This is a genomic window from Stenotrophomonas rhizophila, from assembly GCF_007667275.1.
Taxonomy (GTDB): domain Bacteria; phylum Pseudomonadota; class Gammaproteobacteria; order Xanthomonadales; family Xanthomonadaceae; genus Stenotrophomonas; species Stenotrophomonas maltophilia_AE.
Genome location: NZ_VDQT01000006.1, coordinates 1 through 57,413 on the forward strand (window position 1 = coordinate 1; position 57,413 = coordinate 57,413).

49 protein-coding genes (1 of these 49 running past the window's edge) are annotated in these 57,413 nt (G+C 67.8%); 26 read left to right on the plus strand and 23 right to left on the minus strand.

The features are described from left to right. Positions 1-164 precede the first annotated feature (164 nt). Both FSZ13_RS17170 and FSZ13_RS17175 read left to right on the plus strand, forming a co-directional pair. The gene (locus FSZ13_RS17170) at positions 165-941 is read left to right on the plus strand and encodes an NAD kinase (protein ID WP_145481644.1); all 777 of its coding nucleotides are present in this window, start codon (positions 165-167) and stop codon (positions 939-941) included. A gap of 16 nt (positions 942-957) precedes the next feature. Beyond that, positions 958-1,902, plus strand: coding sequence for a 5'-nucleotidase (locus FSZ13_RS17175; protein WP_145481645.1), 945 nt, complete (start codon positions 958-960; stop codon positions 1,900-1,902). 243 nt (positions 1,903-2,145) lie between these two features. On the opposite strand, the gene FSZ13_RS17180 is transcribed toward FSZ13_RS17175, so the two are convergent. The 11 genes from FSZ13_RS17180 to asnS all read right to left on the minus strand — a co-directional run bounded on the left by FSZ13_RS17180 (position 2,146) and on the right by asnS (position 11,625). Continuing rightward, positions 2,146-2,685, minus strand: a complete 540-nt coding sequence (locus FSZ13_RS17180) for a DUF2939 domain-containing protein (protein WP_145481646.1) — start codon at positions 2,683-2,685, stop codon at positions 2,146-2,148. A gap of 91 nt (positions 2,686-2,776) precedes the next feature. Next, a complete protein-coding gene (locus FSZ13_RS17185) occupies positions 2,777-3,463 on the minus strand; it encodes a DUF2461 domain-containing protein (protein ID WP_145481647.1) in 687 nt (228 codons plus the stop codon). Next, a complete protein-coding gene (sbcB, locus tag FSZ13_RS17190) occupies positions 3,460-4,899 on the minus strand; it encodes an exodeoxyribonuclease I (RefSeq protein WP_145481648.1) in 1,440 nt (479 codons plus the stop codon). Before sbcB ends, FSZ13_RS17185 begins: the two co-directional genes overlap by 4 nt. After that, complete coding sequence (locus tag FSZ13_RS17195; protein ID WP_145481649.1) at positions 4,899-6,266, minus strand: FAD-dependent oxidoreductase; 1,368 nt, start codon at positions 6,264-6,266, stop codon at positions 4,899-4,901. Before FSZ13_RS17195 ends, sbcB begins: the two co-directional genes overlap by 1 nt. A gap of 28 nt (positions 6,267-6,294) precedes the next feature. Beyond that, positions 6,295-7,572, minus strand: a complete 1,278-nt coding sequence (kynU, locus tag FSZ13_RS17200; protein WP_145481650.1) for a kynureninase — start codon at positions 7,570-7,572, stop codon at positions 6,295-6,297. Positions 7,573-7,656: 84 nt separating this feature from the next. Next, a complete protein-coding gene (locus tag FSZ13_RS17205; RefSeq protein ID WP_145481651.1) occupies positions 7,657-8,169 on the minus strand; it encodes a 3-hydroxyanthranilate 3,4-dioxygenase in 513 nt (170 codons plus the stop codon). A gap of 38 nt (positions 8,170-8,207) precedes the next feature. Further along, the gene (can, locus tag FSZ13_RS17210) at positions 8,208-8,870 is read right to left on the minus strand and encodes a carbonate dehydratase (protein ID WP_145481652.1); all 663 of its coding nucleotides are present in this window, start codon (positions 8,868-8,870) and stop codon (positions 8,208-8,210) included. Between the two features lie 75 nt (positions 8,871-8,945). After that, positions 8,946-9,584, minus strand: a complete 639-nt coding sequence (locus FSZ13_RS17215) for an FMN-binding negative transcriptional regulator (RefSeq protein WP_145481653.1) — start codon at positions 9,582-9,584, stop codon at positions 8,946-8,948. Between the two features lie 7 nt (positions 9,585-9,591). Beyond that, positions 9,592-9,906: a hypothetical protein gene (locus FSZ13_RS17220; RefSeq protein ID WP_145481654.1), complete on the minus strand. Its 315-nt coding sequence runs from the start codon at positions 9,904-9,906 to the stop codon at positions 9,592-9,594. After that, positions 9,903-10,208, minus strand: a complete 306-nt coding sequence (locus FSZ13_RS17225; protein WP_145481655.1) for a hypothetical protein — start codon at positions 10,206-10,208, stop codon at positions 9,903-9,905. The genes FSZ13_RS17220 and FSZ13_RS17225 overlap by 4 nt, the downstream gene beginning before the upstream one ends. 22 nt (positions 10,209-10,230) lie before the next feature. Next, a complete protein-coding gene (asnS, locus tag FSZ13_RS17230) occupies positions 10,231-11,625 on the minus strand; it encodes an asparagine--tRNA ligase (RefSeq protein ID WP_145481656.1) in 1,395 nt (464 codons plus the stop codon). A gap of 128 nt (positions 11,626-11,753) precedes the next feature. Between asnS and FSZ13_RS17235 the strand changes: the two genes are divergently transcribed. From FSZ13_RS17235 to zipA, 6 genes are all read left to right on the plus strand, one after another. Continuing rightward, complete coding sequence (locus FSZ13_RS17235) at positions 11,754-12,092, plus strand: HesB/IscA family protein (protein ID WP_145481657.1); 339 nt, start codon at positions 11,754-11,756, stop codon at positions 12,090-12,092. A gap of 156 nt (positions 12,093-12,248) precedes the next feature. Then, positions 12,249-12,686, plus strand: coding sequence for a 30S ribosomal protein S6 (gene rpsF, locus FSZ13_RS17240; protein WP_145481658.1), 438 nt, complete (start codon positions 12,249-12,251; stop codon positions 12,684-12,686). 11 nt (positions 12,687-12,697) lie between these two features. Beyond that, entirely contained in the window at positions 12,698-12,928 is a 231-nt protein-coding gene (gene rpsR / locus FSZ13_RS17245; RefSeq protein WP_002804494.1) for a 30S ribosomal protein S18, read from the plus strand. 151 nt (positions 12,929-13,079) lie between these two features. Continuing rightward, entirely contained in the window at positions 13,080-13,529 is a 450-nt protein-coding gene (gene rplI / locus FSZ13_RS17250) for a 50S ribosomal protein L9 (protein WP_145481659.1), read from the plus strand. 788 nt (positions 13,530-14,317) lie between these two features. Beyond that, entirely contained in the window at positions 14,318-17,821 is a 3,504-nt protein-coding gene (gene smc / locus FSZ13_RS17255; protein ID WP_145481660.1) for a chromosome segregation protein SMC, read from the plus strand. 43 nt (positions 17,822-17,864) lie between these two features. Further along, a complete protein-coding gene (gene zipA / locus FSZ13_RS17260) occupies positions 17,865-18,587 on the plus strand; it encodes a cell division protein ZipA (protein WP_145481661.1) in 723 nt (240 codons plus the stop codon). Positions 18,588-18,645: 58 nt separating this feature from the next. Here zipA and FSZ13_RS17265 read toward each other — a convergent pair whose 3' ends face one another. Further along, positions 18,646-19,785 (minus strand): pyridoxal phosphate-dependent aminotransferase, encoded by a 1,140-nt coding sequence (locus FSZ13_RS17265; protein WP_145481662.1) that lies wholly within the window; start codon positions 19,783-19,785, stop codon positions 18,646-18,648. 178 nt (positions 19,786-19,963) lie between these two features. Here FSZ13_RS17265 and ligA point away from each other — a divergent pair, with 178 nt between their 5' ends. From ligA to FSZ13_RS17305, 8 genes are all read left to right on the plus strand, one after another. After that, on the plus strand, positions 19,964-22,426 hold the full coding sequence (gene ligA / locus FSZ13_RS17270; protein ID WP_145481663.1) for an NAD-dependent DNA ligase LigA: 2,463 nt from the start codon (positions 19,964-19,966) through the stop codon (positions 22,424-22,426). Between the two features lie 45 nt (positions 22,427-22,471). Continuing rightward, the gene (locus FSZ13_RS17275) at positions 22,472-22,957 is read left to right on the plus strand and encodes a GNAT family N-acetyltransferase (protein WP_145481664.1); all 486 of its coding nucleotides are present in this window, start codon (positions 22,472-22,474) and stop codon (positions 22,955-22,957) included. Next, entirely contained in the window at positions 22,954-23,898 is a 945-nt protein-coding gene (gene epmA / locus FSZ13_RS17280) for an EF-P lysine aminoacylase EpmA (protein ID WP_145481665.1), read from the plus strand. Before FSZ13_RS17275 ends, epmA begins: the two co-directional genes overlap by 4 nt. Before the next feature lie 231 nt (positions 23,899-24,129). Continuing rightward, entirely contained in the window at positions 24,130-24,786 is a 657-nt protein-coding gene (locus FSZ13_RS17285; RefSeq protein ID WP_429000030.1) for a DUF3011 domain-containing protein, read from the plus strand. Positions 24,787-24,841: 55 nt separating this feature from the next. After that, positions 24,842-25,903, plus strand: a complete 1,062-nt coding sequence (gene mtnA, locus FSZ13_RS17290) for an S-methyl-5-thioribose-1-phosphate isomerase (protein ID WP_145481667.1) — start codon at positions 24,842-24,844, stop codon at positions 25,901-25,903. Positions 25,904-26,297: 394 nt separating this feature from the next. After that, a complete protein-coding gene (gyrA, locus tag FSZ13_RS17295; RefSeq protein WP_145481668.1) occupies positions 26,298-29,012 on the plus strand; it encodes a DNA gyrase subunit A in 2,715 nt (904 codons plus the stop codon). A 234-nt stretch (positions 29,013-29,246) separates the two neighbouring features. Beyond that, positions 29,247-31,784, plus strand: a complete 2,538-nt coding sequence (locus FSZ13_RS17300) for a membrane-bound PQQ-dependent dehydrogenase, glucose/quinate/shikimate family (protein WP_145481669.1) — start codon at positions 29,247-29,249, stop codon at positions 31,782-31,784. Positions 31,785-31,842: 58 nt separating this feature from the next. Then, the gene (locus tag FSZ13_RS17305; RefSeq protein WP_429000029.1) at positions 31,843-32,289 is read left to right on the plus strand and encodes an REP-associated tyrosine transposase; all 447 of its coding nucleotides are present in this window, start codon (positions 31,843-31,845) and stop codon (positions 32,287-32,289) included. 229 nt (positions 32,290-32,518) lie between these two features. Here FSZ13_RS17305 and FSZ13_RS17310 read toward each other — a convergent pair whose 3' ends face one another. Beyond that, a complete protein-coding gene (locus tag FSZ13_RS17310; RefSeq protein ID WP_145481671.1) occupies positions 32,519-32,908 on the minus strand; it encodes a DUF3037 domain-containing protein in 390 nt (129 codons plus the stop codon). Next, positions 32,886-33,662, minus strand: coding sequence for a HipA family kinase (locus tag FSZ13_RS17315; protein ID WP_145481672.1), 777 nt, complete (start codon positions 33,660-33,662; stop codon positions 32,886-32,888). Before FSZ13_RS17315 ends, FSZ13_RS17310 begins: the two co-directional genes overlap by 23 nt. A 167-nt stretch (positions 33,663-33,829) precedes the next feature. Here FSZ13_RS17315 and FSZ13_RS17320 point away from each other — a divergent pair, with 167 nt between their 5' ends. From FSZ13_RS17320 to FSZ13_RS17330, 3 genes are all read left to right on the plus strand, one after another. Then, positions 33,830-36,286 (plus strand): alpha/beta hydrolase family protein, encoded by a 2,457-nt coding sequence (locus tag FSZ13_RS17320; RefSeq protein WP_145481673.1) that lies wholly within the window; start codon positions 33,830-33,832, stop codon positions 36,284-36,286. 229 nt (positions 36,287-36,515) lie between these two features. Continuing rightward, entirely contained in the window at positions 36,516-38,888 is a 2,373-nt protein-coding gene (locus FSZ13_RS17325) for a GH92 family glycosyl hydrolase (RefSeq protein WP_260844232.1), read from the plus strand. An 87-nt stretch (positions 38,889-38,975) separates the two neighbouring features. After that, complete coding sequence (locus FSZ13_RS17330; protein WP_145481674.1) at positions 38,976-39,335, plus strand: hypothetical protein; 360 nt, start codon at positions 38,976-38,978, stop codon at positions 39,333-39,335. Here the strand turns inward: FSZ13_RS17330 and FSZ13_RS17335 are convergent. The 5 genes from FSZ13_RS17335 to FSZ13_RS17355 form a co-directional block, all read right to left on the minus strand. After that, positions 39,313-40,149: an alpha/beta fold hydrolase gene (locus FSZ13_RS17335; RefSeq protein ID WP_145481675.1), complete on the minus strand. Its 837-nt coding sequence runs from the start codon at positions 40,147-40,149 to the stop codon at positions 39,313-39,315. The two genes, FSZ13_RS17330 and FSZ13_RS17335, sit on opposite strands and share 23 nt — an antisense overlap. Positions 40,150-40,165: 16 nt before the next feature. Then, the gene (locus FSZ13_RS17340) at positions 40,166-41,317 is read right to left on the minus strand and encodes an FAD-dependent monooxygenase (protein ID WP_145481676.1); all 1,152 of its coding nucleotides are present in this window, start codon (positions 41,315-41,317) and stop codon (positions 40,166-40,168) included. Positions 41,318-41,397: 80 nt separating this feature from the next. Next, the gene (locus FSZ13_RS17345; protein WP_145481677.1) at positions 41,398-42,081 is read right to left on the minus strand and encodes a MarC family protein; all 684 of its coding nucleotides are present in this window, start codon (positions 42,079-42,081) and stop codon (positions 41,398-41,400) included. 320 nt (positions 42,082-42,401) lie between these two features. Beyond that, positions 42,402-44,120, minus strand: coding sequence for a sodium:solute symporter family transporter (locus FSZ13_RS17350; protein ID WP_145481678.1), 1,719 nt, complete (start codon positions 44,118-44,120; stop codon positions 42,402-42,404). A gap of 2 nt (positions 44,121-44,122) precedes the next feature. Then, on the minus strand, positions 44,123-46,441 hold the full coding sequence (locus tag FSZ13_RS17355) for a TonB-dependent receptor (RefSeq protein ID WP_145481679.1): 2,319 nt from the start codon (positions 46,439-46,441) through the stop codon (positions 44,123-44,125). A gap of 212 nt (positions 46,442-46,653) precedes the next feature. Here FSZ13_RS17355 and FSZ13_RS17360 point away from each other — a divergent pair, with 212 nt between their 5' ends. From FSZ13_RS17360 to FSZ13_RS17385, 6 genes are all read left to right on the plus strand, one after another. Beyond that, on the plus strand, positions 46,654-48,393 hold the full coding sequence (locus tag FSZ13_RS17360; protein ID WP_145481680.1) for an SMP-30/gluconolactonase/LRE family protein: 1,740 nt from the start codon (positions 46,654-46,656) through the stop codon (positions 48,391-48,393). 1 nt (position 48,394) lies between these two features. Next, positions 48,395-49,153: an SDR family NAD(P)-dependent oxidoreductase gene (locus tag FSZ13_RS17365; protein WP_145481681.1), complete on the plus strand. Its 759-nt coding sequence runs from the start codon at positions 48,395-48,397 to the stop codon at positions 49,151-49,153. 124 nt (positions 49,154-49,277) lie between these two features. Continuing rightward, entirely contained in the window at positions 49,278-49,625 is a 348-nt protein-coding gene (locus FSZ13_RS17370; protein ID WP_260844233.1) for a hypothetical protein, read from the plus strand. A 40-nt stretch (positions 49,626-49,665) separates the two neighbouring features. Further along, complete coding sequence (locus FSZ13_RS17375; protein ID WP_145481682.1) at positions 49,666-51,246, plus strand: multicopper oxidase family protein; 1,581 nt, start codon at positions 49,666-49,668, stop codon at positions 51,244-51,246. Further along, entirely contained in the window at positions 51,246-52,385 is a 1,140-nt protein-coding gene (locus FSZ13_RS17380) for a hypothetical protein (RefSeq protein WP_145481683.1), read from the plus strand. The genes FSZ13_RS17375 and FSZ13_RS17380 overlap by 1 nt, the downstream gene beginning before the upstream one ends. A gap of 1 nt (position 52,386) precedes the next feature. Further along, positions 52,387-52,977, plus strand: a complete 591-nt coding sequence (locus FSZ13_RS17385) for an SCO family protein (protein ID WP_145481684.1) — start codon at positions 52,387-52,389, stop codon at positions 52,975-52,977. Positions 52,978-53,085: 108 nt separating this feature from the next. On the opposite strand, the gene FSZ13_RS17390 is transcribed toward FSZ13_RS17385, so the two are convergent. Further along, complete coding sequence (locus FSZ13_RS17390) at positions 53,086-53,361, minus strand: hypothetical protein (RefSeq protein ID WP_145481685.1); 276 nt, start codon at positions 53,359-53,361, stop codon at positions 53,086-53,088. A 408-nt stretch (positions 53,362-53,769) separates the two neighbouring features. Here FSZ13_RS17390 and FSZ13_RS17395 point away from each other — a divergent pair, with 408 nt between their 5' ends. Beyond that, the gene (locus FSZ13_RS17395) at positions 53,770-54,519 is read left to right on the plus strand and encodes a cyclic nucleotide-binding domain-containing protein (protein WP_145481686.1); all 750 of its coding nucleotides are present in this window, start codon (positions 53,770-53,772) and stop codon (positions 54,517-54,519) included. 14 nt (positions 54,520-54,533) lie between these two features. Here FSZ13_RS17395 and FSZ13_RS17400 read toward each other — a convergent pair whose 3' ends face one another. The 3 genes from FSZ13_RS17400 to hutU form a co-directional block, all read right to left on the minus strand. Continuing rightward, the gene (locus tag FSZ13_RS17400; protein WP_186308979.1) at positions 54,534-54,950 is read right to left on the minus strand and encodes an EF-hand domain-containing protein; all 417 of its coding nucleotides are present in this window, start codon (positions 54,948-54,950) and stop codon (positions 54,534-54,536) included. Positions 54,951-55,060: 110 nt separating this feature from the next. After that, positions 55,061-57,181, minus strand: a complete 2,121-nt coding sequence (locus FSZ13_RS17405; protein WP_145481688.1) for a TonB-dependent receptor family protein — start codon at positions 57,179-57,181, stop codon at positions 55,061-55,063. A 216-nt stretch (positions 57,182-57,397) separates the two neighbouring features. Next, a protein-coding gene (hutU, locus tag FSZ13_RS17410; RefSeq protein ID WP_145481689.1) for a urocanate hydratase crosses the window boundary here: on the minus strand, positions 57,398-57,413 show its end. The gene runs 1,652 nt beyond the window's last position; 16 of the gene's 1,668 nt are visible here — the last part of the coding sequence; its start codon lies beyond the right edge, outside the window; the stop codon is at positions 57,398-57,400.

Sequence of the window (57,413 nt, forward strand, 5' to 3'; positions counted from 1 at the left end):
GCGGCCGCAGGCCGCCGCCGGGGGACATTTGCATAGGGGCCTGCCGGCCGCGGCGGGGCCCTCGACGCTCGCAGCGGCGGCCAACGAAGAGGTGTGCTGTCCCGCCATGCGTCTGCGTGCCGCGACCGGGTATGCTTCCTGTACACACGAGCCGCAGAAACCCCATGAGCGATACCCCCCGCATCGCCTTCCTGGCCAGCAACACCGAAGCGGCGCAGCGTGCCCGTGCGGCGATGGTGGCGCGCTACGGCGACCATGCGCCGGAACAGGCCGATGTGCTGTGCCCGCTCGGCGGCGATGGTTTCATGCTGCAGACCCTGCACCGGCATGGCGCGCTGGGGCGGCCGGTGTTCGGCATGAAACTGGGCACGGTGGGTTTCCTGATGAACCAGTACCGCGAGGACGACGGCGACCTGCCGGCGCGCCTGGCGGTGGCCGAACCCGCCAACCTGCGCCCGCTGGAAATGCTGGCGCTGACCGAATCCGGCACCACTACCGGCTCGCTGGCCTACAACGACGTCTCCCTGCTGCGCCAGACCCGACAGGCCGCGCACATCGGCGTCGACCTCAACGGACAGGAACGCGTGGCCGAGCTGATCGGCGACGGCGTGCTGGTGGCCACGCCGGCCGGCAGCACCGCGTACAACTACTCCGCGCACGGCCCGATCCTGCCGCTGGGGTCGCATACCATCGCCCTGACCCCGCTGGCCCCGTACCGGCCACGGCGCTGGCGCGGCGCCATCCTCAAGGCCGACACCGAGGTGCGCTTCCGTGTGCTCGACCCCTACAAACGCCCGGTCAGCGTGACCGCCGATTCGCATGAGACCCGCGACGTGGTCGAAGTGACCATCCGCGAATCGCGCGAGCGCCGGGTGACCCTGCTGTTCGATCCGGAACACAACCTGGAAGACCGGATCCTCAGCGAACAGTTCATGTTTTGAAGGACCTTTGACCGCCATGGGCGACAACACCCCCCGCTTGCTGACCGTTGCCGTGACCTCGCGCGCGCTGTTCGACCTTGAAGAGGGCCACGCGCTGTTCGAGGCCGAAGGCGTGGATGCCTACGCCGAGTACCAGCGCAAGCACGAAGATGACGTGCTGCGTCCCGGTGTCGCCTTCCCGGTGGTGCGCAAACTGCTTGCGCTGAACCAGGGCCAGTCGCCGGAGTCGCCGCGGGTGGAAGTGATCCTGCTCTCGCGCAATTCGGCCGATACCGGGCTGCGCATCTTCAACTCCATCCAGCATTACGACCTGGGCATCATCCGCGCCACCTTTACCGCCGGCGAGCCGACCTGGCCGTACGTGAAGCCGTTCGGCACCGACCTGTTCCTGTCGGCCAACCCGGAGTCGGTGCGGCGTGCGCTGCGCCATGGCATCGCCGCCGCCACCATCCTGCCCAAGCCGCCGGGGGAAACCCTGGCCGCGGCCGAACCGGTCGACATGAGCCAGCCGCTGGGCCAGCTGCGCATCGCCTTCGATGGCGACGCGGTGATCTTCGGCGACGAAAGCGAGCGCATCTCGCGCGAACAGGGCGTGGAAGCGTTTGGCCGCCACGAGCGCGAGAACGCGCGCGAACCGCTCAGCGGCGGCCCGTTCCGCAACTTCCTGTCGGCGCTGCACACGCTGCAGGCCGTGTTTCCCTCGGGCGAAGACGCACCGATCCGCACCGCGCTGGTCACCGCGCGATCGGCGCCGGCGCACGAACGCGTGATCCGTACCCTGCGCGAGTGGGGCGTGCGCCTGGACGAGGCGCTGTTCCTGGGCGGCCGGCACAAGGGCCCGTTCCTGGAAGCGTTCGGCGCGGACATCTTCTTCGACGATTCGCAGCACAACATCGACAGCGCCCGGCAGCACCTCAGCGTGGCAGCAGGTCACGTGCCGCATGGCGTGGCCAATGATTGACGAGGGTCACGACCAACGGTCGTGACCTACCGGGGATGGCACGGTTGTACGGATGGCCGATGGACGGATGGGCCCATGCGGGGACGGCCCATGCGGGGACGGCCCGATGCGCGGATGTGGCGATGGGCAGATGGGCCCGATGCGCGGATGGGCGCATGGCGCATGACCGACGGGCGGATCGGCCGACGGACGCACGGGCGGACGCCCGGCCGGGTAGGTCACGACCGTTGGTCGTGACCCCCGTCAATCCAACGGGAGCTCGATGTTCACCAGCTTCCACCGGAGCCCCTGCCGCTGCAGCACGAACACCACCGGCGCCCCCTGCGGCGTGTGCGTGGTGGCGGTGAATCGTGACGTCGACTCGAACCGGTGCGTCGCCCCATCCAGCGGCTTCGCCGCGCGGGGCGCCGCGTAAGCGTCGCTGCGTTCCAGGTCATTGCTGGCCCGCTTCCACAGCGTGTGGCCTTCCAGCAGCGCACCGATCCCCATCGGGGTAACCATCGCGTCCACCGCCGTGCCGCTCAGCGTCTGCCCGGCGGTGAGCAGCAGCGCCCCGACCAGGTTCGACTGCACGTCCGGCCCGGCCCGCCGCACCACGTAATCGTCCAGCTGCGCGCGCAGGTTCGCGCGCAGCATCGGGAAGTCCACATACCGGTCCAGCGTCGAGGTATCCCGCTGTTCCACCGCCGTGGCCAGCCCACGCAGGGTCAGGTAGGGCCCACTGACCACCCAGCCGGCCAGCAGCACCACCACCAGGCCAATCAACAGAAGCAGCTTTTTCATGGCGCCAGCGTGCCGCAGCCCACGTCAACGCAGGGTAGACCGACGCACGCAGCACGGTAGCGCCGGCCGTTGGCCGGCCCAGGCGTGCTCATCAGAACTCCAGATCCAGCGCCGCACACAGGTAATCCACGAACGGCCCCAGCGTCACCAGATCCTTGGCCACCGTCTTCCGCAGCTTCGGCCCGGTCATGGTGGCATCGTCCAGCGAGCGCCAGAACACCCAGTTGCGGTGCTTCAGGTCGTCGATGAACTCGAAGTCCGGCTCGAAGCCACGCGGCGCGCGTACCAGCTTCTCGCTTTCCTCGAAATCGAACTTCTTCCGCAGCGCCGGCGCGTGCGCGGCCGCCTTCCAGGCCCCCGGATTGTCCACGATGAAGTGGCGGACCTTGCGCTGGGTGGCCGGTTCGGGGTGCCACAGGCCGGCGCCGACGAAGCTTTCGCCGGGCTGCAGGTGGATGTAGAACGACGGCGCCGGCACCTGCTTGCGCCGCTCATGGAACAACCGCGCGCCCTGCCAGGTCTTGTACGGCGACTTGTCATTGGAAAACCGCGCGTCGCGGTAGATCCGGAACAGCGAGCCGCCCACCCCGCGCGGATCGGAACGGAAGTGTTCGCTGACCGCGGCCAGGTCCGGCTGCAGGTCGCTGATCAGGCGCAGGAACGGCTGGCGCACGTGCTCCTCGTACTTCGCCTTGTGTTCGTTGAACCAGGTCTTGTCGTTGTGGCGCGCCAGGCCACGCAGGAAGGTGAAGCTGGCGGGGGTGAAATAGGTACTCACAGGCTGTGCTCCAGTTCGTTGCCCCAGTCGCGCAGGTGCTGCAACAGGGCCAGCTTGGTGGGATCGGCGGCGTGTTCCACCGCCAGCGCGTCCAGTTCGGTGCGGAACCCGGCCAGGGTCTGTTCGCCGAGCCCGGCATCGCCGAGCAGGCGCTGGCGGCGATAGTCGTTCCAGCGCCCGCGCTCGGCCGCATCCAGCGTCTGGGCATGGTTGCGGGCGCGATAGCGGAACAGCAGTTCCGGCATGCGCGGGTCCTTCAGGCGTTCGGCGTAGCCGGCCAGCTCGGTCGGCGGCGCGGTGCGCAGCCGGCTCATCAGGGCCTTGTCGCCGTCGGCCAGGAAGCCGTCATACAGCGAGGCATCGACGTCGCTCGGCGTGGCAACGCGCTCACCGGCGTAGACCTGCCGCACCTTTTCCACCAGCGCCGGCCCCGCCGCGCGCACGCGCGCCGCGTTGGCTTCCACCCTGGCCACGTCGATCCCGAGCCGGGCGTGGTCGGCCGGACGCAGGTGGTTCCAGGCCACGAGCGCGGGCACCTTGTTCAGGTGCACTTCCTTCAGCGGCACGCGCTGTTCGCCCTCGGCCAAGTCGGCGGCGCGGGTGTACAGGCGCGCGGCCAGCGTTTCCGACGGCAGCGCCAGCAGCCCGTCGATGTCGCCTTCCAGGTCGAGCGCGATCACCCGGTTGCTGATGTAGGGGTGGCGCGCGATCGGCAACACCGGCGCGGCGCACATCCGCTGCGCCGGATAGCGCATCGAGATATGCAGCACCGGCTGCAATGCGTCCACGTCGAGCAGGCTGCCGACGAAGCGCTTGTCACGCAGCTTCAGCGCGTAGTCCCACAAGCGTGGCTGGGCCTGTTTGAACAGGCGTGCCATGCCGATGGTGGCGTGCACGTCCGACAGCGCTTCGTGCGCATCGCCCACGCGCACGTCGTTGGCCAGCGCCAGGTGTTCGAGCTTGAACGAGGTGGCGCCATCTTCGCGCTGCGGCCAGGCGATGCCCTCCGGGCGCAGCGCGTGTACCAGGCGCAGCATGTCCAGCAGGTCCCAGCGCGAATTGCCGTTGCGCCACTCGCGCTCGTACGGATCGAAGAAGTTGCGGAACAGGCCGTGGCGGACGAACTCGTCGTCGAAGCGCAGCGTGTTGTAGCCCAGCGTGCAGGTGCCGGGCCGTGCCATCAGGTCGTTGATGCGTGCGAACGCCTCGGCTTCGCTCACGCCTTCGGCCAGCGCATGCTGCGGCGTGATGCCGGTGATCAGCGTGGCGATCGGCGAGGGCAGCAGGTCGTCGGCCGGTTTGACGTAGAAGCTGACCGGCTCGTCGACCATGTTCAGGTCGGCATCGGTGCGGATCGCAGCGAACTGCGCGATGCGGGTGCGGCGCGGGTCCTGGCCGAAGGTCTCCAGGTCGTAGAACAGGAAGCTGTCGGCCATCAGTGGGCGCCCTCCAGCACGCTGAGCTGCTCATGCACCACGCGCTCGAGTGCGGCCCAGTCGATGTGCTCCAGGCTGTCGTGGCCGGCGGTGGCCGCTTCCAGGATATGGCGCTGCAGCTCGGTTCGTTCCAGCGCCACCGCGTACGGCGTGTGCAGGAAGGTGACCATGGTGTAGTGCGGGACGAAGCGGGTCGGCCAGCGGGCCTGCAGCTGCTGTTCCAGCTCGCGCTGCAGCAGGAACGCCGGGTCGGCGACGCGGTCGCGCATTTCCAGGTAGTTCTCCAGCGCCATCTGCTGGATCGCTTCGGCGTTGGGCTTCCGCTCGGCTTCGAACGCGGCGAACGCGGCGGCCAGCGAGTCCTGTTCCTGCAGTTGCCGCGCCAGGGCCACGCAGTCTTCGAAGGCGCAGTTCATGCCCTGGCCGTGGAACGGTACCATCGCGTGGGCGGCGTCGCCGAGCAGCACCGCGCGCCCCTGCAGGTGCCATTGGCGCAGGTGCAGGGTGCCCAGCAGGCCGGGCGGATGCTCTTCCCAGTCGCGGCGCAGGTTGGGGATCAGCGCCAGCGCATCGGGGAAATCGCGCGCGAACAGGGCCTCGGCCTCGGCACCGCTGTTGGTGGTGGCGAAGCTGGGGTTGCCTTCGTTGGGCAGGAACAGGGTGACGGTGAAGGTGCCTTCGTCATTGGGCAGCGCGATGCACATGTAGTTGCCGCGCGGCCAGATGTGCAGCGCATTGGCTTCGATGCGGAAGCCGCCGTCGTCGGTGGGCGGGATCTCCAGTTCCTTGTAGGAATGGTCGAGGAACTCGGTGCGCTCATCCAGCGGGTACTTGCGGTTCATCGCCGCGCGCAGCGCCGAGCCGGCACCGTCGGCGCCGATCAGCGAATCGAAGCGGATGTCGTGCGGGTGGTCGTTGCGGTCGTCGATGAAGCGCGCGTAGCCGGCATCGAAATCCACGGTATGCAGGCGGCGGTGGAAGTGCACCTGCGCCCCGGCGTCTTCGGCCAGCTGCAGCAGGGTGGTGTTGAGGTCCTTGCGGTGGATCGACCAGATCACTTCGCTGTCGTCGCGACCATAGCGCTGCAGCTGCGGTTCGCCCTGGCGCGGATGCACCATGCGCCCGCGCATCATCACCGCCTTGGCCATCACAGCGTCTTCGACCCCGGCCTGGCGCAGCGCGTTGCGCCCGCGTTCGGCCAGGGCCAGGTTGATCGAGCGGCCGGACTCGTAATCGCTGATCCGCGGGTCGCCGCGGCGTTCGTACAGGGTGATCCGCCAGCCCTGGCGGGACAGCAGGATGGCCAGCAGGGAGCCGGCCAGTCCAGCGCCGATGATGCTCAGGGAGCGGTGTGCAGGTGCGATCAAGTCAGGGTCCACGCAGGGAAGGGCGGGCTTACAGGCCTGCCCAGGATTCCACTTCTTCGACGAAGTGGTGCAGGTCAAGGTAACGGTTGTACAACGGCGTGGGCGAGATCCGGATCACGTCCGGTTCGCGCCAGTCGCCCAGCACGCCCACGCTCTGCAGGTATTCGAACAGGTTGCGGCCACGTTCGCGACCGCCGACCACGCGCAGCGACAGCTGGCAGCCACGCCGCTCGGGTTCGGCCGGGGTCAGGACCTCGAGCACCCCGGCCAGGCGGGCGCGGACCAGCGCGTCGAGCAGGCCGGTGAGCTGCAACGACTTGGCGCGCAGCGCCTGGATGCCGCCGGCCTGGTCGACCACGTCCAGCGCGGCGCGCAGGGGAGCGAGGCCCAGGACCGGCGGGTTGCTCAGCTGCCAGCCTTCGGCGCCGACCGCGGGCACGAACTGCGGCGCCATCTTGAAGCGGGTGGCTTCCTCATGGCCCCACCAGCCGGCAAAGCGCGGCAGGGTGCTGTCGCGGTGGTGGCGCTCGTGCACGAAGCAGCCGGCCACGGCACCGGGACCGCTGTTGAGGTACTTGTAGTGGCACCAGACCGCGAAATCGGGGGCGATGTCGTGCAGCTGCAGCGGCACGTTGCCGACCGAGTGGGCCAGGTCGAAGCCGACCCGGGCGCCCTGCAGGCGCGCCATGCGGGTGATCGCGTCCAGGTCGAACACCTGGCCGCTGCGGTACTGCACGCCGGGCCACAGCACCAGCGCCAGGCGCGGGCCGTGCTCGGTGATGGCGCGTTCGATCGCGGCCAGCGAGATCGTGCCGTTTGGTTCATCCGGCTGCACTTCCACCAGGTCGGTGGCCGGGTCGAAGCCATGGAAGCGGATCTGTGATTCCACCGCGTGGCGGTCGGTCGGGAAGGCACCGGCCTCCATCAGGATCACCGGGCGCTCCGCGCTGGGCCGATAGAAGCTGACCATCATCAGGTGCAGGTTCACGCTCAGCGTGTTCATGGCGACCACTTCGCTGGGCAGGGCGCCCACGACCCGCGCCAGCTGCGCGTTGACCAGGCGGTGGTAGCCCAGCCACTGGGTCTCGCCGGTGAAATGGCCCTCGACCGCCAGCGCACCCCACTTGTCCATCACTTCCTGCACCGCGGCCTTGGCCCGGCGCGGCTGCAGGCCCAGCGAGTTGCCGACGAAGTAGGTCTGGTCGCGGTGGTCATGCTGGGGGAACACGAACTCGGCCCGCAGGGCGCGCAGCGGGTCGGCGGCGTCCAGGGCAGTGGCATGGGTGCGGCTGAGGAGCTCGGACATTGGGCGATTGAGGTTGTCTGTGAAAAGACAGTTTATCGATCTGCCCCGCCTATGGGATGAACCCGACACGCGGGTCCATCGGGCTCAGGTGCCCGGCAACGGATCCACATGCCCGCACGCGTCGCAGGTGCGCAGCTCGATCGAGGCCTCGTATTCCTTGAACACCTTCGGCAGGTCGGTTTCGATGTTTTCCAGGGTGAAGTACTTCTCGTACAGCGTGTGGTTGCAGCGTTCGCAGAACCACATCACCCCGTCCTTCTCGTGCGCCTGGCGCTTGCGCTCGACCACCAGGCCGATGCCGCCAGGCGGGCGGCGCGGCGAGTGCGGCACCTTCCCCGGCAGCAGGAAGATCTCGCCGGCGCGGATCGGGATGTCACGCACCGCGCCGTCTTCCTGCACCTTCAGGGTCATTTCCCCTTCGAGCTGATAGAACCACTCCGGTCCCTCGTCGTAATGGAAGTCGGTACGGCTGTTCGGGCCGCCAACCACCATGATGATGAAGTCGCCGTTTTCGATCATCTTGTTGCCCACCGGCGGCTTGAGCAGGTGGCGGTTTTCTTCGATCCAGCCGAGCAGGTTGATGGGCGAGGGCAGCATGGGGATTCCCGGGGAAAGGGGGCGCTGGGCGCGCGCGGTCAGTCGCGGCGGCCGCGGCGCGGCACGTGCGCCAGCGCTTTTTCGTAGGCCGGGCCAAGGTCTTCGGGCGCACCGACGTCGATGCCCATCTCGCGCACGCGGCCATCTTTCAGGCTGTAGACCCAGCCATGCACCATCAGCTTCTGCCCGCGCGCCCAGGCGTCCTGCACGATCGTGGAGCGGCAGGCGTTGACCACCTGTTCGATCACGTTGAGCTCGCACAGGCGCGCATGCTTCAGTTCCGGTTCTTCGATCGCGTCCATGATGGCGGCATGCTTCTGCGCCACGTCGCCCACATGGCGCAGCCAGTTGTCGGCCAGGCCCACGCGGGTATTGTTGAGGCTGGCATGCACGCCGCCGCAGCCATAATGGCCCACGATCAGGATGTGCTTCACCTTCAGCTGGTCCACCGCGTACTGGATCACGCTCAGGCAGTTCAGGTCGGTGTGCACCACCACGTTGGCCACGTTGCGGTGCACGAACACTTCGCCCGGGGCCATGCCGATGATCTGGTTGGCGGGCACGCGCGAATCGGAGCAGCCGATCCACAGGTATTCGGGGTGCTGCTGCTTGGCGAGCTGGTGGAAGAAGTCGGGGTCTTCCTTTTCGATCCGGTCGGCCCAGTCGCGGTTGTTCTGCAGCAGCTTGTGGATGTCTTTCATCGTTGCGGTGTCCCTGACGTGAGGTGGGGGCAAGGCGCAGCCGGCAGGGCCGCGTCGTCGCGGGAAACGGGTGGGTCAGCCGCCGGGCGCGGGCGGCTGGCGGACCTGGCGCATCCACTGCGCCAGGTCGTGGGAAGCGGGTGCGCCGGAGGCTTCCAGCGCGTCGATCACCGACACCTGGTTGGCGTCGGGATGGTTCTGGCTCAGTTTGAGCTTGATCTGCACCTGGCGGGGGCGGAAGCGGAAGCCGATGATGCCGGCCAGCAGGCGGGTCTGGCGCGCGTCGTCGCGGTCCAGCCGCCAGTCGCCGCCGACCCCGGCTTCGTTGACCGCGCTGAGCGCGTCCAGCATGTCCATCAGCGCGGCGCGTTCGGTGACCGGCTCCAGCTCGCCGCGCAGTTCGGCGGCGGCGTAGTTCCAGGTGGGCACGCGGCCGGCGCTGTCCTTGTCCGGGTACCAGCCCGGCGACACGTAGGCGTGCGGGCCGTGCACCAGCATCAGCGCCGGTCCGGCATGGCCGGCCTGCGGGTTGGGCCGGGCCCAGTGGCCTTCGATCACGATGGCCTCGCCGTCACGCCGGTACACCACCGGCAGCAGGCTCACCTGCGGCAGGCCGTCCGCGCCGGTGGTGGCCAGGGTGACGAAGGCATCGCGTGCCATCAGCCGGTCGAGCCAGTCCAGGTCGGTGGTCGCGAAGTCCGAAGGGGTGAACATCGTCGGCTCAGGCGCGCCGGCCCAGCGACTGCACCATGCGGCCCTTGAGGGCATCGTCGTCATCGGCCTGCGGCGGCTGCAGTTCGTGCAGCGAGAAGCCGCGCAGCAGTGCATCTTCTTCGTCCAGCCCGTTGAACTCGACGAATTCGGCGTCGAACAGCTGCGAACGCGCGGTGTCTTCGCTGTCGTAGCTCAGGGTGTTGCCATCGCTGTCCAGCACCTCGGCGGTGCCGGCCGGGCGCAGGCGCAGGCGGGCCCAGATCAGGGTATTGCCCAGACTGGCCAGCCACCAGGAGTCGCGTACGGCGGAAATATCGTTCATGTCATTACCATCGAGAGCAGCCAGAGCAGGGCAGCCATGCCCAGTCCGGCCAGCAGGGTGAGCAGCGACAGCCAGGCCGGCGTGGCCAGCCCCGACAGCGAGCGGTCGGGGGTGCCGCGGTAATCCCGGCCGAGCAGCCAGCGCAGCGCGTCCGGGCGCAGGAAGGCGCCAGGGCCGAAACGGTCGGCCAGCGCAGGGTGGCGGTCGCGGATATGCACCAGCGTCAGCGGCCAGAAGATCACGAAGGCACTGAACCCGGCGATCGCCACGCCAACGAAGCAGAGCGCGAGGAACAGGGTCATGGGCGTGCCTCCGTGGTAAGGGTCAGAACTCGGCGCTGCCCGGTGCGCGCGGGTAGGGGATGGCGTCGCGGATGTTGCCCAGCCCGCACACGTACACCACCAGGCGCTCGAAGCCGAGGCCGAAACCGGCGTGCGGCACCGAGCCGTAGCGACGGAAATCGCGATACCAGCCGTAGTGCTCGCGGTCCAGTCCGAACTGCGCCATGCGCGCGTCGAGCACGTCCAGGCGCTCTTCGCGCTGGCTGCCGCCGATGATCTCGCCGATGCCCGGGGCCAGCACGTCCATCGCGGCAACGGTTTTGCCGTCGTCGTTCAGGCGCATGTAGAACGCCTTGATGTGCTCGGGGTAGTTGGTCACCACCACCGGGCGGCCGATGTGTTCTTCGGTCAGCCAGCGCTCGTGCTCGGTCTGCAGGTCCAGGCCCCATTCGACCGGGAAGTCGAACTTCTTTCCGGAGTTCTGCAGCAGCTTCACCGCCTCGGTGTAGTCGATCTGCTCGAACGGCGAGTTGATGAACGCTTCCAGCTTGGCGATCGCGTTCTTGTCCACGCGCTCGGCCAGGAAGGCCAGGTCGTCACCGCGCTCGTCGAGCACCGCGCGGAACAGGTACTTCAGGAACTGCTCGGCCAGGCGCGCGTCCTCGGCCAGGTCGGCGAAGGCGATCTCCGGCTCGATCATCCAGAATTCGGCCAGGTGGCGGGTGGTGTTGGAGTTTTCGGCGCGGAAGGTCGGGCCGAAGGTGTACACCTTGCTCAGCGCGAGGCAGTAGGCCTCGACATTGAGCTGGCCGGACACGGTCAGGAAGGTTTCCTTGCCGAAGAAGTCGCGGCTGAAGTCGACGTTGCCCTGGGCGTCGCGCGGCAGGTTGACCATGTCCAGGGTGGAGACCCGGAACATCTGGCCGGCACCTTCGGCGTCGGAGGTGGTGATGATCGGGGTGCTGATCCAGTTGAAGCCGTTGTGGTGGAAGAACCGGTGCACGGCCTGGGCCAGGCAGTTGCGGATGCGGGTGACCGCGCCGAACAGGTTGGTGCGTGGGCGCAGGTGGGCCACTTCGCGCAGGAATTCGGCGCTCATCGGCTTGGGCTGGATCGGGTAGGTCAGCGGGTCTTCGACCAGGCCGACGATTTCGATGTCGCTGGCCTGGATCTCGAACGACTGGCCCTTGCCCTGGGATTTGACCAGGGTGCCGCGGGCGATCACCGAGCAGCCCGGGGTCAGGGCCTTCACGTCGTCGAAGTTGCCCAGGGTGTCATTGGCCACCACCTGGATGGGGGCGAAGCAGGAGCCGTCGGTGACATTGACGAAGGCAAGTGCCGCAGACCCGCGCACCGTACGCACCCAGCCCCGTACTGTTGCCTCGCCGCCTTCCGGGATCTTCCCGGCAAGCGCATGTTCAACGCTGACCACCGTCATGACTTGAATCCTCTGTTGATCGACTCGATCTCTGAACGAGGAGTTTAACGGTTGCAGCGTTCTGCTTGCGAGGCATTTCTGACTGCGCCGTGGACCTATAATGTATCGATCCGCTGGAGTTGCCCGTCATGGCTGTCACCCTTACCCCTGTTGCTTTTGAACGCGTGAAGAAGTTTGTCGTCCAGTCCCCGGACGCGCTCGGGCTGCGTTTCGGCGTGACCCGGACCGGCTGTTCTGGCTGGGGCCACGTGACCGACCTGGCCCGCGAGCAGCGGGAGGGCGATACGGTGTTCGAGCAGGACGGGGTGCGCATCTACGTGGACGCGGACAGCCTGGCGCTGGTCGACGGGACCGAGATCGACTTCGGCAAGCAGGGGCTGAGCGAGACCTTTACGTTCAGGAACCCGAATGCCACCGCCGAGTGCGGCTGCGGCGAGAGCTTCACCACCGAGGCCGACAAGGCCTGATCGGGGCCGTCCAGGCGGGGCAGCTTGCTCCGCAGGCCTTCTGCTGCGATAATGCGCGGCTTCCTGCCCGATTCCCGGCAGGAACCCTTGCTCCACCGCGTTCACCTGCGGGGGGCTGTCCGGCCCGGAAGGGCCACATCCGAAAGGTATACACACATGAGTCGTCATTACGAAGTCGTGTTCATGGTCCACCCGGACCAGAGCGAGCAGGTCCCGGCCATGATCGAGCGCTACAAGTCGCTGGTCGAAACCGGTAACGGCACCATCCACCGCCTGGAAGACTGGGGCCGCCGCCAGCTGGCGTACCCGATCCAGAACCTGGTGAAGGCGCATTACGTGCTGATGAACATCGAAGTGGATCAGGCGGTTCTGGCCGAACTGACCGAAAGCTTCAAGTTCAACGATGCGGTGCTGCGCAACCTGGTCCTGCTCCGCGACGAGGCTGACACCGAGCAGTCGCTGATCATGAAGAGCAAGGACGAGAAGGGCGACAAGCCCGAGCGTGGCGAGCGTCGTCGTCGTGACGACGAAGAAGGCGAAGCCGCCAACACCGCTGACAACGAAGCCGGCGACGACGCCGCTTCTGCCGCCTAAGGAGCACGCACATGTCCAAGTTCTTCCGTCGCCGCAAGTTCTGCAAGTTCACGGCCGAAGGTGTGAAGGAGATCGACTACAAGGATCTCAACACCCTGCGCCAGTACCTCACCGAGAACGGCAAGATCGTGCCGAGCCGCGTGACCGGTACCAAGTCGAAGTACCAGCGCCAGCTGGCAACGGCCGTCAAGCGCGCCCGTTTCCTGGCCCTGATTCCGTACACCGACAACCACGACGTCTGATGAAGGCGGGCGACCCCGGTCGCCGCTTTCGTAGTCCACACCGCCCGCGCCGCATGGCAGCGGGCGGTGCCCGGTCTACCGTTCGGATATTCGGACAGCCATCCGCTGCGGGGTTCGCCTCGCTAACGAATACACATATTGGAGCAACACCATGAAGCTGATTCTTCTGCAGAAGGTCACCAACCTCGGCGGTCTGGGCGACCAGGTCGACGTGAAGCCGGGCTACGGCCGCAACTTCCTCGTCCCGACCGGCAAGGCCGTTCCGGCCACCGCCTCGAACGTTGCCGAATTCGAAGCCAAGCGCGCCGAATACGAAGCCAAGGCCCAGTCGATCCATGCTGACGCCGAAGCCCGCAAGGCTGCGCTGGAAGGCAAGAGCGTCACCGTCGCCGCCAACGCGTCGACCGAAGGCAAGCTGTACGGTTCGGTTGGCCCGCGCGACATCGCCGAAGCCTTCACCAAGGCCGGCCTGCCGCTGGAAAAGAGCGAAGTGATCCTGGGCGAAGGCGCCTTCCGCAACGTGGGCGAGTTCGAGGTGGTCATCCACCTGCACGCCGACGTCGAAACCACCGTCAAGGTGGTGGTGGAAGCCGAAGCCTGATCCCAGCCGCAAGGTTGCGATCGCTGAAACGGGTGCCCGCAAGGGCGCCCGTTTTTGTTTCCGGCTTTCGATGCCCTGGTACCCCGTCTTCACCGTCTCCCCTGCATCACCGGTAGCGCCGACCGTTGGTCGGCCTTGGGAACGCGTCATCGGTCGTTGAAATCCAACGTCAACAGCAACAGCAAACAGGAACTGCAACTGCAAACAGCAACTGCAACTGCAACTGCAACTGCAACAGCCGGCGTCCCATTGCTACGTGCCAGGGCGGCCGGCGGGCAGCCCCCTCCGGGACACGCCGTGAACCCATCCATGGGGGCTTGTCAAAAACATCCATGTTTTTGACAGTCCCTACGGGGGCTACCCGCCGTCCGCCCCCATACAGGGGCGTGTGCGGTTGGGAACGGCAGACACGCATGGCGTGTCCCTACGCCGGCTGCGGCCGGCACCGGCTTTTCCCGTGGCAACGACACACTGTCGAAGGGTTGGCGGGGGTGGGTTTGCGGGGGTGTGAGCCGCATGGATGCGGCGACCAAGCCTACATGGACGTATTTACGGCGCCCCCCGCGGGCCCACCCCCGCCAGCCCAAGCCAGGGAAACCTCGCAGCCAGCGGCTGTTCGCCCAGAACCAACAGCAGCCGGGCAGAGCCCGGCTCTACGCAGCGGGCGTTCCACCAGCGGCAACGGGGCTCTTTCGCAGTGTCGGAACCCACAACCCGAGCCAGACGCCCGTGGAACATCGGCACCGTTATACTCGGCCTATCGCGACTGTCCGGAAGCCCACCACGCCATGCGTCTGTCCACGATCAAGCTGTCCGGCTTCAAGTCGTTTGTTGATCCCACCACCCTGCACCTGCCCACCAACATGACCGGCGTGGTCGGGCCCAATGGCTGTGGCAAGTCCAACATCATCGATGCCGTGCGCTGGGTCATGGGCGAAAGCTCCGCCAGCCGCCTGCGTGGCGACTCGCTGACCGACGTCATCTTCTCCGGCTCGTCGGCGCGCAAGCCCGTGTCCCAAGCGACCGTCGAACTGATCTTCGACAACACCGACCACACCATCACCGGCGAATACGCCTCGTTCAACGAAATCTCGGTCAAGCGTACCGTCAGCCGTGATGGCAGCAGCAACTACTACCTCAACGGTACCAAGTGCCGCCGCCGTGACATCACCGACCTGTTCCTCGGCACCGGCCTCGGCCCGCGCAGCTACTCCATCATCGAACAGGGCATGATCAGCCAGATCATCGAAGCCCGCCCCGAAGACCTGCGCGTGTATTTGGAAGAGGCCGCCGGCATTTCCAAGTACAAGGAACGCCGCAAGGAAACCGAAACCCGCATCCGCCACACCCGCGAAAACCTCGACCGCCTCAACGACCTCCGCGAAGAGATCGGCAAGCAGCTCGAACACCTCAAGCGCCAGGCCCGCCAGGCCGAGCAGTATCAGGGCCTGCAGGAAGAGCGCCGGGTCAAGGACGCCGAATGGAAAGCGCTGGAGTTCCGCAACCTCGACAGCCGCCTCGGCGGCCTGCGTGAAGCCCTGTCCCAGGAAGAGACCCGCCTGCAGCAGCTGATCGCCGAACAGCGCGACGCCGAAGCCCGCATCGAAACCAGCCGCGTGCGCCGCGAAGAAGCCGCCGACGCCCTCAGCACCGCCCAGGCCGAGGTGTACCAGGTCGGCAGCACCCTGGCCCGGCTTGAACAGCAGATCCAGCACCAGCGCGAAATGTCCCAGCGCCTGCACAAGGCCCGCGACGAAACCACCCAGGCCCTGGCCGAGCTCGGCCAGCACATCAGCGGCGACGAAGCCAAACTGATGGTCCTGCGCGAAGCGGTCGACCTGGCCGAACCGCAGCTGGAACAGTTGCAGGAAGAAAACGAAATCAAGCAGGAAGCCCTGCGCGACGCCGAAGCCAAGCTGGCCGACTGGCAGGCGCGCTGGGAAGCGCATACCCGCAACACCTCCGAAGCCTCGCGCGCCGGCGAAGTCGAACGCACCCGCGTCGACTACCTCGATCGCCAGGTGCTCGAAGCCGATCGCCGCCGTGAAGCGCTCAGCGCCGAACGCGCCGGCCTGGACCTGGACGCGCTCGCCGAAGCCTTCGAAGAACTGCAACTGCAGCACGAAACCCAGAAGGCCGCGCTGGACGGGCTGACCGAACAGGTCGAAGCGCGCAAGGAGGCCGTCGCCGGCCTGCAGGACCGCCAGCGCACCGGCCAGACCGAACTGGCCGACATCCGCAAGCAGGCCCAGGCCGCCCGCGGTCGCCTGTCCTCACTGGAAACCCTGCAGCAGGCCGCCTTGGGCCAGGAGCAGGGCGCCGCCGTAGCATGGCTCAAGCAGCACGGCCTGGACTCCGGCGCCCGCGTAGGCGAGCGCCTCAGCGTCGAAAGTGGCTGGGAAAACGCCGTCGAAAGCGCCCTCGGCCAGCTCATTGAAGGCGTGCTGGTCGACGCCCCGGAAGACCTGGTCGGCGCCCTCGCCGAACTGGGCGACGGGCGCATCGCGCTGGTCTCGGCCGATACCAGCCCCCTGCAGGTCGCCCCGACCTCGCTGGCGGCCAAGGTGCAGGGCCCCACCGCGATCCGCCGCCTGCTGGCCCGCCTGCATGCCGCCGATGACCTAGAACAGGCGCGCGCCCTGCAGGCCACCCTGGCCGACGGCGACTCGGTCATCACCCGCGGTGGCGAACGCCTTGGCGAAGGCTGGGTGCGCGTCTCGCGCTCCGGCGCGGCCAAGCAGGGCGCACTGCTGCGCGAGCGCGAAATCGTCAGCCTGCGCGAACAGATCGACACCCTGCAGGAACGCGAAGCCGAACTGGAAAACCGCCTGGCCGGTTTCCGCGACCAGTTGCTGGCCGGCGAACAGCAGCGCGAAGAGGCCCAGCGCCAGCTCTACCTGGCCCACCGCAGCGTGTCCGAGCTCGGTGGCCAGCTGCAGAGCCAGCAGGGCAAGGTGGAGGCCGCACGCACCCGCATCGACCGCATCGAAGGCGAGCTCTCGCAGCTGCTGGAAAACCTCGACGCCAGCCGCGAACAGGTCCGCGAAGCACGCGGCCGCCTCGACGACGCCGTCAACAGCATGGGCGACCTGGAGTCGGTCAAGCAGGCGCTGGAAAGCGAACGCCGCCAGCTCGGCGATGCCCGCGACCGCGCCCGCGACGCCGCGCGCAACGTGCGCGACAGCGCCCACTCGCTCGCGCTCACGCTGGAGTCGCAGCGCACCCAGGTGGCCTCGCTGAGCCAGGCACTGGAACGCATGAGCACCCAGCGCGGCCAGCTCGATTCGCGCCTGGGCGAGCTGCATTCGCAGCTCGACGAAGGCGACTCGCCGGTGCACGCACTGGAAGCCGAGCACCAGAACGCACTCGGCGAACGCGTCCGCGCCGACCGCGTGCTGGGCGAAGCGCGCACCCTGCTGGAAAGCATCGACGCCGAACTGCGCACGTTCGAACAGACCCGCCACCAGCGCGACGAACAGGCCCTGGCCCAGCGCGAGCGCATTTCGCAGCGCAAGCTGGACCAGCAGGCGCTGGTGCTAAGCGCCGACCAGCTCACCGCCGCCGTGGAAAAAGCCGGTTTCGTCCTGCAGGACGTGATCAACACGCTGCCCGAAGAGGCCCGCATCACCGACTGGGAACAGGCCGTGCACCAGATCGACGGCCGCATGCGCCGTCTCGAACCGGTCAACCTGGCCGCGATCCAGGAATACGGCGAAGCCTCGCAGCGTTCGGAATACCTGGATGCGCAGAACACCGACCTGACCACCGCGCTGGAAACGCTGGAAGACGCCATCCGCAAGATCGACCGCGAAACCCGTGGCCGCTTCAAGGACACCTTCGACCGCGTCAACGCTGGCGTGCAGCAGCTGTATCCGCGCCTGTTCGGCGGCGGCCACGCCTACCTCGAACTGACCGGTGAAGACCTTCTCGACACGGGTGTGACCATCATGGCGCGCCCGCCTGGCAAGCGGGTGTCCAGCATCTCGCTGCTGTCCGGCGGCGAGAAGGCGATGACCGCGGTGGCGCTGGTGTTTGCGATCTTCCAGCTCAACCCGGCGCCGTTCTGCCTGCTGGACGAAGTGGACGCGCCATTGGATGAAGCCAACGTGGGCCGCCTGGCCAACATGGTCAAGGAAATGAGCGAGAAGGTGCAGTTCCTGTTCGTCAGCCACAACAAGGCGACGATGGAGGCAGCGCACCAGCTCTCGGGCGTGACCATGCGCGAACCCGGCGTCAGTCGCCTGGTCAGCGTGGACCTGGAAGAGGCGGCACGATTGGCGGGCGCGGCCTGACGTGCCATTCTTGCCTGAACGTATTTAGCTGGAGACCCCTAGAATGTCCGACATGGCAATGCTCCGCATCGGCATCCTGGCCGCCGGCCTGCTGCTGATTGCTGCGATCTTCCTGTTTGGTCGACCGCGGAAGAAGTCGCAGGGCCGTCGCGTGGAAGGCGGCGATGCCGCCGGCCAGCGGCGTGAGCCGCTGCTGGGCGAAACCGAGGCCGGCAGCGACGGCGCCGCCGGAGACGAAGGCGTGACCCAGCCCGAGCTCGGCCTGCCCGACGTCGACGCCCCGGCCAGCGACCTTGGCAAGCGCCCGGTCCAGGACTTCGACAAGATCGTGTCGTTGTTCGTGGCCGCCCGTGCCGGTGAAATGCTGCGCGGCGAAGACATCGTGGTGGCGGCGGAAAAGACCGGGCTGGTGTTCGGGCACATGAACGTGTTCCACCGCCTGGTGGAAGGCCACCCCGAGCGCGGTCCGATCTTCTCCATGGCCAGCATCATGAAGCCCGGCAGTTTCGACATGGCCACCATCCGCGAGATGGAGACGCCGGCGATCGCCTTCTTCCTGACCCTGCCGGCGCCGCTGACCGCGCTGGATGCCTGGGAAAAGATGCTGCCCACCGTCGAGCGCATGGGCGAACTGCTCGGCGGCCTGGTCCTGGACGACAACCGCGCCACCCTGGGCCGCCAGCGCGTCGCCCACATCCGTGACGAGCTGCGCGCCTACGACCGCCAGCACCAGGCCCCGCCGCTCACCAAAGCACCCCGCTGGTAACGGTTGCAGGGACGCGTCTGGAGCCGGGACGAACGGGCCACGCCGTGTCGCTACGGCGTCACCGGTCAGCAGCCACCACGTTCTCGAACGCCGTTCGGAACGCTGCCATCTCCGCCTCGGTGCCTACGCTCACCCGCACGACCTGCGGCCAGATCGGCCAGCTGCGACCGATCACCACGCCGCGTTCGGCCATCGCCTTGGTGAACGCGCTGCCGTCGCGCTGCACGTCGACCATGAAGCAGTTCGCTTCGCTGGGCAGGCAGCGGAAACCGCGCGCTTCCAGCCACGCTACCGTGGCCTGGCGTATCCGCGTGTTCTGTTCCCGCCGCTGCGCCACCAGGCCCGGCTCGCGCAGGCTGGCCAGGCCGGCGGCCAGCGCGGTGACCGGCAGCGGGTTGTCGCCCAGGCTGGCCAGCTCGCGCAGCCGGTCCGGGTGCGCCGCCGCCACGCCCAGGCGCAGCCCGGCCATGCCATACAGCTTGGAGAACGTGCGCAGCACGATCAGGTCATCGCGCTGCATCACCTGCGCGATCACCGACGGTTGCGCACTGAACTGCAGGTAGGCCTCGTCCACCAGCAGCCGGGTCTGCTTCGGCTTGTGCGCCAGCAGCCAGGCGATGTCCGCCGCCGGCGTGATCGATCCGGTCGGGTTGTTGGGGTTGCACAGATACAGCAGCCCGGCACCCATCCGCTGCGCAGCCTCGACCATGGCGTGCACGTCATGGCCGCCGTCCGCGCGCAGCGGCACCTTGGCCACCGTGGCACCCCGCGCCGCTGCCAGGTCGCTCAGGCTTTCGAAGGTCGGGTCGGCCACCACCAGACCTGCCGTGGGCGAGGTCCAGACCACCGCGGCGCGGTTCAGCGGTTCGCTGGAGCCCGGGAACAGCCGCACGCGGTCCTTGTCCACGCCTTCCTGCCGGGCAAACGTGTCGCGCAGTTCCCCGGCCAGGGCGAACAGATAACGACCGCTCCCGGCCACGATGTCGCGTGCCGCCGCCTGTGCCGCCGGGGCAGGGCCATACGGGCTTTCGTTGAAGTTGAGCAGCACGCTGCCGGCCGGCGCCGACCGGGTCGGCAGGACTACGCTTGACGTGGCCGCGGGCGCTGTCGAGGCCGGCGCGAGGCCGATGCCGGACAGGGCCAATCCGGTACCGGCCAGCTGCAGGAAGGAACGGCGCGACGAGACGGGCGATGACATGGCGGGAACACCGGAAACAGGACAATGTCCGGCACGCTAGCGCCCCGCGGCGAGGCAGGCAAGCCAGTACCGGAACGTTTCGCCAGGCTCTGAACCGGTACGGGTGGAATGCGCTCCCCGCTGACCGATCCAACCGTGTTCGGCCTAGAATTCACCCCCCTCCCAGGATCTTCCACGCATGCCATCCAGCCCTGCCCAACGTGCCGAAGCCCTGCGCCGCCAGATCGACGAGGCCGGCAAGGCGTACTACGACCGTGATGAGCAGCTGATTCCGGATGCCGACTACGACCGCCTCGTGCGCGAACTGGAAGCGCTGGAGCAGGCCCATCCGGCACTGGTCCAGGCCGACTCGCCGACCCGGCGCGTCGGCGGCAAGGCCTCCTCGCGGTTTGCCGAGGTCCGCCATGCGGTGCCGATGCTGTCGCTGGGCAACGCCTTCAGCGACGAGGAAGTGCAGGATTTCGTGCGCCGCATCGGCGAACGCCTGCGTCGCGACGCCCTGTTCTTTTCCGCCGAACCCAAGCTGGACGGGCTGGCGATCAGCCTGCGTTACGAGGGCGGCCACTTCGTGCAGGGCGCCACCCGTGGCGACGGCAGCACCGGCGAAGACGTCAGCGCCAACCTGCGCCAGATCAAAGTGATTCCGCAGAAACTGCACGGCAGCGGCTGGCCGCAGGTGCTGGAAGTGCGCGGCGAGGTCTACATGGCACGCGCCGATTTCGAGGCGTACAACGCCGACGCACGCCTGCATGAGGGCAAGGTGCTGGCCAACCCGCGCAATGCCGCGGCAGGGTCGCTGCGCCAGCTCGACCCGAAACTCAGTGCGCGCCGCAAGCTCAGCTTCTATGCGTACGGCACCGGCGAAGTGCAGGGCGGCGAACTGCCGCCGACCCACTCGGCCACGCTGGCCCAGCTGCAGGCATGGGGGTTCCCGGTCAGCGAGCTGTGCCAGGTGGTGGAGGGCAGCGAGGGGCTGCTGGCCTACTACCGTGACATCGGCGAGCGCCGCGATGGGTTGGCCTTCGACATTGATGGCGTGGTCTACAAGCTGGACGACCGCGCCGGCCAGGAACAGATGGGCTTCGTCTCGCGCGCCCCGCGCTGGGCGATCGCGCACAAGTTCCCGGCGCAGGAACAGACCACCACGGTGGAGGCGATTGAAATCCAGATCGGCCGCACCGGCGCCGCCACCCCGGTGGCGCGCCTGCACCCGGTCGCCGTTGCCGGGGTGATCGTGTCCAACGCGACCCTGCACAACGCCGACCAGATCGCGCGGCTGGATGTCCGGGTCGGCGACACCGTCATCGTGCGCCGCGCCGGCGATGTGATTCCCGAGGTGGTGAGCGTCATCGCCGACCGTCGTCCGAGCGGCACCACGCCGTGGACCATGCCCACCCGGTGCCCGGTGTGCGGGTCGGAAATCGTGCGCGAGGAAGGCGCTGCCGCCTGGCGCTGCTCGGGCGAGCTGAGCTGCCCGGCGCAGCGCAAGGAAGCCATTGCGCATTTCGCCTCGCGTCGCGCGATGGACATCGACGGGCTGGGCGGCAAGTACATCGAAACGCTGGTCGATGCCGGCATCGTGCGCGGCGTGGCCGACCTGTACCGGTTGACCCGCGACCAGCTGCTGCAGCTGAAGCTGGTGCTCGACGCCGAATCGCCGCAGGCGCTGGCCAACCAGATCGGCGTGCACCTGCCGCCGGACGGCAGCGGCCAGTACCTGCGCGACGTGCTGGCGCTGGACGCCGGCGACGAGCGCTGGCGCGCACGCGCGCTGGCGCTGCCGGCTGCGTTCGCGTGGAACACGAAGAAGATCGCCACCAGGTGGGCCGACAACCTGATCGCCGCGATCGATGCCAGCCGCACCACCACCCTGGAGCGCCTGCTGTTCGCGCTGGGCATCGAACACGTCGGCGAGAGCACCGCCAAGGCGCTGGCGACCTGGTTCGGCGACCTCGAGCTGATCCGGCACCTGCCGTGGCCGCTGTTCAAGCGCGTGCCCGACATCGGCGGGGAAGTGGCGCGTTCGCTCGGGCATTTCTTCGAGCAGCCTGGCAACCAGGAGGCGATCGACGCCCTGTTGCAGGTCGGCCAGGTGCGGATCAGCGACACCCATCCGCCCAGCGCGAAACTGCGCGATGGCCTGGACTTCGCGCAGTTGCTGGTGGAAGCCGAAATTCCCGGCATCACCCGCCTGCGCGCGGAGAAGCTGGCCGCGATGCTGCCCGATGCCGCCGCCGTGCTGGACGCCGAGCCGGTGCAGCTGGTGGCCGCCGGCCTGCCCAATGACGTCGCGCTCGGTGTGACCGGGTGGCTGGACCAGGAGGGCCACGGTCCGATGCTGCTCAAGGCGGACGACTACCGGCGCACGTTGCTCGAGCGCGCTCCGGAAGCGTCGTCGCAGGCGTCGGGCCCGCTCGAGGGCCAGACCGTCGTCCTGACCGGCACGCTCGCGCAGATGACCCGTGACGAAGCGAAGGAGCGGCTGGAAGCGCTCGGCGCCAAGGTCGCCGGCAGCGTGTCGAAGAAGACGTCCTTCGTAGTAGCGGGCACCGAAGCGGGCTCCAAGCTCGCCAAGGCCACCGAACTGGGCATCGACGTCTGGGACGAAGAGCGCCTGGTCGCCTACCTCGCCGCACACTGAGAACCAGGCGTCCCCCGTGGCGCCCACGACACGGATCGATCCACCATGCAGACCGCCCCCCTCGATTTCCGCCTTGCCACCGTGGCCGACACCGAACTGGTGGTCGAGCTGATGCGCGCTTTCTATGCCGAAGACCAGCTCGACTTCGACGAAGCGCGCGTGCGCCGCGCCTTGGCCGCATTGCTGGAAGACCCGCGCAATGGCGAGGTGTTGCTGTGGCTGTCCGAGACCGGTGAAGTGGTCGGGCATGCCGCCCTGGCGATGGGTTTCAGCCTGGAGCAGGGCGGCCACTTCGCCCTGCTCGACGAGTTGTACCTGAGCCATGCCGCCCGCGGTCGCGGACGCGGCAAGCAGGCGCTGGCGATCCTGGAGCAGCGCGCCAACGCCCGCGGGGTGGAGCGCATGCGCCTGGAAGTGAACCACCACAACGAACTGGCGCGCCGCCTGTACCTGGCCACCGGCTATGTCGATGACACCCGCAGCCTGCTGACCCTGCAGCTGGCCAGGCGCCTGCAGGACGCGCGCGGGTGATCGCCGCACTGCGCCAGCGCGCCGCATTGAATGCCCTGATCCGCGCGTTCTTCGCCGAACGCGACGTACTGGAAGTGGAAACGCCGATCCTGTCGGCGGCCGGGAACACCGAGCCCAACATCGACAGTTTCCATACCCGTTTCAGCGGCCACGTCGACGCCGGCAGCGCGCAGCGCTGGCTGCGCACCTCGCCGGAGTATCCGCTCAAGCGCCTGCTTGCGGCCGGGGTGGGCGACTGTTACGAGTTGGGCCGGGTGTTCCGCAACGGCGAGGCCGGAGGCCGCCACAATCCGGAATTCACCATGCTGGAGTGGTACCGGGTCGGTTGGGACCACCACCGCCTGATCGAGGAAACCGCCGCGCTGGTGCGCGCAGCGCTGGCGCTGGTGCAGCGCGAGGCGCGGCTGGAGGTGGTGGACTACCGCAGTCTGTATCGGGAACGGATAGGCGTGGACCCATTCGACGCGCGGCTGGAGGACCTGCAGGCGCCGTTGGCTGGCGTGCGCATCGAGGCCGATGGCCTGACCCGCGACGACTGGCTCGACCTGCTGATGACCCATTGCATCCAGCCGCACTTCGCCGACGACTGCCTGACCGTGGTGCACGACTGGCCGGCCAGCCAGGCGGCTTTGGCGCGCGTGCGCCCGGGCGCGCCCCCGCTGGCCGAACGCTTCGAGCTGTACCTGGGCGCGGTGGAACTGGCCAACGGCTATCACGAATTGAACGATGCGACCGAACAGCGCGCCCGCTTCGAACGCGACCATGCCGTGCGGCGCGGTCGGGGGGCGGTGCTTCCGCCGCTGGATGAACACCTGCTGCAGGCATTGCCGTCATTGCCGGACTGCGCCGGCGTCGCGGTCGGGGTCGACCGCCTGCTGATGGCGATGAACCGCACCGGCCGTATCGCGGACGTACTCGCGTTCGACTTCGCGCAGGCCTGAACGCGCGTTGGCTGCAACGTGCGTGTATTGCGCGCACCGCACGATGATGCTCTGATCACACCCGATGTCGGATGGTGACGGGGTAATCGTTCAGTGGCGGCAGGAAGGGTGGTGATGACGCGGGTGCAAGCTGCTGGACCAACGCCGTCGGCAACGACGTGGCGCCTGCGCGCAGGGGACAGCCACGGCTGGATTTTCCCGGTTGCGGGGGTGCTGCTGTGGGTCTGCCTGCTGCCCGGCATCGCCTGGGCCGAAACCGGTTATGCCGACCAGGTCGTGCGTTGCCAGTCGCGCGATATGGAATGGGTGCACTGCGACATGCCGGTCGGCAACGGCGTCGAGCTCGTCCGCCAGCTGTCCGACAACAGCTGCGTGCGCGGTTCCGAGTGGGGCACCGACCGTACCGGCGTATGGGTCACCCTGGGCTGCCGGGCCGAGTTCCGCAGCCGCGGCAGCGCTGCGTCGGCCGGCGGCACGGAACGCAAGGTACGTCGCGTGGTGCGTTGCGAATCCAACGGCCGCCCGACCAGTTGCCCGGTCATCCTGCAGGGCGCCCCGGTGCGCCTGCTGCGCCAGCTCGGCGCCATGCCGTGCCGCGAGGACCACAGCTGGGGCGTGAAGCGCAACGAGATCTGGGTCACCCGTGGCTGCCAGGCGGACTTCGAGGTCGGCGCAGCCGACGGCAGTGGGTTCCTGAACGTGCCGCGCACCCTGGTGTGCGAATCCAAATCCCGCCAGCGCCGCTTCTGTGGCGCCGGCATCAGCAAAGAAGCGCGGTTGGTCAAGCAGCTGTCCGGCAGCGCCTGCGAGCAGGGTCGCAGCTGGGGCTGGGACGCACGCGGGGTATGGGTGGACGAGGGCTGTCGGGCTGAGTTCCAGGTCAATTGACCTGGAGGGCGTGCGAGGGTCGCAGCCACGCAGGGCGTGGCCCTACAATTGGGGCATGAATGCATCCCCTGACATCGATTACGCCCGCTACGACCATATCCGCCCGATCCTGTGGACCGGCGATTCCCTGCAGCTGCTGGACCAGCGCAAGCTGCCGTTCGTGGTCGAGCATGTGGAATGCCGCGACAGCGACGCGGTGGCCGAGGCGATCCATGCCCTGACCGTGCGCGGCGCCCCGGCGATCGGCATTGCCGCGGCCTGGGGCGTTGTGCTGGCGGCCCGGCAGGTGCAGGCCGACGACGGCGCGCAGGCACTGGCGAAGCTGGAACCGGCCCTGCAGCGCTTGAACGCGTCGCGCCCGACTGCGGTGAACCTGGCCTGGGCGCTGGCACGCATGCGCCGCGCCGTGGCGCCGGCCGGGGCGGACTGGGCACAGGTGCTGGCTACCGAAGCGCAGGCCATTGCCGACGAGGACCTGGCCGCCAACCGCCACATGGGCGCGCTCGGGGCCGGGCTGATCGACGCCGGCAGCGGCGTGCTGACCCACTGCAATACCGGTTCGCTGGCGACCGCCGGTTTCGGTACCGCGCTCGGCGTGATCCGCGCCGGCATGGCCCAGCACCGCATCGCCAAAGTGTTTGCCGGCGAGACCCGGCCGTGGCTGCAGGGCGCGCGCCTGACCGTATGGGAGCTGCAGCAGGATGGCATCGACGCCACCCTGATCGCCGACTCGGCGGCCTCGCACCTGATGAAGACCGGGGCGGTGCAGTGGGTGATCGTCGGCGCCGACCGCATCTGCGCCAACGGCGACACCGCCAACAAGATCGGCACCTACCAGCTGGCGATCGCCGCCCGCCACCACGGCGTCCGCTTCATGGTGGTGGCCCCGTCCTCCACGGTGGACATGGACACCGCCGACGGCGCGCAGATCGAAATCGAGCAGCGCGACCCGGGCGAGCTTTACGGCGTGGGCGGCACCCGCACCGTGGCCGACGGCATTGCCGCCTGGAACCCGGTGTTCGACGTGACCCCGGGCGAGCTGATCGACGCCATCGTGACCGAGAAGGGCGTGATCCTGAATCCCACCGTCGCCAGCATGCAGGCCGCGTTCGGCTGACCGTGGGCCGGCCACCGGCCGGCGCTACCGGCGTAATGCACGGTGGGTTGCTGCGTGGGCCGGCCAACGGCCGGCGCTACCGGCGTAATGCGCGGTGGGTTGCTGCGTGGGCCGGCCACCGGCCGGCGCTACGGGGATGATGGGCGCTGTGGGGTTGCGGTAGCGCCGACCGTTGGTCGGCCCAGGCGGTGCCGATCGGCCCTCACATCGGCGGCCTTGCGCGATTGTCCCGAAGCCGCACCTAAGTCCCTGATTCTTGCCGGTAAAAACCCCATAAACAGCGGCTAAAACTGCCTCGTTGTGGTAGACTCCGTCAGTTAATCGAGATTCCGACGCCGCCGCCCCGCAAGGGCCGGCGCGGCGGACTGGACCGCTACCAGACAACGGAACCCGAATGGCAGAAAACGCCAAGGAAATCATCCAGGTCAACCTGGAAGACGAGATGCGCAAGAGCTACCTCGATTACGCCATGAGCGTGATCGTGGGGCGCGCCCTCCCGGATGCACGCGATGGCCTCAAGCCGGTGCATCGCCGCGTGCTGTACGCGATGAATGAGCTGAACGCGCACAGCAACAAGCCGTACTACAAGTCGGCGCGTATCGTCGGTGACGTCATCGGTAAGTACCACCCGCATGGCGACCAGTCGGTGTACGACACCCTGGTGCGCATGGCGCAGCCGTTCTCGCTGCGCTACATGCTGGTCGATGGCCAGGGTAACTTCGGCTCGGTCGACGGCGACTCCGCCGCGGCGATGCGATACACCGAAGCGCGCATGTCGCGGCTCACCCATGAGCTGATGGCCGACATCGACAAGGAAACCGTCGATTTCCAACCCAACTACGACGAAAAGGAACTGGAGCCGACGGTCATGCCGACCCGGTTCCCGAACCTGCTGGTCAATGGTTCGGCCGGTATCGCGGTGGGCATGGCGACCAACATCCCGCCGCACAACCTGACCGAGTCGATCAACGCGTGCATCGCGCTGATCGAGAATCCGGACATCGACGTCGACGGCCTGATGGAGTACATCCCGGGCCCGGACTTCCCGACCTCCGGCATCATCAACGGTACCGCCGGCATCGTGGCCGGCTACCGCACCGGTCGTGGTCGGGTGCGCATCCGCGCCAGGGCCGATATCGAAGTGGCCGACAACGGCCGCGAATCGATCATCGTCACCGAGATCCCGTACCAGGTGAACAAGGCCCGGTTGATCGAGAAGATTGCCGAGCTGGTCAAGGAAAAGAAGCTCGAAGGCATCAGCGAGCTGCGCGATGAGTCCGACAAGGACGGCATGCGCATCTACATCGAGATCAAGCGCGGCGAGTCGGCGGAAGTTGTGTTGAACAACCTCTACCAGCAGACCCAGATGGAGTCGGTGTTCGGCATCAACATGGTGGCGCTGGTCGACGGCCGCCCGCAGTTGATGAACCTCAAGCAGATGCTCGAGGCCTTCGTGCGCCACCGCCGCGAAGTGGTCACCCGCCGCACCGTGTTCGAGCTGCGCAAGGCGCGCGCCCGCGCCCACGTGCTGGAAGGCCTGACCGTCGCGCTGGCCAACATCGACGAGATGATCGAACTGATCAAGACCTCGCCGAACCCCAACGAAGCCCGCGAGCGCATGCTGGCGCGCCTGTGGGAACCGGGCCTGGTCGGTTCGATGCTGGGTGCGGCCGGTGCCGAAACCTCGCGTCCGGAAGACCTGCCCAAGGGCGTGGGCCTGATCGAAGGCGGCTACCAGCTGACCGAGATCCAGGCCACCCAGATCCTGGAAATGCGCCTGCACCGCCTGACCGGGCTGGAGCAGGACCGCCTGACCGAAGAGTACAAGCAGCTGCTGGAAACCATCGCCGGGCTGATCCACATCCTGGAAGATCCCGACCGCCTGCTGCAGGTCATCCGCGAAGAGCTGATCAACGTGCGCACCGAGTTCGGCGACGAACGCCGCACCGAGATCCGCCACAGCGAAGAAGACCTGGACATCCTCGACCTGATCGCGCCGGAAGACGTGGTGGTCACCGTGTCGCACGCCGGCTACGTCAAGCGCCAGCCGGTCAGTGCGTACCGTGCCCAGCGTCGTGGCGGCCGTGGCCGCAGCGCGGCCTCGACCAAGGAAGAGGATTTCATCGAACAGCTGTGGCTGGTCAACACCCACGACACGCTGCTGACCTTCACCAGTTCCGGCAAGGTGTTCTGGCTGCCGGTTCACCAGCTGCCCGAAGCCGGGTCCAACGCGCGCGGGCGCCCGATCATCAACTGGATTCCGCTCGAATCCGGTGAACGGGTGCAGGCCGTGCTGCCGGTACGCGAGTATGCCGAAGGCCAGTTCGTGTTCTTCGCCACCCGCAACGGTACCGTCAAGAAGACCCCGCTCAGCGAGTTCGCGTTCCGCCTGGCGCGCGGCAAGATCGCGATCAACCTCGACGAGGGTGACGCGCTGGTCGGCGTCGGCCTGACCGATGGCGACCGCGATATCCTGCTGTTTGCCTCGAACGGCAAGACCGTGCGCTTCGGCGAAGACCGGGTCCGCTCGATGGGCCGTACCGCCACCGGCGTGCGCGGCATCAAGATGGCCAAGGGCGAGGAAGTGGTCAGCCTGATCGTGGCCGAGCGTGCCGGCGGCAGCGATGACGAGAACGAAGACGAGGTGCAGGTCGAGGAAGCCGTGGTCGAGAACGGCGATGCCGTGATCGAGGCCGGTGACGACGACAGCATGCTGTACATCCTCACCGCCACCGAGAACGGCTACGGCAAACGCACCCCGCTTCCGGACTATCCGCGCAAGGGCCGCGGCACCCAGGGCGTGATCGGCATCCAGACCACCGAGCGCAACGGCAAGCTGGTCAGTGCGGTGCTGATGGGCTCGCGCGACGAGGTCCTGCTGATCTCCGACGGCGGCACCCTGGTCCGCACCCGTGGCTCGGAAATCTCGCGCGTAGGCCGCAACACCCAGGGCGTGACCCTGATCCGCCTGTCCAAGGACGAGAAGCTGCAGGCGGTGGAGCGGATGGATGCGTCCATCGACGATGTCGAGGATGAAGCGGAGGTCGCGGCAACGCCGGTCGACACCGCCCCGGCACCGGTCGCAGGCGACGAAAACCCGCAGGGTTGATCGATCCGCAACGCACTACGAAGAACGCCGGCCCAGTGCCGGCGTTTTTCGTTCTGGACACACTACCGCTGCACTTGCCTTGGTAGCGCCGACCGTTGGTCGGCCCAGGCGGTGCATCCACGTCCCGCAAAAAACTCCCCCAACAACCTCGAACAGGCATAAGCTTCAAAAAAAAACCGGCCAGCAGGGGAGGCCGGCAGCATCCAGGGTTCCGCCGTACCGGGGAGAACACCGATGTCCGCTGTGCCGAGCTCAGAACCGTCCGCGGCGGTGCCGCCGCGCCACCCCCTGATCACCGTGCTCGCGCTGGTCCTGCTCATCCTCGGTCTGGTGCTCGGCGGCCTTGGCGCATGGCTCGCGCAACTGGGCGGCTCATGGTACTACGTGCTGGCCGGCGTCGGGCTGCTCGCCGCCGGCGTGCTGCTGTGGGGCAATCGCCGCGCTGGCGCATGGGCCTACCTGCTGGTGTTCGTCGGTACGCTGCTGTGGACGGGGTGGGAATCGGGCAGCGACTACTGGCGCTGGGTACCCCGGCTGGGCCTGGTCACCGCGCTCGGCTTCCTGCTGGCGCTGCTGCTGCCGACCCTGCGCACGCCGGTGCCGCGGCGCGTGTCGCGGGCAGTGGCCGGCGTACTGGGACTGGTCTTCGTGATCGCCTTCGCGCTCGCGTTCGTACCGCATGGCGCGGTGGCCGGCACCCAGGCGTTCCCGGTCGACGCCACCGGCACCGGCCTGGCGCCGACCCGCGAAGCCAGCACGCAACCGGCCGACGACCCGGAGCCGGGCGACTGGACCGCCTGGGGCCGCAGCAGCGCGGGCACCCGCTATTCCCCGCTGCAGCAGATCACGCCGGCCAACGTGGGCGCGCTGGAGCTGGCCTGGCAGTTCCGTACCGGCGACCTGCCGAAGAAGCGCTGGGGCGCGGAAACCACCCCGCTCAAGGTCGGCGACAGCCTGTACCTGTGCACCGCGCGCAACCAGCTGATCGCGCTGGATGCGGCCACCGGCAAGGAGCGCTGGCGCTTCAACCCGAAGGTCAGGGACGCCGCCATCCCGTATACCGCCGCCTGTCGGGGCGTGGCCTATTACGAAGTGCCGGGCGTCCCGCAGGTGGACCCGGTCCTTGCCGATGTCGCCGCCGACCTGGCCTTGCCCGCATCCTTGCCCGCCGCCGGCACGCGTTCACTGGCGCCCGGCAATCGCGCGCTGTGCGCGGCCCGCATCATCGCAGGCACGCTGGACGGGCGGCTGATCGCGGTGGATGCCGCCACCGGCCGGCCGTGCCCGGGGTTCGGCAACAACGGCCAGGTCGACATCACCCTGGGCATGGGCGAGTTGCCGCCGGGCTATGTCTCGATCACCTCGCCGCCGGCGATCGTGCGCGGGGTGATCGTCACCGGGCACCAGGTACTGGACGGCCAGCGCCGTGACGCGCCGTCCGGGGTCATCCAGGCGTACGACGCACAGACCGGAAAACTGCGCTGGGCCTGGGACATGGACGCACCCGACCGCAGCGGTCTGCCACCACAGGGCCAGACCTATACGCGTGGCACCCCCAACATGTGGACCACCGCGACCGGCGATGAACAACTGGGGCTGGTATACCTGCCGATGGGCAACGCCGCGGGCGACTACTGGAGCGGATCGCGGACCGAAAACCAGGACCGTTACGCTACCTCGCTGGTGGCGCTGGACGTGGCCACCGGCAAGCCGGTCTGGAACTTCCAGGCAGTGCGCAAGGATGTCTGGGATTACGACCTCGGCTCGCAGGCCACGCTGGTCGACTTCCCGACCGCCGCCGGCAAGGTGCCGGCGATCCTGCTTCCGACCAAGCAGGGCGACCTGTACGTGTTGGACCGGCGCACGGGTGAACTGCTGACGCCGGCGGAAGAGCGCGCGGTGCCCGGTGGCGGGGTGGAACCCGAACAACGCGCGCCGACCCAGCGGTTCTCGCTGTACCACACGCTGCGCAAGCCCGACCTGACCGAGCGCGACATGTGGGGCATCACCCCGATCGACCAGCTGGTGTGTCGCATCCAGTTCCGCAGGGCGAGTTACCAGGGCTTCTATACGCCACCGACGGCTGACCGTCACTCCATCGAATACCCCGGCTACAACGGCGGCTCGGACTGGGGCAGCGTGGCGGTGGACACGCGGCATGGCGTGATCGTGGCCAACTACAACGACATGCCCAACTACAACCGGCTGGTGCCGCGCGCCGAGGCGGACCGCAAGGGCTGGATGCCGCGCGAACTGGTGCGGGCCGATCGTGGCGGTGCAGAAGGCGCAGGGGACCCGCAGACCGGCACCCCGTACGCCATCGACGTCAACGCAGGTTGGCGCCTGCCGTTTACCAAGCTGCTGTGCAAGCAGCCGCCGTATGGGGGCATCCGCGCAATCGACCTGCGCACGGGCCAGCTGCTCTGGGACCGCCCGTTCGGCAGCGCGCGCGGCAACGGCCCGTTCGGCATCCGCTCGGGGCTGCCGATTGAAATCGGCACGCCCAACAATGGCGGCTCCGCGGTCACCGCCAGCGGCCTGATCTTCATCGCCGCCGCCACCGACGACCTGCTGCGCGCGATCGACCTGAAGACCGGCAGGGAACTGTGGCACGCCAAGCTGCCGGCAGGGGGCCAGGCCAATCCGATGATCTACGAATACGACGGCCGCCAATACGTCGTGATCATGGCCGGCGGCCACCATTTCATGGAGACCCCGGCCGGCGATTACGTGATGGCGTATGCGCTGCCGAAAGGAAGGACACAACCCTGACCGCGTCATCATTGGATATCTGCTTCCGCGACCGGGGTCGAACGCGCACGCTTCGGCAATGGCCAGCCCTGCACTGCAACGCGGACGATTTTCCTGCCCCAACGGGTGCTATGTCGTGACTACCGTTACCTCCCGTCGGACGCGTCTGTTTGCGGACGCCGCCAACGCGCAGGAGATGATCCGCTGGATAAAGGGATCCGACGCCGAGGGTCGCACCTGGTCGCACGCTTGGGTGGTCATGCCGGATCATGTGCACTGGATGTTCCAGATACGCGAAACGTCGCTGGAAACCATCGTGCGGACGACGAAATCACGTGCCGCAAAATCGATCAATGCAATGAAGTCGACGCGAGGTGCCCTCTGGCAGCCGGGCTATTACGATCAGTACCAGCGTGACGAGGGGCAGTGGCTTGCGCAGGCGAAGTACATACTCGAGAATCCGGTGCGCGCAGGACTCGCAACCACGGTCGGAGAGTACCCCTTCGCCTGGTGCCGCTGGCCCTGACCGGAAGGAGCAGCCGGGCAGAGCCCGGCTCTACGGCCGAAGCCAGAGCCAAGCCGGGCAGAGCCCGGCTCTACGGCCAAAGCCATATCGCATCGCCACCTGTAGCGCCGGGCTCTGCCCGGCCGTATCCGAAGCCGCAGCGCGTCAGCGCCACGTAGCGCCGGGCTCTGCCCGGCCGTATCCGAAGCCCGAAATGCCACCGCGAGAGGCAGCCGGGCAGAGCCCGGCTCTACACAACCCGCACCATCTTCCGCATGAGGTGCTCCACCACGCCTTGCGGGTCGGCGGTCCGGCCCACGTGCGTGCTCGACATCTGCACCACCGAGCTGCGCTTGGCGGTGAGAAAATGGAAGCGCGCACGCGCTGGCAGCTGTGCGATCGGGCCCGCCGTGGCATCACCACGGCAGATCGCGACGATCGCATCCAACCACGGCTGCAACGCATCCACATCCAGCGAAGGCGCGAACGCCTGCATCCGCACCGGGTCAATCTCGATCGCCGCCTGCAGGTGCTTCGCGCCCGGGCAGGACACGATCACCCCGACATTGATGAACTCTTCGCGTTCCACCCGCGGTACCACGCGGATGACCGCATAGTCATACGTATGCAGCGTGGGCACGGATGGCCTCCTGTACGAACGCCGCGCGCGCCTGCAGGCGGCACTTCAGGTAATCGACATAGGCCTTGCGGTACGCCACCGGGCCGTCGAAGGTCGGCTCGTCCACCAGCCAGCTGTCCGGAACCAGCCCGACAATGCGCTCGATTTCCGCATCCGGCAGCCGCGCGGCCAGCGCGCCGTCCACCTCCGCGATCTTCGACGCGAACGGCAACAGCACCTGGTCGCGGATCAGCACGAACGGCTTCTCGCAGACATCGCCCGCGTTGGCCCAGTCGTGGTGGAAGTACATCGCCGCGCCATGGTCGATCAGGTACAGCTGGCGGTGCCACACCATCAGGTTGGGATTGCGCGCAGTGCGGTCCACGTTGCTGGTGAAGGCATCGAACCAGACGATGCGCGAGGCAAGGTCGGCGTCGACCGGCATCGCCGCCGGGTCGTAGTTGATCGCACCCGGCAGGTAATCGCTGCCCAGGTTGAGTCCTTCGCTGGCGCGGATCAGGTCCTGGATCTCCGGGTCCGGCTCGGTCCGGGCGAATTCGCGGTCCAGTTCGACGAACACGATCTCCGGAATCGGCAGGCCCAGCGTGCGTGCCATCTCGCCGGCGATCAGCTCGGCAATCAGCGCCTTCGGGCCCTGGCCGGCGCCGCGGAATTTAAGCACCACCATGCCGTCGTCGTCGGTCTCGACCACGGCCGGCAGGGAGCCGCCCTCGCGGAGCGGCGTGATGTAACGCAGTGCGTGTACGGTACGCAAGGGGCATCCAGTGAAGGAACAAGCAGCGCCATCTTACCGTGGACGCACCCACGCCAGCCGCCCACCCAGTGCTTTCGGCCCATTGCCGCAACCAAACCCGGTGCTAGATTCCCAGGCATGACGGCCATTCGCGCGCCGCCGCAACCCACACCTGCAAGGGGATCTGGATGCTCATCCGTCGCACCTGCCTGGCCACGGCCGTCGCCGTCGCCGCCCTCAGTGTCACCGCCCCGGCGCTCGCCGACTACGCCAAGCCGCCGGAGCAGCTGCTCAAAGTGCTCAAGGCGCCGCCGCCGCCGCAGCCGAGCCTGGACCCGAGCGGCCAGCGCCTGCTGCTGACCACGCTGCAGACCTACCCGTCGATCGAACGCGTCGCCCAGCCGTACCTGAAGCTTGCCGGCGTGCGCCTGGAACCGAAGAACCGCAGCCGCCACGATACCCAGGGCGGTTACGGCATTCCTGCCTGCGTCGCCGACTTCACCCTGGTGGATGTCGGCAGCGCCCGCCACACCAAGGTGGCACTCCCGCAGGGTTGCGCGGGCGTGGCCCAATGGTCGGCCGATGGCAGCCACTTCGCGTTCCAGAACGCGGTCGAGACCTCGGTGCAGCTGTGGGTCGGTGATGCACAGACCGGCCAGGTCAAGCAGATCCCCGGGGTGCAGTTGAATCCGATCTTCGGCTACACCGTGCAGTGGCTCGGCGGTGGCCGGCAACTGCTGGTCAAGACCGTGCCGGCCAACCAGGGTCCGGCCCCGAGCAGCGGCAACGGCGCCGGTGGCCCGGACGTGCAGGAATCGCTGGGCAGCAGCGGCGAGAGCAGCACCTACGAAGCCCGCGACACCCTGACCAGCGCGCATGACGAAAAGCTGTTCGCGTACTACGGTGCCTCGCAGCTGGCGGTGGTGGACGCCAGCGCGGGCAGCGTGCGTGCCATCGGCGCGCCGGCGCTGTACAACGAGGTCAATGCCGCGCCCGATGGCGTGCATGTGCTCACCGAAACCCTCAAGGCGCCGTTCTCGCACGCCGTGACCTACCAGCGTTTCGCCAATGACGTTGCGGTGCTCGACCTGGGCACGGGCCGCAGCACGCCCATCGCCAGCCTGCCGCTGGCCGACCGCGTGCCGGTGCACGGCGTGCCCGAAGGCCCGCGCGATTTCGACTGGCGCTCCACCGATCCTGCCACACTGGTCTATGCCGAAGCGCTGGACAAGGGCGACTGGAAAGTCACCGTGCCGCACCGCGACCGCGTGCTGGCGCTGAAGGCACCGTTCTCCGCCAAACCGCAGGAAATCGCGCGGACCGCGCAGCGCTTCGAAGGCATTGCCTGGAGCGCGGACCCGGCCGTGTCATTCCTGTTCGAGAACGATGAGAACCGTCATTGGCGGCAGACCCGCATCGTCGATGTCGACCAGCCGAGACAGGAAGGCCGCCTGCTCTGGGACCTGTCCAGTGACGAGCTGTATGCCGACCCGGGCAACCTGGTGTTCAAGCGCCTGCCCAATGGCGCACCGGTTGTTCGCCAGGACGGCAGCTTCGTGTTCCTGCGCGGGCAGGGCAGCTCGCCGCAGGGTGATCGCCCGTTCCTGGACCGGTTGGACCTGGGCACGCTCAAGACCGAGCGCCTGTTCCGCAGTGGCGCCGACGCCTATGAACAGGTGTTGGGCCTGACCGCCACCCCGGGCCGCTACCTGACCTGGCACCAGTCGGTGATGGACCCGCCGAATGCGTTCGTGCGCCAGCAAGGCGAACGCGCTGCCAGCGCTAAAGACGGCGAGGCGCAGTACACCTCCACCGCCACCGCGCTGACCACGCTCAGCGACCCGACCCCGGAAGTGCGCCAGATCAAAAAGCGTCTGGTGACGTACAAACGCGCCGATGGCGTGGATCTGTCGTTCACCCTGTACACGCCGCCGGGTTACCGGGAAGGCCAGCGCGTGCCAGCCATCCTGTATGCCTATCCGGCCGACTTCGCCAATGCGGCGCAGGCCGGGCAGGTCTCCGGTTCGCAGCAGACCTTCACCCGCCTGGCGCCGTACCGGCTGATGCTGCTGGCCGGCTACGCGATCATCGACAACGCCGCGTTCCCCATCGTCGGCGACCCCAAGACCGCCTACGACACCTACCTAGAGCAGCTCGAAGCCGATGCCAGGGCTGCGGTCGACAAGGCGGTGGACCTGGGCGTGGTCGACCGCAAGCGGATCGGCGTCACCGGGCACAGCCATGGTGGGCTGATGACCGCCAACCTGATCGCGCACACGGATCTGTTCAAGGCCGGCGTGGCCACCAGCGGCTCGTACAACAAGACCTTCACCCCGTTCGGCTTCCAGAACGAGCGGCGTTCGGTGTGGCAGGCGCAGGATGTGTACCTGAAGGCCTCGCCGTTCTTCTATGCGGACAAGATCAAACTGCCGCTGCTGCTGGTCCACGGCGAGGACGACGCCAACCCGGGTACCGAACCGTTCCAGTCGCGCAAGCTCTACCAGGCCATCCGCGGCAACGGCGGCATCACCCGGCTGGTGATGCTGCCCAACGAACCGCACTGGTACACCGCACTGGAGTCGAACGAACAGCTGGTGTCGGAAATGCTCAACTGGTTCGACACCTACGTGAAGAACGCGAAGTAACCTGAACATCGTAGAGCCACGCCCTGCGTGGCTGCAGGTCGCGGAGATGTCCCGCAGCCACGCAGGGCGTGGCTCTACGGAGCGGGGCGGCGGTGGCGGGGGATGTGCCGCAGCCGCGGGGGTGCCATCAGTTGCATTGCAGAGCGGGTTTAGATCGATACAATCGATCTGGCCACGCGGGGCGTGGCGCTACGTTGATGGTCCGTCCTTTCCGCTCTGGGAGTTCGTCGTGCACCGTTCGATGCTGGTTGCTGCTTCGCTTGTCCTGACCACCGCCCCCTGCGCCCTGCAGGCGGCCGACCTCGCCGCCGAGGTCAATCCCTTCATCGGTACCACCAACGCGGGCAACGTGTATCCCGGTCCGTCGGTGCCGTTCGGCATGGTGGCCTTCAGTCCCGAAATGACCCCGCTGCCCGGAAAGCGCTTCGCCATTGCCGCGCCCGGTGGCTATGAGTGGCGCGGCAACGGCGTGCGCGGCTTCAGCCTGACCCATGTGTCCGGCACCGGCTGTACCGGCGCCAGCGGTGATATTCCGATCATGCCGGTCACCACCAAGGTGGAACTGTCGCCGTCTTCGGCTGACGCCGCCCTGCGCTATGCCAGCGTGCTCGACCACAAACGCGAAAGCGCCAGCCCCGGCGCTTACCAGCTCACTCTCGACAACGGCGTGGCGGTGAACCTGGGCGCCACCGCGCGTACCGCCGTGGGCCAGTTCGAATTCCCGGCCGACAAGCCGGCCAACCTGCTGTTCCGGACCTCCGACAGCGAAGTGGGCAGCACCGATTCGAGCATCATCATCGACCCGGCCACGCGCACCGTGCGCGGCTCGGTCACGGCCGGCAACTTCTGCGGTTACCTCGCTGAAGATCGCCGCGAAAGTTACTACACCCTGCATTTCGTGGCCGAGTTCGATCAGCCGTTCGAGGTCGGGGGTACCTGGCGCGACGAAACCCTGCAGCCCGGCGCACGCGAGGGGGGCGGTGGCACGACCTACGGCACGCAGGGCCATCCCCCGGTAGGAAAGGGCGCCGGTGGCTGGATCACCTTCGATCCCAAGCGCAGCCCGAAGGTGACTGCACGCATCGGCATTTCCTACGTCGACGAGGCCGGCGCGCGCGCCAACCTGCGCCGCGAAAGCCCGGTCGGCACCACCGTGGAAGCGACCCAGGCCGCAACCCGTGGCGAATGGAACAAGGCACTGGGCCAGGTGCGCGTGGCCGGCGGAACGCCCGACGAACGCACCGTGTTCTACACCGCGCTGTACCACACGCTGCTGGCACCGAACCTTTTCAGTGATGGCGACGGACGCTACCGCGGCATGGACGGCAAGGTGCATGCGCTGTCGAAAGGCCAGCGTGCGCAGTACGCCAACTATTCCGGCTGGGATGTGTACCGCTCGCAGCTGCAGCTGGTCACGCTGCTGCAGCCACAGGTCGGTTCGGACATCGCGCAGTCGCTGCTCAACCAGGCCGACCAGAACGGCGGCGTGTGGGATCGCTGGACGCACCTGACCGGTGCCACCGGGGTGATGAACGGTGATCCGTCGCCGCCGTCGGTCGCTGCGATCCACGCGTTCGGCGGTCGCAACTTCGATCTGAAACGCGCCTACGCTTCGCTCAAGCAGGCGGCCACGGTGCCGACCGAACGCGACCTCAGCCGGCGCGGCTGCCCGGTGCTGTGCGTGGGCCAGCGCCCGGGCCTGGACCAGTGGATGGCACTGAAGTACATGCCGGTGGGTGCGCCGGGCTGGGGCACCGCGTCGGATACGCTGGAGATGGCGGCCGCCGATTTCGGCCTTGCCGAACTGGCCAACGCCGCAGGCGACAAACAGGGCGCGGCGCTGTTCCGCGAGCGCTCCGGCTGGTGGCGCAACCTGTACAACCCCAAGGCCACGGCGCAGGCCGGCTACATCCAGCCGCGCAATGCCGATGGCAGCTGGCCGGCGTTCGACCCGGCCTCGGATGAGGAATTCGTCGAAGGCAGCGGTGCGCAATACCTGTGGATGGTGCCGTTCGACCCGGCCGGGCTGATCGCAACCCTGGGCGGTCGCGAGGCTGCCATCCAGCGCCTGGATGCGTTCTTCCGCAAGGAAGACGGCGCGTGGGCGGTGACCAAATCGGGCCCGCTGCATGCCGAGCTGGACAATGAACCCTCGGTGGCGGCACCGTGGCTGTACAACTTCGTCGGCCAGCCGTGGAAAACACAGGAAACCGTGCGCCAGGCGATGCGCCAGATCTGGACCAATGCGCCGGAAGGCATGCCTGGCAACGACGACCTGGGCCAGATGTCGTCGTGGTATGTGTGGTCGGCGCTGGGCCTGTACCCGCTGTACCCGGGCCGTGCCGACCTGGTGATCGGCAGCCCGCTGTTCCGCGAAGCGGTCATCCAGCGCCCCGGCGCCACGTTGACCATCACCGCCAATGGCGCGGCGATGGACGCACCGTACGTGCAGTCGCTGCGCGTGGACGGCAAGCCCAGCGACGCCAGCTGGCTGCCAGCCAGCGTGGTGCAGAAGGGCGGTACGCTGGAGTTTGAACTGGGCAAGGCGAAGAACACGCAGTGGGGCACCGCTACGCTGCCACCCTCGTATGGGCCGAACTGAGATGCTGCACCACATGGCATCCGTGATCGACCCTGACGGTCACCGGATCGAGGCGATGGTCAACGCCGTGGAAGGGGCCAGCCAAGGGTGAACCTCACCCATCCGCTCCTGCAGCGCAGTGCCCGCATCCTGCCGTGGGTGGGGTTGGCCGCCAGTGTGGCCATGGCGTTCGTGGTGACCCTGTTCGGGGCACTGCTGCTGCCGCAGTTCGTGCAGATGTTCGGCAGCGCCGGCCAGGCACTGCCGTGGATCAGCCGCGTCTACAGCCAGGGTTATCTGCTGGCCTGGCTGGCGCCGGCGCTGGTGGGGGCGTGCTGGTACTTCGGCCCGCCCATCGCCGGCCGCATCCTGGCCGGGCTGCTGGGCCTTGGCGCAGGACTGCTGGGCTCGGTGGGCGTGCTGTTTGCGATGTACCTGCCTTACTTCATGCTGGGTTCGCTGGTCTGAGCTCAACGGCGGCATCGACGCCGGCGAAGAAGGTGGTCAGCACGTCAATGAAACGACGTGGCGATTCCACGTTCATCAGGTGCCCGCCGGGGACCACGCTGAGCGTTGCATGGGGCAGGCCTGCCACCAGCGTGTGCGCGCCATCCAACGGGGCCAGCCGGTCTTCGTCGCCGCTGATCACCAGCGTGGGGGTGGTGATACGCGGCAGGTCGGCGCGGCCATCGAAGGCCAGCATGGCCTGCAGCAGCCGCAGCCAGTCCGCGCAGGTCTGTTGGTCGTTCGGATCCTCCTGGTAGTCCAGATAAGGTGCCGCTGCGTGACTGGACAGGAACCCGTCCGAGAACAGCCACGGCAGTACCAGCGCATAGACCTGCGCGGGACTGCGGCCGCTGCCATACACCGCACCGACCGCCTGCAGGAACAAGCGTGCCTGCGTGCTGGTGGACGCGAAAGTGGCGGCCAGCACCAGGCTGCGCAGGCGTTCCGGCGCGGCCACCGCCATCGCCTGCGCGACCGTGCCGCCCATTGAGAACCCGACCACGTGCGCGCGATCGACGCCGGCTTGGTCGAGGATGGCCAGCACGTCCAGCGCCAGGTCTTCCGTGCTGAAAGGTGCCGGCCCGCCGGGGGTCCTGCCGGAGCCACGCAGGTCCACCGCCAGCACGTGGTAGTGCTCGGCAAGCGCCGGCAGTTCGGCGGCCCAGAAGCCGGCGTCGCCGCCGAGGCCGTGGATCAACACCACGGTGGGTGCGCCGGGTACGGCGTTGGTTTCAAGCCAATGCGCGGGACCGCGCGAGGTTGTCATCAAAGGCATGGGACGTGCTCTCAGGTCATGCAAGGGCGGAAGAATAGCGGGTAGGTGAAAGGTCCGGGAGCGCGATGCCGTTGGCAGCAGCGCGCATCTGCGCGTCCGGTACCGGACCTTCGCGGGTCATGTCCACCAGCGCCTGGTTGAGGTCGACGAAGGGACGCATGCGCGCCTCGTAGCGGGCGAATGCGGCTTGCGGCGAACCAGGCTGGTTGGCCAGTTCGCGCGCCAGCACGAAGGCGCCGACCAGGGCCAGGCTGGTGCCCTGGCCCGAGAACGGCGATGCGCAGTGCGCGGCGTCGCCGACCAGCGCGACCCGGCCGTTGGACCAGCGTGCAAGCTTCACCTGCGCCAGCTCGCCGAAGTAGAACGCATCGGTCGTATCGAGCGCGTCCACCAGCGGTTGCCAGCGCCCACCGAGGTCGCGCAGCCTGACGCGGGTCAGCGCCTTCTGCGCCGCCACATCGTGGCGCAGGGAGGTGTCGACCTCGGCCCCGAATCCCGCGCCCACCCGCAACTCGTGGCCGCTGGCGTCGGGATACACCACCACGCCCAGTTCGGCTTCACGGTACATGCCTTCTCGGCCATCCAGCGACAGGCTGTCGGGCGCGCTGTAGAACGCCAGCGCCCCGCCCAGCGGCACCAGGCAATCGTCACCGGCATGCACGGCCTGGCGGCGCACCGACGAGTACACGCCGTCCGCGCCGATCACCACGTCATAGGTGCGCGAGAGTTGGCGCGCGAAGCTGACGGTCATGCCGGTGGTGGTCGGGCTGAGCGCAGTGATGTGCTCGTCGTAACAGATGTCCTGCCGCGCACCTGCAGCGTCGGCCAGCAGGCGGCACAGCGTATCGCGGAAGATTTCAATGTCGGGGCTGTCGAGGCGGCCACCACTGAACGTGCGGCTGTCATCAACGCTGACCGGCTCACCCTGGCGATCCAGCATGCACAGGCCGCGCAGCCGGGTGCGCTGCGCCTGCAGCGCATCGTGCAGCCCCATCGCCTTGACCACGTCCAGCGCCACGCCGCGGATGTCCACGGCATGACCGCCGTCGCGCAGCAGCGGGGCCTTTTCGACCACGGTCACGGGGAAGCCGAAGTGGCGCAGCCACCACGCAGTGGCAAGGCCGGCGACACCGGCGCCGGAGACAAGGACGGTGGGAAGCGAGGGCATGGTGCGCGGTCCAGTGGAGAAGTGGGCACAGCCTACGCAGCGCTGCGCCGGGCCACTTGACCTGGGTCAAGCCGGGCCGATCAATGCGCCGCCGGCAATCCGAGCAGTTCAGACAGCCCCAGCCACCCGATCTGCACGCCGATGCACAGGATCACGAAGGCCAGCAGGCGCAGCATCACCTGCATGCCGGTGCGGCCGAGCAGCGCCTGCAACCGGCCGGCATAGCGCATGCACAGGTAGATCAGCGCGCACAGCGCCACCAGGGCGCTTGCGGCAGCGACCACGTGCACCACCTCCGGGCCCTGCTCGGGCGAGGTCGTACCTACGGCGGTCGCTACCGCGATCGCGCCGGGACCCACCGTGAGCGGCAGGGTGAACGGATAGAAGGTCTGCGATTCGACCGTGGCGTCGAGGTCCAGGTCCTGGCGCGCTTCGGCCTGGGCCGCACCGGTCAGCGAGACACGCTCCGGGTGGGCGGGGGCATTGAGCAGCCGCCATCCCGTTGCGGCAATCACCAGGCCACCGGCCAGGCGCAGCACCGGGATCGAGATGCCGAAAAAGGACAGCACCCAGGCCCCGATGCTGATCGACACCGCCAGCATCACCAGGCTGTTGAACGCCACCGCCCGCGCAACGCGGTTGCGTTGCGCGGGCGTGGCATCGGGGAGCAGGCCCAGCACCATCAGTGCCGCACCCGGTGGATTTATCACCGGGAGCAGGCTGGTGAAGATCACCAGGAACGCATGGCTGAAGTCATTCCACATGGGCCCACCTTATCAGTAGCCCCACCACGGCTGGCAATGCAGGTGGCCGTAAGGGCCCCGCCAGCAACGGCCGCCGGGGTACGGACGCGGTCCGCCGCCCCAGCCCCACGGGCGCGGGCCGTACATGGCCGGGCCGTACCACCAGTCGATGAACACGCTGGCGTGTTGAGCAGCATCGCCACTCCGAGGGAAAGCCGCTTCATTTGAAAACTCCGGAAAGGGTAGGGGCGAAGGCGCGGGAGACGGGGAGAGGGTTCGTCCCCCGCTGCCATCGCGGAGAGGACGTTACGGGGCACGTCCCCACCCGCACTTGATGCAGGTCAAGCGCGGCGCATGTTGCGCCGATGCCGCCACACCACGCGCCAGGCTGCGGCGGACAGTGCCAGCAGGGCCGCGCCGAACAGCAGGAGCGGCGCATGGCCGTGCTCGTTGAATGCCATCAGCCCCAGCGTCAGCAGGCTGGTGGCCGTGAGCGAGATCGCCACGGTGCGTGCCGGTGCATGGTCGCTGGCCTCGGCGGCGGACATCGGCGTGGGCGCGTAGGCCGCCATGCGTGCCTGCACGCGCTGCCATTGCGGCGCCGGGCCGCGTGCGAGCAGGTGCGACGCGGTAAGAATGAGCGTGGGCAGCACCGCGCCCACCAGCACATCGGTCAGCCGCGGATTGGCCTGTATCCACTGCGCGGGAACGGTGTGGGCAACCGCCCCGGCATTCGCGCCGAAGCGCACCAGCACCCCGGCGATGAAGCTCGCTGCGGCGGTGACGAACACCGTTGCGGTGCCGATCCGGCCACTCAGCAGGCCCCAGATCGTGGGCGCCATCAGCGGGCCGAACAGCATGCCGGTCAGGGTGAGCACGATTTTTTCGGCGCCGCCCATCCGTGGCACGCACAGGGCAACGGCGATCAACGCCGCACCGATCAACAGGGCGAACAGGCGCCCTGCGCCGACCAGGCGAGGTTCGCTCGCCGCCGGGCGCCGGCGCCGGTAGAACTGTTCGGTGAGCACGCCGGCAAACACATTGATCTGCCCGCTGATCGCACTGGCCGTGGCCGAGAACATCGCGGCCATCATCAGGCCCAGCATGCCGGCCGGCAGCACGTGCTGGCTGGCCAGGATGTAGGCCTGTTCCGGATCCGCGCCCGATTGCAGCATGCGATACAGGATCGGCGGGGTCAGCCACAGCGTCGGGCTGACCAGGTACAGCGCACCGAACAGCCACGCGCTGCGGCGCGCGTCGGTGTCGGTGGGCACGCAGATGTAGCGCTGGGCGAACGCCCATTCGGCGCCGACCAGGAAGAAGTGAACCGCCACCCAGCCGGCCATGAACCACAGCGTGTACTGGCTGGAGAAAGGTTGGAAGAAGGTCGCCGGCACCGGCGCCAGCAGCACTCCGCTGCGCACCTGCAGCCACAGCAGCGGAATCACGAACAGCACCGCCAGCTGCAGCACGATGAACTGCAGCACGTCGGTCATCAGCACTGCCCACAGTCCGCCAGTGACCGTGTACGCCACGACCACCGCGCCGAATACGCCGATGGTGAGCGCCAGCGACAGATGCCCGGTGGCGTCATCGCGCAGCAGGTGGCCCGGCTCCAGCGGCACCAGTGCCACCAGCATCACCGACAGCGCATACAGCGCCACCCCGGTGGACACGATGCGCATGGCCATCATCGCCCAGGTGTAGAGCTGCACGGCCTGCGGGCCGAAGCGCAGCTGCACGAATTCGGCCGGCGTGGTCACCCCGGTGCGGCGCCAGCGGGCTGCCACGAACGTGCCTACCAGCAGGCCTGAAATGCCGATGCAGGTGTTGATGGCAATGGCGACCACGCCCTCGCGATAGGCCAGCCCGCCCCAGACCACGAAGGTACCTGCGGACTTGAGCGTCATGAATCCGCTCAGCCCCGACACCCACCATGGCGAGCGGGCACCGGCGGCGAACATGTCGCGCGAGCGGCGGTTGCGGCCCGCATAACGCAGACCGATCGCGAGCGTCCCGATCAGGTAGGCGGCCAGCACCACGAAGTCGATCGACGCCATGGTCAGAAGTTCATGCGCAGGCTGATACCGGCACGTCGTCGGAAATCCGCCGGCAGTTGCTGCGCATAGGCGTTGGCACCCCCGGCCGTGCTGACCGGCATGACGTTGGCCGCGTAGCGCGTGTCGGCCACGTTCTGGACATGCATGCCCAGCTCCAGCCGGCCGTCGGCGAAGATTAGTCCCGCAGAGAGGTCGGCGATGCCATACGCGCGCTGGGTCAGCCGTGGGTTCTGGCTGATGTCGAACACCACCGCGTCCTGCCAGCGGCAATCCGCCTGCACGAATACGTCCATGGTGCCGGTCAGCGGCGCGTCAAGGCGCGCCCCCAGGACAGCGCGCCACCGTGGCGCATTCATGAAGGGCTTGCCGTCCAGGTCCTGCACCGTCGCTCCGCCATCGCCGATCGGCAGGCAGCCCTGCGCAGCGCTTTGCCCGGTGTAGCAGGGGCCGTTGGGGACGTCGTCGAAGCGTGCGTCCAGCCAGGTCACCCCGCCGTTGACGCTGAACCATGCATGCGGACGGGCGACGAACTCAAGCTCCACGCCGTCGATGGCCACGCCGCCGGCGCTGGTCAGCACGAACAGACCCGACGCGGCGCTGTAGGTCTGTGCCTGGTAGTCGTCGATGCGGGTACGGAAGCCGGTCAGGTTCAGCATCAGCGTGTTGTCGAACAAGGTGCTCTTGAGTCCGGCTTCTACCAGTTCAGACGTCTCGGCCGGGGCAGGCAGCTGCGCGAACTGCGCGGCAGTCAGGCCCAGCGTGGCGGCCAGGCCTTCGCCCTTGTAGCCGGTGCCCCAGCCCAGGTATCCGGTGATGACCGGGGTGAACGCATAGCTGGCACTCAGCCGGCCAATGCTGGCGCTGTCACGGTAGCGGCCGCTGACCGGACCGAACGCCGGCAGCGTGGCGGGTCGGTCGGCGCCATTGAATCGCGCGTCGAGTGGCCGTACGAAGCGCAGCCGCTGGCGCTCGTCCAACAGCCGCAGGCCGGCGGTCAGGGTGAGCTGCTCACGTGGACGCCAATTGGCCTGGCCGAACAGTGCAGCATTGCGACTGTCCACGTCGGACCAACCGGCCAGCACGGCCTGGTCGCCGGGCACGCGCGGTACCACGGTGCCGTCCAATGCAATGCCGGTGGTCGCGCCAAGGTTGAGCCCGCGCCGGTCAAGCGTGTTCTGCACCGCGCCATCGAAGTAGTACGCGCCCAGCAGATAGTCGAACGCGGTATCGGTCGGCGATGCCAGCCGCAGTTCCTGGGTGAAGGTGCGGCTGGATTCGACGTTGAAATTGCGCGTGACCAGCCGGGCCTGGGTGTCGTCCAGGTCCACGTCGCTGTCGTTGTCGAAGCGGCGCCAGCCGGTGATGCTGGTCAACGCATGCCGGCCCAGCGCAATGCGCGCGGTCACCGCTGCGCCGACGTTTTCCTGCCTCACGAACGGTGGCACGTCATTGTTGACCTGGTCGTTGTCGCGGTCGACTGCGGTACCGGTCGGCACAGCGCCCGGAACGGTGCTGGCCTGGATCAGGGGCAGCGCGCAGCAGTCGGCGTCGAGTCGACCGAAGTCCGCGCTGAGGGTGACATCCGAACGCTGGTCCTGCGAGCGCCACTGCAGCTTGCCGCGCACGCCACGGGCGCGCTGGTCGTTGAGCACGCGTCCATCCCGCAGGTTGCGGACATCGCCGTCGCGACCGCGCTGGAACGCGGCCAGCCGGTAGGCCAGCTGGTCGCCGAGCGGGCCGGACACCGCGCCTTCCACGCGGTGCTCGTGGTCCTGCCCGAGCAGTACCGACGCCGCCCCGCTTTGGCGTTCGAAATCGGGTGCGCGGGTGATCACATGGATGACCCCGGCCGAAGCGTTCTTGCCGAACAACGTTCCCTGCGGCCCGCGCAGTACTTCCACCCGTTCCACGTCGAGCAGGTCGCTGAACGCCGCACCCGGACGTTGCATCACCACGCCATCCACGACGGTGGCGATGCTGGGCTCCACCCCGGTGGAGAACACATCGGTGCCCACCCCGCGGATGCGGATGGCGTTGTTGCGCAGCTCGTTACCCGCCGAAAAGGTCACGCTCGGCACCAGGGCCTGCAGGCGGCTGATATCGTTCGCCTGGCGTCGTTGCAGGGCCTGGCCGTCCACGACCGACACCGCCAGCGCGATGCGTTGGACGTTTTCTTCGCGGTGCTGTGCGGTGACCGTGATGCGGTCCAGTTCAGTCACGGTGGCAGGTGCGGCGCGGACCGGCTCGTCCCGCGCAAAGACCACCCCTGCCGGCTGCGCCAGCACGGTGAACATGGCCATCTCCAGCGACCGCCATGGCATGCGGCGTTTTCCGTGGAAAGAAGAGCGGGTTCATTCTGTAACGTGCCCCGGGTCGCCGCCCATACGTATTCAGCAGGTTTTGATCAGTAAAACTACTGCCTGTTCAGCTTGGCTCTCCGCATTGCAAGGGTTTGCGCGGGCCTGCACCAACTTGCGGAACGCTGTTCTGGATCTTAGGATCAGGTCCGTCGGCCCCGGCCCCGGAAGCGATCATGGCGCGAACCAGGCAACCCGCAACCCGCGACAACCTCGCCGAGGCCGTCGACGATGGCGATCCGCGTTTCGCCATTCCCGGCGCGCAGGCCCTGTCCAAGGGCCTGAGCCTGCTGACCCTGATCGCGGATGCGCCGCACCCGCTGCCGTTCGGCGAGCTGTGCCGCTATTCCGGGTTGCCCAAAAGCACGCTGCACCGGATCCTGCAGACCCTGATCGAATACCGTCTGGTCCGTGTCGACGAGGCCAGCCAGACCTACCGCCTGGGCACGCGATTGTTCGAAATGGCGCACCGGGTGTGGAGCGATTTCGACCTGCGCAGTGCGGCCGAACCCGAACTGCTGCGGCTGCGCGAACTGGCCCAGGAAACCACGCGGCTGGGCGTGCTGGAAGGCCGCGACATCCTGATCATCGACCAGCGCGACCACGTCCAGGCGATGCGCCTGGCCAACGGCGTGGGCAGCCGCCTGCCGGCGATGGCCACCTCGATCGGCAAGGCGATGATGTCGCATCGGCCGCCGGAGGAACTGCAGCGTTATCTCAGCGCTGCGCCACTGAGCGCGCTGACGCCGCATTCGATCCTCGACCTGGCTGAGCTGCAGCGCGAGATGGACCTGATCAAGGCGCGCGGGTATGCGGTGTCGGTGGAAGAGTCGGCACTCGGTGTGAGCGGCGTGGCCGCGCCGATCCTGGATCATCGTGGCGAAGCCATCGGCGCGGTCAGCATCAGTGGCCCGTCGTTCCGGTTACCGCTGGAACGCCTGCATGCGCTTGGCCGCGATGTGATCGAAGCGGCGCGGCGGATTGCCGGCAACGTGGGGGAAACCTTCATGTCGATCAGTACCTCGGTCACCCCCAGCCATGCCGTTGACCAGGACGTTCGCTGCGTGATCCCGCACAGCGCCTTCCTGGCCGAGAGTCCGCACTGGCTCGGCGACGGGCGTTCGCTGCTGTGGGTGGATATCCTCGCGCCATCGGTGAACGTCTCCAACCTGGCCACCGGCGATACCCGTACCACCCCGCTGGGCGAACTCGTCGGCGTGGTGGTGCCGCGCATCTCGGGCGGCTACATCGCCGCGACCCAGAGCGGCTTTCGCGTGCTGGACCTGCCGGGCGGCGACATGCAGCCGATTGCCGCGCCGCTGCACATGAGCGGGCGGCGCTTCAACGACGGGAAGTGCGATGCGCTCGGTCGGTTATGGGCGGGCACCCTGGCGATCGACGCCGCGCCGGAACGTGGTGCCCTGTACCGGCTCGATACCAACGGCGTGCTCGACGAGATCGAAAGCGGCTTCCACATCTGCAACGGGCTGGGCTGGAGTCCGGACAACACGCGTTTCTACCTGGCCGATTCCGGGCGCCGCACGGTGTATGTGTACGACTACGCGCTGGACACCGGCAGCGTGTCGAACAAGCGGGTGTTCGCCACCTTCGCCGACTCGGAGGGCATGCCCGATGGCCTGGCGGTCGATGCGCAGGGCCATGTGTGGTGCGCGATGTGGGATGGCTGGGCGATCAAGCGACTGGCCCCGGACGGTACCGTGGTAAGGAGCATCGACCTGCCGGTACCGCGCCCGACCAACCTGGCCTTTGGCGGCGCGCAGCGCAGGACGCTGTACATCACCACGGCGCGGATCCGGCTGTCGGCGACCCAGCTTGCCGCGGCGCCATTGTCCGGCAGCCTGCTGGCACTGGATGTGGACGTGTCCGGCGCGCCGGTCGGCGGCTACGGCGGCTGACATGGCCCGGTACCCTTCGCTTGCCGGCAGGGTGGTGGTGGTCAGCGGGGGCGCGTCGGGTATCGGCGCGGCCATCGTGGAAGCGTTCGCGCTGCAGGGAAGCGCGGTGTGTTTCGTGGACATCGATGGCGAGGCGGCGCGACGCACGGTTGCCGCCCTGGTGGCGCGGGGCGTGGCGCCACCCGCGCACGCAATCTGCGACCTGCGTGATATCGAGGCATCGCTTGCGGCGGTGCAGGGGTTGCTTGCCGGGCGCACCCCGCATGCCCTGATCAACAATGCCGGCAACGACCAGGCCCAACCGCTGGGCGAGGTCAGCCCGGCCGATTGGGACGACCGCGTAGCGGTCAACCTGCGCCACCAGTTCTTCCTGGCCCAGGCCCTGTCCGCGTCGATGCGCGCGGCCGGGCAGGGCGCCATCGTCAATCTCGGCTCGGTGGCGTGGCGGATCGGGGTGGCCGGGGTGCCGGTCTACTGCACCCTGAAATCAGCGGTGGAAGGCCTGACCCGAAGCCTTGCCCGGGAGCTCGGCGGCGATGGGGTGCGGGTGAATGCGATCGCCCCTGGATGGGTGCTGACCGGGCGCCAGCTGGCCAAGGCGGCCGCGGACCCCGGCAAAGCCGCGCGTTACCTGGAGCGGCAGTGCCTGAAGACCCATCTGCGCCCGGTGGACATCGCCGAGATGGCGTTGTGGCTGTGCGCCGACGAAAGCGCGATGTGCACCGGGCAGACCTTCACCGTGGACGGTGGCGTGGCCTGAGCGGGCACCAGCCGGCGGAACGGCCGCTGTGGCACTGAATATGCGTTGACTTGATCTGGGTCATGCGGGCTGCCTGCAGCCATGGCTACCGTGCCCATGTTCCCGCCCCGTCAACGAGACCGGCATGCCCACGCCTCGCCAACCCCCGATGCACACGCCCGGCCTTGACGAGGACATGTGCGTGCACATCTTCACCACCTCGGCCGCGATGATCGGGGTGTGCATGACCGTGGTCGGAGTGCTGCATGTAGTGAGCGTGCTGCGCAAGGTCGACACCTTCGGCGACGACCTGTTGTGCATCAACTCGCTGATCTACCTGGCCTCCTGCCTGACCGCCTACTGGGCGCTGCGTACCCGTCGCCGCAAGCGCAACCGGGTACTCGAATGGGCGGCCGACTGGCTGTTCCTGATCGGGTTGGTCCTGAGCACGATAGCCACCGCATTCATCACCTGGGCCGTCGCCGGCACCTGACGCCCCAGCGCCCTGCACCCGCCACCCTACAGGTACCGTCATGGACGCCCCGACTGCTGCAGCACCTTTCCGCCATCCGCACCGCCTGCACGACTTCTATGCCCTGGCCCTGCTGGCCGCACTGCTGTGGACCGGCGCCACGGTGGCGCAGGCGCCGGCCGAACGCAGCGCGCCGGGCGCACCCCTGCAGGCCCCGGTGGAGATCCGCTACGGCGCCGACGGCATCAGCAAAGGCACGCTGCGCGCGGCGATGTCGCCGGTGTCGGTGGGAGGACAGCCCTACCGTGCGCTGGTGTTCAACGGCAGTTATGACGCGCCGCTGATCCGCACCCGCCCCGGCGGCACCATCGCGGTGACCCTGGACAACCAGATGGATGAAAAGACCAACCTGCATTTCCACGGCATGACCGTGACCCCGCTGGATTCGGGCGACAGCATCTTCCGCGAGGTGGGGCCGCACCAGCAGGGGCTGTACCGTTTCAAGCTGCCGCCCGACCACAGCCCGGGCGCGTACTGGTACCACAGCCACTTCCACGGTGGCGCCCAGCGCCAGGTCGAATCGGGCATCGCCGGCCCGATCCTGGTCGACGGCATCCTGGACCCGTTCCCGGAACTGAAGGGGATCCAGGAGCGTGTGCTGGTCCTGCGCAACTTCCAGAAGACCAGCACCGGCAAACTGGCCAGCGCGATCGTGACCAGCGCGCCGTCCATCCGCACGGTCAACGGCCAGGCCGATCCGGTGATCGACATCCGCCCGGGCGAAACCCAGCTCTGGCACCTGCTCAACATATCCGCCAACCAGTACTTCCGCGTCCGCATCAATGGCCAGGACGTGCAGATCCTCTCGCGCGACGGCAACACCGTGACGAAAAAAGTGATGACCGATGAGCTGCTGATCGGGCCGTCGGCGCGCTTCAGCGTGCTGGTGGTGGGGCCGGCGATCGGCGACCATCCGGTCGAACTGGCCTTCGGCAACACCGGTGCGGCCGGAGACCAGTACAAGGGCGCCCGCATTGCCACGCTGCGCTCGGCGGGCGCGCCGGTGCCGACCCGCGCCATCAGCAGCGCCTACCCGGCGGCGCAGGACCTGCGCAACGTGGCAGTCGCCAACGTCCGCCAGTTCGCGTTCCAGGACTCGCCCACCGACGGCGACGCCTTCATGATCAACGGCGAGCGCTTCGACCCGCGCCGGGTCAACACCACGGTCAAGCTGGGCGATGTCGAGGAGTGGCGGCTGTACAACCCCTCGCAGGAGCTGCACCAGTTCCACATCCACCAGACCGATTTCCAGGTCGTGGCGATCAACGACAAGCCGGTGCCGTTCAGCGGCTACCGCGACACCGTGTTCATTCCCACGCGCGGCTCGATCACCCTGCGCATCCCGTTCCGCGATCCGGTCATGCTCGGAAAGTTCGTCTACCACTGCCACATCCTCGAACACGAGGATGGCGGGATGATGCAGGTGGTACAGGTGGTGCGGCCGGAAGACTACGAGCAGGCAGTGAAGCTGGCACCGCTGGGCGGCATCTACGGCGACAACCAGACCTGCAGCTACCTGCAGAACACCGGCCGTGAGTTCGTGCTGCCCACCAATGTGCAGCTGCCCGCGGAGGCGCGCTGATGAACGCCGTCAACCGAACGATGCTGCTGCTGGGCGTGAGTGCAGCGCTGGGACTGGCATCCAGCGAGGCACGCGCCGACAAGGGCTATTATCCGAACCTGGGCATGGACTACAGCGCAGTGCTGCAGTACGACTACAGCCACGCCCTGGATGCATCCGCACCGCGAACCACCACCGATTTCTACCCGGACATCCAGAGCAGCTTCTATGTCCGCTTCAGCCCGAACGACCAGCTGCGGTTGTCGACCGAATTGAATCCCATCAATCCACCGGACGCCGGCGAAAAGCGCACCTTCGGCGACGTCGGCCTGGTCATCAACGAGCTGAACTACTACAAGCTGACCCAGCACACCCAGCTGCAGGTGGGCAAACTGCAGGTGCCGTTCGGGCGCGCGATGGATGCGGCGCCGGGGCTGTACACCAATGATTTCGTATCGACCTATGACCTGGGCGGCATGCTGGGCGCGACCTATGCATACCGCTGGTTCGGGCAGAGGGTGGGCATGGTGCAGGGCGGGCTGAACCTGTACACCGCCGACACCACCGAACTCAGCCGGCCGTTCCTGCGCAGTGGCGGGCGCGCGCAGCGCTCGGACGGCGGCCCGGCCAACACCGGCAAGCTGGACTCGTACGCGCTCACCGTGAATTGGAATTCGATCCCTGCGCTGCCGTTCCTGGAACTGGAGGCCGGCTACATGCGTAACCGCGCGGGCGTGGCCCAGCCCGACACAGGTCCGGCCGACGACGAGGTGATCCGCATCGTGTCGGCGCGCTATATCTGGGCCCCGGCCTCCAGCGCCGACCTCGACACCACGTTGCGCGGGCGCTACCTGGACGTCGTGCCGCTGGTGGAATACGCCGATGTGCAGAATGAGGATGCGGTGGCAGGCAACGATACCCGCTACCTCACCACGTCGGTGACGGTCGATTACGGTCGCTGGGTATTCGGCGCCACCCGCACCGACAAGCGGCGCCCGTGGGCGCCTGGCGCGGGCCGGCACGATTACCTCAACGAGCTGAGCATGGGCTATCGCGTCACCGGGCAGCTGACGATGGCGTTGTCGGTTGGCAGCCAGGCACAGGCGGGGCAGGATTCCAACCTGGTCGGCTTCGCGCTGACCTATGAAGGAGCACATTGAGATGCTGCGTGTACGCGGGCGCGTGAGGTTGCCGGTGCTGTCGTTGTCCTTGCTGCTGTTGGCAGCGCAGCCGGTGTGGGCGCAGGGCCCGGATCGAATCGGTGGTCCGTTCAGCCTCACTGACCAGGATGGGCGCGCGGTAAGCGACCGCACCTTCCACGGAAAGCCGGTGCTGCTGTATTTCGGCTTCACCAGCTGCCCGGACGTGTGCCCCACGGACCTGGCACGCGTGCAGCACATTGCCACGCGGGTACGCAAGGCGGGCGGCCCGGCGATCACGCCGATCTTCGTCAGCATCGATCCGGCACGGGACACGCCGGCGAAGATGAAAAGCTATGTCTCGGTCTTTGGCCCGGACATGGTCGGGCTCACCGGCACGCCCAGGCAGATCGCGGCGGTGACCGACGCCTACCACGTGTACTACAAGAAGGTGCCCTACGGTACGCAGGGCCAGTACATGATGGACCACTCCACGTTCGTGTTCCTGCTCGACCGCACGGGTCGCTACGTGGATCATTTCGGTCGCACCGCCGATGAGGCGAAGGTGGCCCGCCAGATCGCAGGCGAACTCGCAGCGCAGAAATCGCCGTAGCGCCACGCCTTGCGTGGCTGTCCTGCACCGGTCGCATGCCTGGGTCCGGCGCAAACGGCAACGCGGCCCGGAGGCCGCGCTGCTGGGGGTGATGCCTAGCGGACCGGCTCAGGGCCGACCGTTGTTGTTGGCCACGTTCGCAGCCTGTCGCAGTTCCTGGTCGGCCTGGATCAGCAGTTGGCGTGCGCGTCCTGCATGCCCACCGAGGCGGGCGTCATTGTCCTGCTGGGCCTGCCCGACCAGCTGGTAGGCGGCCACGATGTGTTCCTGCGCGGCACGCAGATTGCCGTGTTCATTGCCGATGTTCACCACCGGCTCTTCGGCTTGGGCGATAACGGCCAGGGCAAGGGCGCCGAACAGGGCGAAGGGGGCGAGACGGGTCATGCGGTTCATTCGAAATGCTCCGATAAGTGGGTTGCCGTGATCCGCAATGGCGCGGACGGTGGGCATACGGTATCGGCGCCGTCGGCACCGCCACTTGATGTGGATCAAGCGTAGAGAGATTGATCATGAATGCGATAAACCAGTAGTTTTACTGGCTTTTTCATATTGCGGAACGGTGTTCCAATATCTAATATGGAACCGTGATCCATATGTTGGATTACGTGCACCGCCGACCCCTGCGGTGCCACTCCCGGCCAGCAGGCCGATCCGGCCGACCGGCAACACGCCTCCACGACGGCCCGCCTCATCGCTTTTGTTCTGCGCATCAGACAGGGGAAAGGCGGCAGGCATATCCAGTCCTGCCAGTGCCCGCATCCGGGCGATGTTCCAGTGCTGGAGTTACATGTCATGGGTACGAGTTATGGTGCGCCGTCGGCGCGCTGCCGGCAGTGCGACTCCTGTCCGTTGGGAGCGGATTGTTTTCCCGGTTCCCTGGAGGCAGGCAGCCTGCACGAACTCGATGGCCTCATCGAGTACACCGCCCCGGTCCACGCCGGCAGCTTCCTGTTCCGCCAGGGCGATCCATTCCAGTACATCGCGGTGATCCGCCTGGGCACGGTCAAGACCTATTCGATCGACCGCGAAGGACGCGAGCAGACCCTGGGCTTCCACATGCCGGGCGATATCCTCGGGCTCAGTGCGATCGACGAGGAGCGCCATCCCTGCAACGCCGTGGCGTTGGATACGGTCACCACCTGTCGCCTGCCATTCCGCGTTGCTGCGTCGCTGTCGGCGCGCATGCCGCAACTGCAGGCCAAACTGTTCCGGCTGCTCAGCCGCGATATCGCACGCGCCACCCAGTTGTCGTGCAACAACAGCGCCGATGAGCGCCTCGCCGCGTTCCTGATCGGGATGGCCGACCGCATGGCGGCCCGCGGCTATTCGGCCAGCCGATGGCAGCTGACGATGTCGCGCATGGATATCGCAAGCTACCTGCGGCTGGCGCCGGAAACGCTCAGCCGACTGTTGCGCCGGTTCCAGGCCGAAGGCCTGGTCACCGTCGACGGCCGCGAAGTGGAAGTGCGCGGCCGCGAACGCCTGCTGGAGATGGCGTCGGTCGAAACGGACATGGACCACGCGCTCAGGGTCGCGGCATAGCGGTTGCCCGGCGCTCAGGGTCGCCAGAACCCAGCCCGCAGTTCGGCCAGGGTCAGGTTGTTGTCGTGGTTGGCGTCCAGCGACTGGAAGCGCATGTCGGTCACGCGGCTGACTTCTTCTTCGGTCAGCTCGCCGTCGCCGTTGAGGTCGGCCACGCGGATGCGGTCGGCCGCGCTGAGCTGGCCGTCGCGGTCCGGACCGAGCACCGACTGGATGTCCTCGACCCCCACCCGGTAGTTGTGGTCGACATCGAGCAGGCGGAACAGGGCCGCGCCATCGTATTCGTCCTCGCTGACCTGGCCGTCGCCGTTCTTGTCCAAGGCAGTAAAACGCTGTTCGGCGGTGTCGCCGGGCGTCTGCGCCTGGCAGGTGGCGGCTGCGCCCAAGCCGAGCAGCAGGGCACAGGCAAGCACGGGAATGGACTGGTTCACGGAAACTCCGCAGGGCGGCCAGGGAGGTTCCAGTGTCCGCCGCACCGGCGCGCGCGGCTACGGCAATAGATGCGCCGGGCGCCAGTATTTCTACTGGCGCCCCGGCACCCTCATTCGAATCGCCAACGCACGCCCACGTAAACACCGCGACCATCGCCGGGGGTCGAGCGCGCCACGTCGCGGCCGGCGTCGTCATAGCCGGGCGTCACCGTCGCGGCGTAATGGCGGTCGCCGATGTTGCGCAGCTCGGCCCAGGCCTGCCAGCGACCGCTCGGGGCATCGAAGCCCACGCGCGTGCCGAAGATCAGATGGCTGTCGGCGCGGAAGCTGTTGGCGTAGTCCACGAACATCGCCGAGGCGTACTCGGTGTTGAGTGCCGCGTAGAAGCCACCGGGGTGGTCGAAACGCAGTTCGCCCTGGTAATAGTGGCGCGGCAACCCCGGCAGGCGATTGCGGCCGAAGCGGTCGTCATGGCGGTATCGGAAGTCGCTGAAGGTATACGCCTGGCGCAGCGAGAGCCGACCTTCGCTGCCCTGCCAGAGGGCGCTGTCCAGTCCTGCCTCGATGCCACGGTGCACGGTGGGGCTGGCGTTGTTCTCGGCCACGAACAGGTTCGGCACCGGCACCACTTCCACGCTGAGCAGTTCATGCCGCACCTGCGCGTAGTAGCCGGTCAGTTCCCAGGCGCCCAGCGCACTGTCGCCACGCGCGCCGAGCTCCAGCGTGGTGGCGGTCTGGTTCCGCAGGTCCACCGGCGCGCGCTGGCGGCCGCTGCTGGCGCCGTTGCCGGGGGCGAAGTAGCGGTTCGAGCCCCAGATCATCGACCACGGATGCGCCGGCTCCACCGAGCGGCTCAGGTTGCCGAACCACTGCGTGGCCGCCGTCTGCTGCCAGGTGAACCCCAGCCGCGGCGCGTAATCCCACTCACTGCCCGACAGCCGCTCCGGCGTCGACGGCCAGGTCACCTGCACGTCCTTGCGCGTGTTGATCAGCGCCAGCCCGGCCTGCAGGCGCAGGGTATCGCTGAGTGCCAGGTCGTTGCCGAGGTGCAGTGAGGCGTTGGTGCCGTGGTGGGAGAAATCGCGGGTATGCGTGCCGGCCGGGAAGCCGTTGCTGGGGTAGCGCAGGGTTTCGCGTACGTCCGCATCCAGGTCATGGGTGACCCGCAGCCCGAGTGTGGTCGCGCTGTCGCGGCCGAACAGGGTGTGCTGGCGGCGGTAATCGAGCGTCGCGTTGAGGTTGGTGTAGTCGAGCTGCTGGCGGTACAGGCTCTCGTTCAAGTCCATCGGGTAGTGGTGGTACACCAGCCCGGCCTGCAGCGACGACGCATCGTCGATCTGCAGCGTGGTCATGTTGCCCAACCACGTGCTGCCCGGCTGCGGCCGGCGCGCGTCGATGGCCAGGTTGGCAGGATTGGCCGTGCGCGGATCATTGCGGATCTGCGCGCGGGTCAGCCTCCCGGGGGTTTCGTGGTTGGTTTCGCGGTAGCGCAGGAAGAAGCGGGTTTCCAGCTGGGGGCTGATCTGCCAGCCGACGTTGGCCATCGCGCCCTTGCCGTCGCCGGCGGCATGCTGCTGGTAGCCGTCGTACTCGGTGTCGGTGTAGTTGAGGTAATAGTCGACCGCGCCGGACACGCCGCCATAGCCCACGCTGCGCTTCTGGTAGCCGCGGCTGCCGGCTTCGTATTGCAGTTCCAGCCCGGCGGCATCGCGCCCGCTGCGACTGACGTAGTTGATCGCACCGCCCAGCGCGAGCGCACCGCGTTCGAAGCCATTGGCACCGCGCAGGACTTCGGCCCGGCCCAGCCACAGTGGCTCCAGCAGTTCATAGGGCGTACCGCCCGGGCCGGTGAGCGGCAGGCCGTCGAGCGAAACCGAAATGCCCGACGCATGCGCGCCCGGGCCGCGATTGATGCCCGAACCGCGGATGGACACCTTGGCACCTTCGTTACCTGGCGACTGCGCGCTGATGCCAGGCTGGTAAGCCAGTACATCGGCGGTGCCGGCCAGGCGGCCATCGGCACGGGTCAGGTCGATCACATTGCCGGCGCCGGGAACGCGCTTGAGTGCGGCGCGGGCCTCCTCGGTGGCGGTGGCGGCGGTGACATTGACCGCGTCGAGGGTGGTGGGTTTGTCGGCCGGGGCGGCGTGGGCGTGGGTGGCGAGGACGGCAGAAAGCGCCAGGGTCAACGCGGACAGGGCAGGGCGGTGCAGCGACAGGAGGAGGGGCATGCGTCTGGGATCAATGCGGGACAGGGCAGACGGTCGCGAGGCGGATGCCTGTAAACCGAGCAGTGGCCGCGAAAGTTAACAGGTTGCCCGCATCCCGTCACCCGCCGGCCGCGTATGGCGACGCGTTGACCGGTAGCGCCGGCCGTTGGCCGGCCCAGACGGTGCGTGGGCCGGCCAACGGCCGGCGCTACCCGGTTCACGGTGATCGTGGATGGATCAGCGAAGAATCCCG

What these genes read in the sequence shown, in the direction of transcription:
- FSZ13_RS17170 (WP_145481644.1), top strand. Translation starts at nt 165, where the DNA reads ATGAGCGATACCCCCCGCATCGCCTTCCTGGCCAGCAACACCGAAGCG.
- FSZ13_RS17175 (WP_145481645.1), top strand. Translation starts at nt 958, where the DNA reads ATGGGCGACAACACCCCCCGCTTGCTGACCGTTGCCGTGACCTCGCGC.
- FSZ13_RS17180 (WP_145481646.1), bottom strand. Translation starts at nt 2,685, where the DNA reads ATGAAAAAGCTGCTTCTGTTGATTGGCCTGGTGGTGGTGCTGCTGGCC.
- sbcB (WP_145481648.1), bottom strand. Translation starts at nt 4,899, where the DNA reads ATGGCCGACAGCTTCCTGTTCTACGACCTGGAGACCTTCGGCCAGGAC.
- kynU (WP_145481650.1), bottom strand. Translation starts at nt 7,572, where the DNA reads ATGTCCGAGCTCCTCAGCCGCACCCATGCCACTGCCCTGGACGCCGCC.
- FSZ13_RS17205 (WP_145481651.1), bottom strand. Translation starts at nt 8,169, where the DNA reads ATGCTGCCCTCGCCCATCAACCTGCTCGGCTGGATCGAAGAAAACCGC.
- can (WP_145481652.1), bottom strand. Translation starts at nt 8,870, where the DNA reads ATGAAAGACATCCACAAGCTGCTGCAGAACAACCGCGACTGGGCCGAC.
- FSZ13_RS17215 (WP_145481653.1), bottom strand. Translation starts at nt 9,584, where the DNA reads ATGTTCACCCCTTCGGACTTCGCGACCACCGACCTGGACTGGCTCGAC.
- FSZ13_RS17220 (WP_145481654.1), bottom strand. Translation starts at nt 9,906, where the DNA reads ATGAACGATATTTCCGCCGTACGCGACTCCTGGTGGCTGGCCAGTCTG.
- FSZ13_RS17225 (WP_145481655.1), bottom strand. Translation starts at nt 10,208, where the DNA reads ATGACCCTGTTCCTCGCGCTCTGCTTCGTTGGCGTGGCGATCGCCGGG.
- asnS (WP_145481656.1), bottom strand. Translation starts at nt 11,625, where the DNA reads ATGACGGTGGTCAGCGTTGAACATGCGCTTGCCGGGAAGATCCCGGAA.
- FSZ13_RS17235 (WP_145481657.1), top strand. Translation starts at nt 11,754, where the DNA reads ATGGCTGTCACCCTTACCCCTGTTGCTTTTGAACGCGTGAAGAAGTTT.
- rpsF (WP_145481658.1), top strand. Translation starts at nt 12,249, where the DNA reads ATGAGTCGTCATTACGAAGTCGTGTTCATGGTCCACCCGGACCAGAGC.
- rpsR (WP_002804494.1), top strand. Translation starts at nt 12,698, where the DNA reads ATGTCCAAGTTCTTCCGTCGCCGCAAGTTCTGCAAGTTCACGGCCGAA.
- rplI (WP_145481659.1), top strand. Translation starts at nt 13,080, where the DNA reads ATGAAGCTGATTCTTCTGCAGAAGGTCACCAACCTCGGCGGTCTGGGC.
- smc (WP_145481660.1), top strand. Translation starts at nt 14,318, where the DNA reads ATGCGTCTGTCCACGATCAAGCTGTCCGGCTTCAAGTCGTTTGTTGAT.
- zipA (WP_145481661.1), top strand. Translation starts at nt 17,865, where the DNA reads ATGTCCGACATGGCAATGCTCCGCATCGGCATCCTGGCCGCCGGCCTG.
- FSZ13_RS17265 (WP_145481662.1), bottom strand. Translation starts at nt 19,785, where the DNA reads ATGTCATCGCCCGTCTCGTCGCGCCGTTCCTTCCTGCAGCTGGCCGGT.
- ligA (WP_145481663.1), top strand. Translation starts at nt 19,964, where the DNA reads ATGCCATCCAGCCCTGCCCAACGTGCCGAAGCCCTGCGCCGCCAGATC.
- FSZ13_RS17275 (WP_145481664.1), top strand. Translation starts at nt 22,472, where the DNA reads ATGCAGACCGCCCCCCTCGATTTCCGCCTTGCCACCGTGGCCGACACC.
- mtnA (WP_145481667.1), top strand. Translation starts at nt 24,842, where the DNA reads ATGAATGCATCCCCTGACATCGATTACGCCCGCTACGACCATATCCGC.
- gyrA (WP_145481668.1), top strand. Translation starts at nt 26,298, where the DNA reads ATGGCAGAAAACGCCAAGGAAATCATCCAGGTCAACCTGGAAGACGAG.
- FSZ13_RS17300 (WP_145481669.1), top strand. Translation starts at nt 29,247, where the DNA reads ATGTCCGCTGTGCCGAGCTCAGAACCGTCCGCGGCGGTGCCGCCGCGC.
- FSZ13_RS17305 (WP_429000029.1), top strand. Translation starts at nt 31,843, where the DNA reads ATGGCCAGCCCTGCACTGCAACGCGGACGATTTTCCTGCCCCAACGGG.
- FSZ13_RS17320 (WP_145481673.1), top strand. Translation starts at nt 33,830, where the DNA reads ATGCTCATCCGTCGCACCTGCCTGGCCACGGCCGTCGCCGTCGCCGCC.
- FSZ13_RS17335 (WP_145481675.1), bottom strand. Translation starts at nt 40,149, where the DNA reads ATGCCTTTGATGACAACCTCGCGCGGTCCCGCGCATTGGCTTGAAACC.
- FSZ13_RS17340 (WP_145481676.1), bottom strand. Translation starts at nt 41,317, where the DNA reads ATGCCCTCGCTTCCCACCGTCCTTGTCTCCGGCGCCGGTGTCGCCGGC.
- FSZ13_RS17345 (WP_145481677.1), bottom strand. Translation starts at nt 42,081, where the DNA reads ATGTGGAATGACTTCAGCCATGCGTTCCTGGTGATCTTCACCAGCCTG.
- FSZ13_RS17350 (WP_145481678.1), bottom strand. Translation starts at nt 44,120, where the DNA reads ATGGCGTCGATCGACTTCGTGGTGCTGGCCGCCTACCTGATCGGGACG.
- FSZ13_RS17355 (WP_145481679.1), bottom strand. Translation starts at nt 46,441, where the DNA reads ATGCCATGGCGGTCGCTGGAGATGGCCATGTTCACCGTGCTGGCGCAG.
- FSZ13_RS17360 (WP_145481680.1), top strand. Translation starts at nt 46,654, where the DNA reads ATGGCGCGAACCAGGCAACCCGCAACCCGCGACAACCTCGCCGAGGCC.
- FSZ13_RS17365 (WP_145481681.1), top strand. Translation starts at nt 48,395, where the DNA reads ATGGCCCGGTACCCTTCGCTTGCCGGCAGGGTGGTGGTGGTCAGCGGG.
- FSZ13_RS17370 (WP_260844233.1), top strand. Translation starts at nt 49,278, where the DNA reads ATGCCCACGCCTCGCCAACCCCCGATGCACACGCCCGGCCTTGACGAG.
- FSZ13_RS17375 (WP_145481682.1), top strand. Translation starts at nt 49,666, where the DNA reads ATGGACGCCCCGACTGCTGCAGCACCTTTCCGCCATCCGCACCGCCTG.
- FSZ13_RS17380 (WP_145481683.1), top strand. Translation starts at nt 51,246, where the DNA reads ATGAACGCCGTCAACCGAACGATGCTGCTGCTGGGCGTGAGTGCAGCG.
- FSZ13_RS17385 (WP_145481684.1), top strand. Translation starts at nt 52,387, where the DNA reads ATGCTGCGTGTACGCGGGCGCGTGAGGTTGCCGGTGCTGTCGTTGTCC.
- FSZ13_RS17390 (WP_145481685.1), bottom strand. Translation starts at nt 53,361, where the DNA reads ATGACCCGTCTCGCCCCCTTCGCCCTGTTCGGCGCCCTTGCCCTGGCC.
- FSZ13_RS17395 (WP_145481686.1), top strand. Translation starts at nt 53,770, where the DNA reads ATGGGTACGAGTTATGGTGCGCCGTCGGCGCGCTGCCGGCAGTGCGAC.
- FSZ13_RS17405 (WP_145481688.1), bottom strand. Translation starts at nt 57,181, where the DNA reads ATGCCCCTCCTCCTGTCGCTGCACCGCCCTGCCCTGTCCGCGTTGACC.